At 64.8% G+C, this 57671-nt stretch carries 52 protein-coding genes, 1 tRNA gene and 1 other RNA gene (2 of these 54 only partly in view); 23 read left to right on the top strand and 31 right to left on the bottom strand.

The genetic code is table 11. The features are described from left to right. Positions 1-388, bottom strand: partial view of a sterol desaturase family protein gene (locus tag BH95_RS16915; protein WP_208601176.1) — the beginning only. 524 nt of this gene lie to the left of the window's left edge; 388 of the gene's 912 nt are visible here — the first part of the coding sequence; it begins with the start codon at positions 386-388; its stop codon lies beyond the left edge, outside the window. A 209-nt stretch (positions 389-597) separates the two neighbouring features. Between BH95_RS16915 and BH95_RS16910 the strand changes: the two genes are divergently transcribed. The 6 genes from BH95_RS16910 to tgt all read left to right on the top strand — a co-directional run bounded on the left by BH95_RS16910 (position 598) and on the right by tgt (position 9145). After that, positions 598-1053 carry an RrF2 family transcriptional regulator gene (locus tag BH95_RS16910; protein ID WP_026347383.1) on the top strand — a complete coding sequence of 152 codons (456 nt, stop codon included), beginning with the start codon at positions 598-600 and terminating at the stop codon, positions 1051-1053. Positions 1054-1157: 104 nt separating this feature from the next. Then, positions 1158-1814 carry a TetR/AcrR family transcriptional regulator gene (locus tag BH95_RS16905; protein ID WP_019662854.1) on the top strand — a complete coding sequence of 219 codons (657 nt, stop codon included), beginning with the start codon at positions 1158-1160 and terminating at the stop codon, positions 1812-1814. Positions 1815-1817: 3 nt separating this feature from the next. Then, entirely contained in the window at positions 1818-4112 is a 2295-nt protein-coding gene (locus tag BH95_RS16900) for an MMPL family transporter (RefSeq protein WP_019662855.1), read from the top strand. Positions 4113-4195: 83 nt separating this feature from the next. Beyond that, the gene (locus tag BH95_RS16895) at positions 4196-5926 is read left to right on the top strand and encodes an ABC transporter ATP-binding protein (RefSeq protein ID WP_019662856.1); all 1731 of its coding nucleotides are present in this window, start codon (positions 4196-4198) and stop codon (positions 5924-5926) included. Further along, the gene (locus BH95_RS16890; protein WP_037183215.1) at positions 5923-7878 is read left to right on the top strand and encodes an ABC transporter ATP-binding protein; all 1956 of its coding nucleotides are present in this window, start codon (positions 5923-5925) and stop codon (positions 7876-7878) included. Before BH95_RS16895 ends, BH95_RS16890 begins: the two co-directional genes overlap by 4 nt. Positions 7879-7906: 28 nt before the next feature. Further along, positions 7907-9145, top strand: a complete 1239-nt coding sequence (gene tgt, locus BH95_RS16885) for a tRNA guanosine(34) transglycosylase Tgt (RefSeq protein ID WP_019662858.1) — start codon at positions 7907-7909, stop codon at positions 9143-9145. Here tgt and BH95_RS16880 read toward each other — a convergent pair. From BH95_RS16880 to BH95_RS16850, 7 genes are all read right to left on the bottom strand, one after another. Then, on the bottom strand, positions 9102-9842 hold the full coding sequence (locus tag BH95_RS16880) for a MerR family transcriptional regulator (RefSeq protein ID WP_019662859.1): 741 nt from the start codon (positions 9840-9842) through the stop codon (positions 9102-9104). The genes tgt and BH95_RS16880 overlap by 44 nt on opposite strands. A gap of 32 nt (positions 9843-9874) precedes the next feature. Next, complete coding sequence (locus BH95_RS16875) at positions 9875-11431, bottom strand: flavin-containing monooxygenase (RefSeq protein ID WP_037183214.1); 1557 nt, start codon at positions 11429-11431, stop codon at positions 9875-9877. Then, on the bottom strand, positions 11428-12348 hold the full coding sequence (locus tag BH95_RS16870; RefSeq protein ID WP_019662861.1) for a reductase: 921 nt from the start codon (positions 12346-12348) through the stop codon (positions 11428-11430). The genes BH95_RS16875 and BH95_RS16870 overlap by 4 nt, the downstream gene beginning before the upstream one ends. Before the next feature lies 1 nt (position 12349). Then, positions 12350-13165, bottom strand: coding sequence for an SDR family NAD(P)-dependent oxidoreductase (locus BH95_RS16865; RefSeq protein ID WP_037164434.1), 816 nt, complete (start codon positions 13163-13165; stop codon positions 12350-12352). A 132-nt stretch (positions 13166-13297) separates the two neighbouring features. Next, positions 13298-14047, bottom strand: a complete 750-nt coding sequence (locus tag BH95_RS16860; RefSeq protein WP_094714022.1) for a queuosine precursor transporter — start codon at positions 14045-14047, stop codon at positions 13298-13300. Positions 14048-14108: 61 nt separating this feature from the next. Further along, positions 14109-14990 carry a tRNA glutamyl-Q(34) synthetase GluQRS gene (gene gluQRS, locus BH95_RS16855; protein WP_037183213.1) on the bottom strand — a complete coding sequence of 294 codons (882 nt, stop codon included), beginning with the start codon at positions 14988-14990 and terminating at the stop codon, positions 14109-14111. A 70-nt stretch (positions 14991-15060) separates the two neighbouring features. Then, positions 15061-16035 (bottom strand): LysR family transcriptional regulator, encoded by a 975-nt coding sequence (locus BH95_RS16850; RefSeq protein WP_037164425.1) that lies wholly within the window; start codon positions 16033-16035, stop codon positions 15061-15063. Between the two features lie 77 nt (positions 16036-16112). Between BH95_RS16850 and BH95_RS16845 the strand changes: the two genes are divergently transcribed. Both BH95_RS16845 and BH95_RS16840 read left to right on the top strand, forming a co-directional pair. After that, the gene (locus BH95_RS16845; RefSeq protein WP_037183203.1) at positions 16113-17525 is read left to right on the top strand and encodes an MFS transporter; all 1413 of its coding nucleotides are present in this window, start codon (positions 16113-16115) and stop codon (positions 17523-17525) included. Continuing rightward, positions 17522-18268, top strand: coding sequence for a 3-hydroxybutyrate dehydrogenase (locus BH95_RS16840; protein ID WP_033190068.1), 747 nt, complete (start codon positions 17522-17524; stop codon positions 18266-18268). Before BH95_RS16845 ends, BH95_RS16840 begins: the two co-directional genes overlap by 4 nt. Positions 18269-18354: 86 nt before the next feature. Here BH95_RS16840 and BH95_RS16835 read toward each other — a convergent pair. Beyond that, a tRNA-Ser gene (locus BH95_RS16835) sits at positions 18355-18439 on the bottom strand. A gap of 138 nt (positions 18440-18577) precedes the next feature. Between BH95_RS16835 and ffs the strand changes: the two genes are divergently transcribed. Together ffs and BH95_RS16830 are read left to right on the top strand one after the other, a co-directional pair. Then, positions 18578-18674: signal recognition particle sRNA small type (gene ffs, locus BH95_RS28320), an RNA gene on the top strand. A gap of 34 nt (positions 18675-18708) precedes the next feature. Continuing rightward, positions 18709-19998 (top strand): aminotransferase class I/II-fold pyridoxal phosphate-dependent enzyme, encoded by a 1290-nt coding sequence (locus BH95_RS16830; protein ID WP_037183202.1) that lies wholly within the window; start codon positions 18709-18711, stop codon positions 19996-19998. A gap of 75 nt (positions 19999-20073) precedes the next feature. Here BH95_RS16830 and BH95_RS16825 read toward each other — a convergent pair whose 3' ends face one another. Continuing rightward, positions 20074-21594, bottom strand: coding sequence for a DHA2 family efflux MFS transporter permease subunit (locus BH95_RS16825; protein WP_019662869.1), 1521 nt, complete (start codon positions 21592-21594; stop codon positions 20074-20076). A 132-nt stretch (positions 21595-21726) separates the two neighbouring features. Between BH95_RS16825 and BH95_RS16820 the strand changes: the two genes are divergently transcribed. From BH95_RS16820 to BH95_RS16795, 6 genes are all read left to right on the top strand, one after another. Then, positions 21727-22374, top strand: a complete 648-nt coding sequence (locus BH95_RS16820; RefSeq protein ID WP_019662871.1) for a TetR/AcrR family transcriptional regulator — start codon at positions 21727-21729, stop codon at positions 22372-22374. Between the two features lie 108 nt (positions 22375-22482). After that, entirely contained in the window at positions 22483-23790 is a 1308-nt protein-coding gene (locus tag BH95_RS16815) for a lipase family protein (protein WP_230595752.1), read from the top strand. Between the two features lie 122 nt (positions 23791-23912). After that, positions 23913-24566 (top strand): phosphate signaling complex protein PhoU, encoded by a 654-nt coding sequence (gene phoU, locus BH95_RS16810; protein WP_019662873.1) that lies wholly within the window; start codon positions 23913-23915, stop codon positions 24564-24566. A gap of 53 nt (positions 24567-24619) precedes the next feature. Next, positions 24620-25423: a transglutaminase-like domain-containing protein gene (locus BH95_RS16805; protein ID WP_026347385.1), complete on the top strand. Its 804-nt coding sequence runs from the start codon at positions 24620-24622 to the stop codon at positions 25421-25423. Positions 25424-25456: 33 nt separating this feature from the next. Further along, positions 25457-26032, top strand: a complete 576-nt coding sequence (locus BH95_RS16800) for an HhH-GPD-type base excision DNA repair protein (RefSeq protein ID WP_026347386.1) — start codon at positions 25457-25459, stop codon at positions 26030-26032. An 85-nt stretch (positions 26033-26117) separates the two neighbouring features. Beyond that, positions 26118-28454 (top strand): DNA polymerase III subunit gamma and tau, encoded by a 2337-nt coding sequence (locus tag BH95_RS16795; RefSeq protein ID WP_037185189.1) that lies wholly within the window; start codon positions 26118-26120, stop codon positions 28452-28454. A gap of 102 nt (positions 28455-28556) precedes the next feature. Here BH95_RS16795 and BH95_RS16790 read toward each other — a convergent pair whose 3' ends face one another. After that, positions 28557-28796, bottom strand: coding sequence for a hypothetical protein (locus BH95_RS16790; protein WP_019662877.1), 240 nt, complete (start codon positions 28794-28796; stop codon positions 28557-28559). A gap of 285 nt (positions 28797-29081) precedes the next feature. On the opposite strand from BH95_RS16790, the gene BH95_RS16785 reads away from it, so the two are divergent. Both BH95_RS16785 and BH95_RS16780 read left to right on the top strand, forming a co-directional pair. After that, complete coding sequence (locus BH95_RS16785) at positions 29082-30293, top strand: acetyl-CoA C-acetyltransferase (protein WP_020111033.1); 1212 nt, start codon at positions 29082-29084, stop codon at positions 30291-30293. A gap of 10 nt (positions 30294-30303) precedes the next feature. Further along, on the top strand, positions 30304-32454 hold the full coding sequence (locus tag BH95_RS16780; protein WP_019662879.1) for a 3-hydroxyacyl-CoA dehydrogenase NAD-binding domain-containing protein: 2151 nt from the start codon (positions 30304-30306) through the stop codon (positions 32452-32454). Between the two features lie 36 nt (positions 32455-32490). On the opposite strand, the gene BH95_RS16775 is transcribed toward BH95_RS16780, so the two are convergent. The 15 genes from BH95_RS16775 to BH95_RS16705 all read right to left on the bottom strand — a co-directional run bounded on the left by BH95_RS16775 (position 32491) and on the right by BH95_RS16705 (position 46551). Beyond that, positions 32491-33171, bottom strand: coding sequence for a GntR family transcriptional regulator (locus tag BH95_RS16775; protein ID WP_176458757.1), 681 nt, complete (start codon positions 33169-33171; stop codon positions 32491-32493). 116 nt (positions 33172-33287) lie between these two features. Beyond that, positions 33288-34445: a cation:proton antiporter gene (locus BH95_RS16770; protein ID WP_020111031.1), complete on the bottom strand. Its 1158-nt coding sequence runs from the start codon at positions 34443-34445 to the stop codon at positions 33288-33290. A gap of 4 nt (positions 34446-34449) precedes the next feature. Further along, the gene (locus BH95_RS16765; protein ID WP_020111030.1) at positions 34450-34929 is read right to left on the bottom strand and encodes a cation:proton antiporter regulatory subunit; all 480 of its coding nucleotides are present in this window, start codon (positions 34927-34929) and stop codon (positions 34450-34452) included. Between the two features lie 68 nt (positions 34930-34997). Then, positions 34998-35312 (bottom strand): integration host factor, actinobacterial type, encoded by a 315-nt coding sequence (gene mihF, locus BH95_RS16760; RefSeq protein ID WP_026347388.1) that lies wholly within the window; start codon positions 35310-35312, stop codon positions 34998-35000. Between the two features lie 234 nt (positions 35313-35546). After that, positions 35547-36017, bottom strand: coding sequence for a hypothetical protein (locus tag BH95_RS16755; protein WP_037143170.1), 471 nt, complete (start codon positions 36015-36017; stop codon positions 35547-35549). Beyond that, positions 36014-37219, bottom strand: coding sequence for an MCE family protein (locus BH95_RS16750; protein ID WP_037164411.1), 1206 nt, complete (start codon positions 37217-37219; stop codon positions 36014-36016). The genes BH95_RS16755 and BH95_RS16750 overlap by 4 nt, the downstream gene beginning before the upstream one ends. Beyond that, on the bottom strand, positions 37216-38253 hold the full coding sequence (locus BH95_RS16745; protein ID WP_230594339.1) for an MCE family protein: 1038 nt from the start codon (positions 38251-38253) through the stop codon (positions 37216-37218). The genes BH95_RS16750 and BH95_RS16745 overlap by 4 nt, the downstream gene beginning before the upstream one ends. Then, the gene (locus BH95_RS16740; protein WP_037164404.1) at positions 38250-39344 is read right to left on the bottom strand and encodes an MCE family protein; all 1095 of its coding nucleotides are present in this window, start codon (positions 39342-39344) and stop codon (positions 38250-38252) included. Before BH95_RS16740 ends, BH95_RS16745 begins: the two co-directional genes overlap by 4 nt. After that, positions 39341-40318, bottom strand: coding sequence for an MCE family protein (locus BH95_RS16735; RefSeq protein ID WP_019662888.1), 978 nt, complete (start codon positions 40316-40318; stop codon positions 39341-39343). Before BH95_RS16735 ends, BH95_RS16740 begins: the two co-directional genes overlap by 4 nt. Next, entirely contained in the window at positions 40315-41325 is a 1011-nt protein-coding gene (locus BH95_RS16730; protein ID WP_037164401.1) for an MCE family protein, read from the bottom strand. Before BH95_RS16730 ends, BH95_RS16735 begins: the two co-directional genes overlap by 4 nt. After that, positions 41322-42452 carry an MCE family protein gene (locus tag BH95_RS16725; protein ID WP_037183199.1) on the bottom strand — a complete coding sequence of 377 codons (1131 nt, stop codon included), beginning with the start codon at positions 42450-42452 and terminating at the stop codon, positions 41322-41324. Before BH95_RS16725 ends, BH95_RS16730 begins: the two co-directional genes overlap by 4 nt. Further along, positions 42449-43297 (bottom strand): MlaE family ABC transporter permease, encoded by an 849-nt coding sequence (locus tag BH95_RS16720; RefSeq protein ID WP_019662891.1) that lies wholly within the window; start codon positions 43295-43297, stop codon positions 42449-42451. The genes BH95_RS16725 and BH95_RS16720 overlap by 4 nt, the downstream gene beginning before the upstream one ends. Beyond that, positions 43297-44106 (bottom strand): ABC transporter permease, encoded by an 810-nt coding sequence (locus BH95_RS16715; protein WP_033190078.1) that lies wholly within the window; start codon positions 44104-44106, stop codon positions 43297-43299. The genes BH95_RS16720 and BH95_RS16715 overlap by 1 nt, the downstream gene beginning before the upstream one ends. 3 nt (positions 44107-44109) lie before the next feature. After that, positions 44110-45645, bottom strand: a complete 1536-nt coding sequence (fadD5, locus tag BH95_RS16710) for a fatty-acid--CoA ligase FadD5 (RefSeq protein WP_037164395.1) — start codon at positions 45643-45645, stop codon at positions 44110-44112. 117 nt (positions 45646-45762) lie between these two features. Next, positions 45763-46551, bottom strand: a complete 789-nt coding sequence (locus tag BH95_RS16705; protein ID WP_179277987.1) for an enoyl-CoA hydratase-related protein — start codon at positions 46549-46551, stop codon at positions 45763-45765. A 175-nt stretch (positions 46552-46726) separates the two neighbouring features. Between BH95_RS16705 and BH95_RS16700 the strand changes: the two genes are divergently transcribed. Then, positions 46727-47953 (top strand): TetR/AcrR family transcriptional regulator, encoded by a 1227-nt coding sequence (locus tag BH95_RS16700; RefSeq protein WP_052060073.1) that lies wholly within the window; start codon positions 46727-46729, stop codon positions 47951-47953. A 3-nt stretch (positions 47954-47956) separates the two neighbouring features. On the opposite strand, the gene BH95_RS16695 is transcribed toward BH95_RS16700, so the two are convergent. Continuing rightward, positions 47957-48892: a DUF808 domain-containing protein gene (locus BH95_RS16695; protein WP_033190080.1), complete on the bottom strand. Its 936-nt coding sequence runs from the start codon at positions 48890-48892 to the stop codon at positions 47957-47959. 117 nt (positions 48893-49009) lie between these two features. Between BH95_RS16695 and BH95_RS16690 the strand changes: the two genes are divergently transcribed. Beyond that, positions 49010-50074 carry an alpha/beta fold hydrolase gene (locus BH95_RS16690; protein WP_019662897.1) on the top strand — a complete coding sequence of 355 codons (1065 nt, stop codon included), beginning with the start codon at positions 49010-49012 and terminating at the stop codon, positions 50072-50074. Here the strand turns inward: BH95_RS16690 and BH95_RS16685 are convergent. Together BH95_RS16685 and BH95_RS16680 are read right to left on the bottom strand one after the other, a co-directional pair. Continuing rightward, positions 50024-50968: an oxygenase MpaB family protein gene (locus tag BH95_RS16685; RefSeq protein WP_019662898.1), complete on the bottom strand. Its 945-nt coding sequence runs from the start codon at positions 50966-50968 to the stop codon at positions 50024-50026. The genes BH95_RS16690 and BH95_RS16685 overlap by 51 nt on opposite strands. 4 nt (positions 50969-50972) lie before the next feature. Continuing rightward, complete coding sequence (locus BH95_RS16680; protein ID WP_037183196.1) at positions 50973-52469, bottom strand: aldehyde dehydrogenase family protein; 1497 nt, start codon at positions 52467-52469, stop codon at positions 50973-50975. Between the two features lie 133 nt (positions 52470-52602). Here BH95_RS16680 and BH95_RS16675 point away from each other — a divergent pair, with 133 nt between their 5' ends. Further along, complete coding sequence (locus BH95_RS16675; RefSeq protein ID WP_026347391.1) at positions 52603-53778, top strand: acyl-CoA dehydrogenase family protein; 1176 nt, start codon at positions 52603-52605, stop codon at positions 53776-53778. Beyond that, positions 53775-54431: a GntR family transcriptional regulator gene (locus tag BH95_RS16670; RefSeq protein ID WP_019662901.1), complete on the top strand. Its 657-nt coding sequence runs from the start codon at positions 53775-53777 to the stop codon at positions 54429-54431. Before BH95_RS16675 ends, BH95_RS16670 begins: the two co-directional genes overlap by 4 nt. Positions 54432-54438: 7 nt before the next feature. Here the strand turns inward: BH95_RS16670 and BH95_RS16665 are convergent, their stop codons facing one another. Next, positions 54439-55185, bottom strand: coding sequence for a TetR/AcrR family transcriptional regulator (locus tag BH95_RS16665; protein ID WP_019662902.1), 747 nt, complete (start codon positions 55183-55185; stop codon positions 54439-54441). Positions 55186-55270: 85 nt separating this feature from the next. Between BH95_RS16665 and BH95_RS16660 the strand changes: the two genes are divergently transcribed. Continuing rightward, positions 55271-56089, top strand: coding sequence for an oxygenase MpaB family protein (locus tag BH95_RS16660; protein WP_033190081.1), 819 nt, complete (start codon positions 55271-55273; stop codon positions 56087-56089). 82 nt (positions 56090-56171) lie between these two features. Here BH95_RS16660 and BH95_RS16655 read toward each other — a convergent pair whose 3' ends face one another. Beyond that, on the bottom strand, positions 56172-57671 hold the 3' portion of the coding sequence (locus BH95_RS16655) for an FdhF/YdeP family oxidoreductase (RefSeq protein ID WP_037183193.1). 855 nt of this gene lie beyond the right edge of the window; 1500 of the gene's 2355 nt are visible here — the last part of the coding sequence; its start codon lies off the right edge, out of view — the gene reads right to left on this strand; the stop codon is at positions 56172-56174.

Below are 57671 nucleotides of genomic sequence, written 5' to 3'. Positions count from 1 at the left end.
CCTGATGCGTCGCCCAGATGATCCGCGTGCGGTGTGCAGTGCGGTGATACGCGTAGAAGAGGACATCGACGCCCACGATGAGAATCACCCACGTGTACCAGGCGTCGGCCGGCAAATGCCACGGAGCGACGTACACGTACAAGGCCGTGTAACCGAACAGAGCCAGCGTCTTCCACACCGTCGTCGTCGCAATCGAGACAACACCCATCCCGAGGCTGGCCCGAGCATCGGCCCCCTTGTAGCTGCCCCGGTCACCGTCCTCGAGCTTGATCGCGGCACACCACTCGATCACCAGAAGCAGAGCAAACGCCGGAATCGCCAACGCCACCGGATCACGTAACGGCTCGGGGAGTGCATTCCAGGCCGACTGAACCCACTCGCCCACCATTCGGCTCCTTTGCGTGACACTTAGGGTTCGAGTGTAACGCTTCGACGTGTCGTGGACCACACCCAGCCGACCCTCTTCGAGACCGAACGTGGCATTTGGTCACTTGGAGTGACCGAACGGTTCATTCGGTCCCGAGGGGGTTCGGGATTCGCCTATTTCCTATTCGAATGGTAGGAATTAGGAACCATTCGTCGGCCGAGGAGATTGCTGTGCACATTACCGCCAAGGCGGATTATGCCGTGCGGACTTTGCTGGAGCTGGCGGCCGCGGATGGGGTTCCGGGGAAGGCTGAGGCGCTGGCGGGTGCGCAGAAGATTCCGCACAAGTTCTTGGAGTCGGTGCTGTCGGATCTGCGGCGTGCTGACCTGGTGCGCAGTCGGCGAGGGCCCGACGGAGGGTATTGGCTTGCTCGGCCGGCGTCGGAGATTTCGGTTGCGGATGTGATCAGGGCGGTGGAGGGGCCGTTGGCGTCGGTGCGCGGGCAGCGTCCGGAGGATGTCGACTACCCGGGCCCCGCGAAGCCGTTGCAGCTGGTGTGGCTGGCGGTGCGGGCGAACATGCGCGCGGTGTTGGAGGAAGTGTCGCTGGCGGAGATCGTTGCCGACGATGTTCCCGCGTTCGTGTTCGAGCTGACTGCCGACCCGGCGGCCTGGGCGCGACGCTGACTCACGTCGGGGTGTGAGCTGACACACCCGTGTGCGTTGGGTGTGACTCAATCGTCAAACGTGCACCCTTCTGCAATAGTGCAGAACTCTGCAACTTCCGTACCTTGGAGTTCGTGACCGCTCCCCGCACTGGCCTTCGTGATCTGAAGAAGGCCGCCACGCGCGACGCTCTAGGCCTCGCAGCAGTTCAGTTGGCGAAAGCGCGGGGACTCGACGCCGTCACCGCCGACGCCATCGCCGCCGAGGCGGGTGTGTCGACGCGGACCTTCCACAACTACTTCGCCAACAAGGAAGAAGCGGTTCTCCACCACATCGAGGCTTCGGCGCTCGAATGGTTCGAGATGCTGCGTGATCGCCCTGCCGACGAGCCCATCTGGGACGCGATGAGACACGTGGCAGTGTCGATCGTGTCCGATCCGGACAAGGACCTCGCGGAGACCTTCGCCGTTGCGCAACTGATCGAAGCGACGCCGAGTGTCATGGCCCGCAAGCTCGAAGTTCACCACTCGCTCATCCGAGTTCTCGGCGAAGCAATTGCCGCGCGTACCGGCACGGACATCGACCGTGACCTGTACCCGAACCTTCTCCAAGCTGCCGTCGGCAATGCCGTCACAGCTGCCTTGACGATTTGGACCGCCGACCCTGAAGGAGATTCTTCGCCGAAACAGCTCGTCGAAGACGCATTCGACCAACTGCAGGCCGGGCTTCCGGACCCTCGCGAAACGAAAACCAGCGCACCGAACACAGACTTCAGGAGCTGACCTGTGGCTACATTTCTCTATCGAGTCGGTAAGTTCGCCTTCCGACGAAAAGGCATTGTCCTCGCCCTATGGCTGGCGATTCTCGTACTGGCAGGCGTCGGCGCCGCCACTCTGTCCGGCCCGACGGCCAACTCGTTCAACATCCCCGGCACTCCGGCGCAGGAAGCTCTCGACCTGCAGAGCGAGCGATTCGGCAACGCCGAGGATCCGCTGACGGCGGTATCGGCGCAGTACGTCTTCAAGGCGCCGGACGGCCAGACTCTCGACACTCCGGCGTACACCGCCGCGATCGACGCGACCATCGCGGACATCGACCAGATCGCCGACGTCGACGCCGCCGCCAAGCCCGGTGGGGCGCAACCGCTCGCCAACCCGGTCGCGGGCAACACCGCCATCGTCGAGCAGTACAGTTCGCTGGCCGAGCAGGACGGAACCCCTGCCGACACCGCCGCAGCCAACGCGGCTGCACTGTCGCCGCTGAGCCCGAACGGCAACATCGGCACGCTCGAAGTTCCGCTGTCCGTCGAGCTCGCCGACGTCACGGAGGACCTGCGCACCTCGCTCGACGAGGCTGCTCAGCCTGCACGTGACGCCGGATTGACCGTCGAGCTGGGCGGCAGCGTCGCCCAGGATGCATCGCCGCCGGGCGGCACGTCCGAGCTCGTCGGCCTCGCTGTCGCCGCCGTCGTCCTGCTGATCATGTTCGGTTCCGCCTTCGCGGCCGGCCTCCCGCTCGTCACCGCCATCGTCGGCATCGGCATCAGCAGCTTGACGATCACCACGGCGTCGGGATTTGCGGACCTGTCCACCTTCACCCCGATCCTCGCGGTGATGATCGGCCTGGCCGTCGCGATCGACTACTCCCTCTTCATTCTCGCCAGGTACAGGCACGAGCTCACGCTCACCGACGACCGAGAGGAAGCCGTCGGACGGTCGGTGGGTACCGCCGGATCTGCGGTCGTGTTCGCCGGCGCAACGGTGCTCATCGCGCTCGTCGCACTGCGTGTCGTCGGCATCCCGTTCCTGTCGCAGATGGGTTACGCAGCCGGCTTCGCAGTGTTCGTCGCAGTCCTGATCGCGCTGACGTTCCTCCCCGCGTTGCTCGGTGTGTTCAAGGGCAAGGCGTTCGGCGGCAAGATCAAGTTCGTCAACACCACCGATCCCGAGGACCCGAACGCACCGCCCACCAACGGTCTCCGCTGGGCACGTGCGCTGGTCAAGCGTCCCGCGATCGGCCTGATCGGCGGCGTCGTACTGCTCGCCGTCATCGCAGGCCCGACGACCGGCCTGTCGCTGGCACTGCCCAGCATCGCTACGTCGGACCCGTCGACCTCGGTCCGAAAGGCGTACGACCTGGTCGACGAGGGCTTCGGGCCCGGCCGCAACGGACCGCTTCTCGTCATCGCCGACGCCTCCGCAACGCCGGAAGCGGATCGCACGGCCGGATTCGGCAAGGTCATCGAGTCGATCTACGAGGAAGACGACGTCGAGAACGCGCAGATCGTCGCGGTGAACCAGGCTGGCGACACGGCACAGATCCTCGTCACGCCCAACAGTTCGCCCAACAGCGATGCGACGAAGGACCTCGTTGCGAACCTTCGTGCAGCAGAGCCGGGCTTCGCCGAGACCGACGGCGTGTCCTACGGCGTGACCGGTCAGACCGCGCTCGAACTCGACGTGTCCGAGCGTCTGCAGGATGCACTCGTGCCGTACCTCGCCGTGGTCGTCGGACTGGCGTTCGTACTGCTGATGGTGGTGTTCCGGTCGATCTTGGTGCCGCTGACCGCGACACTCGGATTCCTGCTCAGCGTCCTCGCGACGTTCGGTGCGACGGTGTTCATCTTCCAGGAAGGCGGGCTGGGGCTGATCAGCAACCCGCAGCCGATCGTCAGCTTCATGCCGATCTTCCTCATCGGTGTCGTGTTCGGCCTCGCGATGGACTATCAGGTGTTCCTGGTGTCGCGAATGCGCGAAGAGTTCGTCCACGGCACTCCGGCGAAGGACGCCGTCGTCAACGGGTTCAAGTACGGAGCCCGTGTGGTGACGTCGGCAGCGGTCATCATGATCTCGGTCTTCGCGGCCTTCATCGCCGAGCCCGACTCGTTCATCAAGTCGATCGGTTTCGCCCTCGCGGCCGCAGTGTTCTTCGACGCGTTCGTCGTCCGCATGGTCATCATCCCGTCGGTGATGGCACTGCTCGGCGACAAGGCGTGGTGGTTGCCGAAGTGGCTGGACAAGATCCTGCCCGACGTCGACATCGAAGGTGCCAAGCTGCAGAAGGCGCCCCCGAAGTCCTGACCAGCCTCGATGGCCGAAGATTGATGTTCACCGGTAGAAATGTGGAGACTGTTACCCATGTGTACGAGTAATCTTCGGCCATCATGCTGATCCCGCTTCTCAAGAAATTTCTCGCTCCCTACAAGGGCGCGATCGCGGGGTTGGTCACCCTGCAGCTCGTGGCCACGGCCGCGTCGCTGTACCTGCCCAGCCTCAACGCCGACATCATCGACAACGGCGTCACGCGCGGCGACACGGGCTACATCCTCACGACCGGTGGGTGGATGTTGCTCGTGTCGCTGGTGCAGATCGTGTGTTCGGTCGCGGCGGTACTCATCGGGGCCAAGGCCGCGATGGGCGCAGGCCGGGATCTGCGCGGTGCCATTCTGCACCGCGTCGGCACGTTCTCCGCTCGTGAGGTCGGCCAGTTCGGTGCACCCTCACTGATCACTCGTAACACCAACGACGTTCAACAGGTCCAGCTTCTGATCGTCATGGGCTTCACCATCGTCGTGATGGCGCCGATCATGTGCATCGGCGGCGTCGTGATGGCGTTGCGCGAAGACATCGGACTGTCCTGGATTCTGCTCATCGCCGTACCCGGCCTGGCCATCGCCATGGGCTTGATCGTCGCGAGAATGGTCCCGGGTTTCCGCGCCATGCAGGTGCGGATCGACGCGGTCAACCGGGTACTCCGTGAGCAGATCACCGGCATCCGTGTCGTTCGGGCCTTCGTCCGCGAACGCAAGGAGATCGACCGGTTCGGCGTCGCGAACGATTCGCTCACCGCCGCAGCACTGCACGTCGGCCGTCTGATGGCGTTGATGTTCCCGACGGTCATGCTGATCTCCAACGTCACCAGCGTCGCCGTCATCTGGTTCGGCGGACACGCGATCAACAACGGCACCATGGAAATCGGCGCACTGACCGCCCTGCTCAGCTACATCATGCTCATCCTGATGTCGGTCATGATGGCGTCGTTCATCGCCATGATGGTGCCCCGCGCCTCGGTGTGCGCCGACCGCATCAGCCAAGTCCTGTCGACCGAGTCCTCCGTCGTCCTGCCCGCCCAGCCGAAACCGTTCGCAACAGCGCCCGGAATCGTCGAGATGCGAAACGCCGAGTTCGCCTACCCCGGAGCCGAGTTCCCGGTTCTGTGCGGCGTGAACTTCACAGCGGAACCCGGCAAGGTGACTGCCGTCATCGGTGGAACCGGATCCGGAAAATCCACTCTGATCAACCTCGTCCCACGGCTCATCGACGTCACCGCCGGCCAGGTTCTCGTCGGCGGCACCGATATTCGTGACCTGGACATCGATGCGCTCCGGCAGGAGATCGGCCTGATCCCGCAGAAGCCCTTCCTGTTCTCCGGCACCATCGGATCCAATCTCCGCTACGGCAAAGCCGACGCCACCGACGACGAACTCTGGGAAGCACTGGAGATCGCGCAGGGCGCAGACTTCGTTCGCAAGATGCCGGAAGGCCTCGAAACCGAAGTGTCACAAGGCGGCACGACGGTCTCCGGCGGCCAGCGTCAACGCCTGGCGATCGCACGAGCGCTGGTCCGCAAGCCGAGCATCTACCTGTTCGACGACTCGTTCTCCGCCCTCGACCTGACCACCGACTCCAAACTCCGAGCCGCGCTGAAGCCGGTCATGAAGGACGCCTGCATGATCGTTGTCGCCCAACGAGTCTCCACCATCATCGACGCCGACCAGATCCTCGTACTCGACGACGGGCAACCCGTCGGGCTCGGAACACACGACGAGCTCATCGCCACGTGCCCGACGTACGCGGAGATCGTCGACTCCCAGCACGCGGTGGCTGCATCATGACGCGACCGGTCCCTCCCACCAGCCAGCCCACACCCGCACCGCCGAATGCACCGGTTGCGCCGGCGAAACCCGGCAAGACGATAGTGCCGGGAACGAGAGCGAAGAACTTCAAGCCGTCGCTCAAACGCATGATCGGTCTTCTCGCTCCCGAGAAGATGCTGCTCTCGATCATGCTCGTCTTCGCGGCCTCCAGCGTCGTACTGTCGGTGGCGTCACCGACGATCCTCGGACACGCGACCAACCTGATCTTCAACGGCGTGATCGGCGGTCAACTCGAGCCCGGACAGTCCAAAGCGCAAGCGGTGGACGGCCTTCGCGCGCAAGGGCAGGACACGTTCGCCGACCTGGTGAACGGAATGGACGTCACGCCCGGCATCGGAATCGACTTCTCCGCCGTCGGCAACGTCCTACTGTTCGTCCTCGCGCTGTACGTGGTCTCGGCACTGCTGGCGTGGGCTCAGGGGTACATCCTGAACATTGCGTTGCAGCGCACCATCCGCAACCTTCGCGGCAGCGTCGAACGGAAGATTCATCGGCTTCCACTGAAGTACTTCGACTCTCACACCCGAGGAGAACTGCTCAGCCGAGTCACCAACGACGTCGACAACGTCTCGACCAGCCTGCAGCAGACCCTGAGCCAGCTGATCACCGGCATCCTGACCGTCGTCGGCATCCTCGGCATGATGATCTGGATCTCGCCGCTGCTGGCTCTCGTTGCCCTGCTGACGGTTCCGGCGTCGTTCCTCGTCACCGCGGTGATCGCCAAACGCTCGCAACCGCACTTCGTCAACCAGTGGAAATACACCGGCAAACTGAACGGTCAGATCGAGGAGACCTACACCGGACACGAACTGGTGAAGGCGTTCGGCCGCCAAGCCGAGGTCGAGCGCGAGTTCGGCGAACGAAACAACAAGCTCTTCGAGTCCAGCTTCCGGGCACAGTTCATCTCCGGCATGATCATGCCCGCCATCATGTTCCTCGGGAACGTCAACTACGTCATCATCGCCGTCGTCGGCGGACTGCGCGTGGCGTCGGGCACCCTGAGCCTCGGTGAAGTCCAGGCCTTCATCCAGTACTCGCGACAGTTCACTCAGCCACTGACGCAGGTCGGTTCCATGGTGAACCTGGTGCAGTCGGGAGTGGCGTCCGCGGAACGCATCTTCGACCTCCTCGACGCCGACGACGAGGACCGCGATCCTTCTCGCCCTGCCCTCCCGGCCACCGATCACGGCCGCGTCGAATTCGAGAACGTGTCCTTCAGCTACCGCGAAGATCAACCGCTCATCGAGGATCTCTCGCTCGTCGCGGAGCCGGGGCACCTCGTCGCCATCGTGGGCCCGACAGGTGCAGGCAAGACCACACTGGTGAACCTCATCATGCGCTTCTACGACATCGACGCAGGCCGGATCACCGTCGACGGCGTCGACACCCGCTCCATGACGCGAGACGAACTCCGCGAGCGCACCGGAATGGTGCTGCAGGACACCTGGCTGTTCGGTGGAACCATCCGGGACAACATCGCCTACGGAGATCCCGACGCCACCGAGGAAGAAATTCTCGAAGCTGCGCGCGTCAGCTACGTCGACAAGTTCGTGCATTCGCTGCCGGCCGGCTACGACACGATCATCGACGAGGAAGGCAACAACGTCAGCGCAGGCGAGAAGCAGCTCATCACCATCGCGCGCGCGTTCCTGGCGAAACCGCTGATCCTGATCCTCGACGAGGCCACCAGCTCCGTCGACACTCGCACCGAACTGCTCGTGCAGAAGGCAACAGCCGCTCTACGCAGTGACAGGACCAGCTTCGTCATCGCCCACAGGCTCTCGACCATCCGCGACGCGGACCTCATCGTCGTGATGGAGGACGGCCGAATCGTCGAGCAGGGCGACCACGACTCGCTCGTCGGCGCGGGCGGTGCATACGGGCGGTTGTACGCCTCTCAATTCAGCTAGCCAGGGAAGGACGTTTAGGGTTGGGCCTGTGAGCACTCCGAACGATCCCTTCTTCAGCATCGACACCCGGCTGGAGGACCGCCTGGGACGTACGGGGACCATCCACACGCCCCACGGAGACATCGCGACGCCCGCGTTCATCGCCGTCGGCACGAAGGCGACGGTGAAAGCGGTGCTGCCGGAGGCCATGAAGGACCTCGGTGCGCAGGCGGTGCTCGCCAACGCCTACCACCTCTACCTTCAGCCCGGCCCCGACATCGTCGACGAAGCCGGTGGCCTCGGCACGTTCATGAACTGGGACGGTCCGACGTTCACCGACAGCGGCGGCTTCCAGGTGATGTCGCTCGGTGTCGGATTCAAGAAGGTCATCTCGATGGACGCGAGCCGCGTCGAATCCGACGACGTCATCGCCGAGGGCAAGGAACGCCTCGCCCATGTCGACGACGACGGAGTCACGTTCAAATCGCACCTCGACGGATCGCGGCACCGGTTCACTCCCGAAGTGTCGATGCAGATCCAACACCAACTAGGCGCGGACATCATGTTCGCGTTCGACGAGTTGACGACCCTGATGAACACCCGCGGCTACCAGGAGATGTCGGTAGACCGCACACAGGCATGGGCGAAACGCTGTGTCCTCGAACACGAGCGGCTGACGGCGGAGCGCGTCGGGAAGCCGTATCAGGCACTGTTCGGGGTGGTGCAGGGCGCGCAGTACGAGGATCTGCGCCGCAAGGCCGCACACGACCTCGAGACCATCACCGGCGAGACCGGCCGAGGCTTCGACGGCTACGGCATCGGCGGCGCGCTGGAGAAGCAGAACCTCGGCACCATCACCCGGTGGGTGAACGAAGAACTGCCCGAACACAAACCGCGCCACATGCTCGGCATCAGCGAACCGGACGACTTCTTCACTGCCATCGAGAACGGCGCGGACACGTTCGACTGCGTCAACCCGTCACGCGTGGCCCGCAACGCAGCGATCTACGTACCGACCGGCCGATTCAACATCAACACCGCCAAGCATCGTCGAGACTTCACGCCGATCGACGAGAACTGCGACTGCTACACCTGCGCTCACTACACCCGGGCCTACATCCATCACCTGTTCAAGGCGAAGGAGATGTTGGCGTCGACGCTGTGCACCATCCACAACGAACGATTCACCGTGAAACTCGTCGACGACATCCGTGAATCCATCCAGCAGAACAGATTCCACGAATTCAAGGACGAGTTTCTCGGTCGTTTCTACGCATCGCGGTCGTGAGATAGTCACCGAGCTCGCGCTGAAGATTCTCGTCCAGAGCCCGGGCGAGCGTCGAGTTCACCGAATACACGGCCAGCTCGCGCATCCGGGTGAGCATGTCCGCCGTCGCGCCCACCTCGGTCTCGCCCGGTAGCCACCCTTCACCGTGCTGGTCGACGATGTGCTGCTTCGCCGTGGCGATCATGTCCTTGGCAACACCGTCGACCGCTGCATGAATACGTTCGTGGACGTCGATGAGCTGCCCGACGGTGAAGCCGTGGCCCGACAACGACGAGAACCCCTCGAGTAACTCCGGGTCGGTGAACACGCAGTTCTCACCCTCGACCCGAGCCAGGCCCAGCGCCTCGAGCCGCGCCAATTGGTCACCCTCACCGAGGAATTCGTCGACCAGCGCCAGTGGAATCTCCACCGAGTCCTGGCGGGACCACTGCTCGGTGACGGCATTCTGCAACCCGAGGACCTCCGCGAGATCCTTACCGTTCTCCCACCCACTGATGAAGTCGCTGATGTGCGACGTCGTGAAACCACGCTGCAGCAGAATGTCGATCAACTTCAGACGCGCCAGGTGCGTGTCGTCGTAGATTCCGACGCGACCACGCTTCTCGGGAGGAGGCAACAAGCCACGTTCACGGTAGGCGCGCACGTTCCGGGTGGTGGTACCGGCCGCATGGGCCAGATCGTCGATCCGATACTCCACCCGTGATCCTCCCGACAGCCTGCCTGTGTCGGTTACACGGTAGCCGCACGGGCGGCGGTCACCCTCGCCCGGTACTCGGTGACGGTGTAGTCGTCGTAGTTCACCGACTTCAGCTGCCCGACGTACTGGCTCGCGAAGCCGGGGAACATGGTCGCGTTGAAACCGTCCTCGGTGAGATACCAGCTCGAGCAGCCGGAATTCCACGTCGTCCGCTGCAGCCGACGCTGCAGATCCGTGTTGTACTCGCGCTGCCTGTCCGCCCTGACCTCGAGAACCGAGTTCCGTGCGATCGCGTGGGAGATGGCGTCGACGAGATAGTCGATCTGTGCCTCCATGTAGACCAGCGCGGAACTGTGCCCCGGACCCGAGTTGGGGCCGAACGTGAAGTACATGTTCGGGTAGCCCGCGACGCTGATGGACTTGTAGGCCTTCGCGCCCGAGCTCCACTCGTCGGCCAGCACACGGCCGTCGCGTCCGGTGATGGGAACCGGCGTGCCCGTCTTGGACACGTCGAATCCGGTTGCGAAGACGATCACGTCCGCCTGATGTTCGATACCTTCGACGGTGCGAATTCCCTTGGGTGCCAGACGCGCGATCGGCCAGGTCACCAGAGTGCAGTTGTCCCGCTGCAGTGCCGGATAGAACTCACTCGTCATGAGCAGTCGTTTGCATCCGGCCCGGAAATCGGGAGTGAGCTGCCGTCGAAGCCAGGGATCTCGAACCTGTCGCCGCAGGTGCAGCTTGCCGACGGCTTCGACGACGCGGGTGAGCGGCGAATTCCAGACGACGCCGAGGGCGACGGACTCGTGACCCCAGAACCAGGCCTTGCGTGCGATCGACTGCGCAGCCGGGAACTTTCGGTACAGATCCTTGGTGGTCTGACGAGTGGTCAGATTGGTGCGGGGGAGTGCCCAGCCCGGCGTGCGCTGGAAGACCTTGACCGACTGCGCCACCTTGACCAGCTCCGGCACGATCTGAACACCCGACGCCCCGGTCCCGATGACGGCCACCTTCTTGCCGGTGAAGTCGAACTCGTGATCCCAACGAGCGCTGTGGATCTTGTGGCCCTCGTACGTGTCGAGGCCGCGGATGCCCGGGAAGCTGACGTTCGCCAACGGCCCCGACGCCATGACGACAGACCGTGCACGTACCGAGGGGTGATCGTCGAACGTGACCTCCCACAGTGACGATGCCTCGTCCCAATGGACACCGGTGACGTTGTGCCCGAAGCGCAGCATCGGACGCAGGGCGAAATCGTCGACCATCCGCTCGATGTACTTCAGGATCTCGGCGCTACCGGAATACGTGTGCGACCAATCCGGATTCGGGGCGAAACTGTACGAGTACAGCCTCGACGGGATGTCACACGCCGCGCCGGGGTAGGTGTTGTCACGCCACGTGCCGCCCGGAGCCGATCCCCGCTCGAAGATGGCAAGGTTCTCGATTCGCTTCTGCTTGAGTCGAATTGCGGTACCGATCCCGGCGAAGCCGCCGCCGATGATGGCTACATCGAGCGGGAGTGGAGCCTGCTGGAATGACCCATGGGACGGGAGTGGAGCGTGCGGGAACGAGTGCGGTGTTTCGCTCATGCGACTGGCTCGTAGGTGAGTTCCTTCGACCAGGTCGGCTGGGGGCGCAGCAGCTTCTTCGGGTACTTGGCCGTTGCTCGGACCAGGGCGTCGGCGAACTTGTGGTACGGGTGCGCGCGGTTGATGACGACGCCGGAGTGCCAGCTGATGAAGCGGTACATGGGCAGACGCTTCGGGAATTCGCTTCTCTCGCCGACCTTCTTGAACCTCCGCATCGCGGTGTAGAGGCGTTCCTCGTCGACACCCATGGCCACGATGTTGTCGCGCATCTTGTTCAGCAGTGGGATGTAGCGGAGGGTGCCGATGATCAGCGACGGATTCATCCAGGCTCCGACGGTCTCCACCAGGATCTTGCGCATCGTCGCGTGCCCCAGGAGTTCGATGACCTGGAAATCGACTGCAAGATGGCGTGATTCGTCGGAGTTGATCTTCTTGAAGACCTCCTGGCAGACCGGGTCGTCGATCTCGTCGACGATGAACTTGACCAGTGCGCCGTCGAGTGCGACCTCGAGCATCGGGATGACGGTCCCGAGCACGGCGAGTGACGTCTGATCCGAGTACTTGTCCAGCCAGTCGATGACGAGTTTGACGTTGACATTGGGCTGAGGGATCTCGTCGCCGTCGAGCATGCCCCACCGCCGCATCAGTGCGAGTTCGGCGTTGGCGTGTTTCTGTTCCTCTGCGTGGAAGTAGGTGTAGATCTCCTTCAAGGTGTCCGTCGGAGCCTTCTTCGCCATGGCCGCGAAGCCGCGGGCGCCGACGTTCTCGATCCACATCAGGTCCGACATGAACGGCTTCAGCTTGGTCCAGAGTTCAGGACCGATGGTCTCCGCTCCCGGTGCGTCCCAGTCGATGTCGGCCAACGCCCACTGCTTGTCCTTGATCTTGACGAGCATCTCGTCGAAGTCGAATGCCATGTCAGACTCCTGCTTCCTGTGTGGTTTCCTGTGGTGCGAACCGAGCGAGCAACCCGAGCGTTCGGGTGTAGAGCGCAGGGGCGATGCGCTTGAGGCGCCAGATGACCTTGGCGTCGATCTGCGGCACGACGTAGAGGCGTCCGCGGTCGTACTTGTTCAAGGTGTCGACCGTGACCTTCTCCGGCGTGAACCCCGTCGTGCGCATCAGTGTTTCGGCGATCTTGTTGCCGGCAGCGGTGATACGTCCGTCCTTGGCGACATTCGTCTTCACGAACGTCGGACACAGCACGGTGACTCGCACGCCTTCGGCAGCCATGGTCTCCGACAGCGAGATCACGCCGGCCTTCCCCACGTTGTACGGCGCCATCAACGGCGCAGCACCGAATCCGGCTGCGGACGCGACATTGATGAACCCGCCCTCGCCGACCGCCTTCATTGCAGGCGCGAAGATCTCGCATCCGTGGATCACTCCCCAGAGATTGATCCCCAGCGCCCAGTTCCAGTCCTCGAACCCGATATCGCCGACAGGTGTGCCACCGATCCCGACGCCCGCATTGTTGATCACGAGAGTCGGAGGACGGCCGAGGGTCAGTTCTGCGAACAAGGCAAGGTCCTCGACCTGCTCACGTCGAGAGACATCGCACTTCACCGCATGCGCTTTGTCGCCGATGAGAGCAGCGGTCTCCTCGGCGCGCGTCAGGGAAATATCGGCGCAAATCACCTCACCACCTCGCTTCGCGAGTTCGAGCGCAAACGCACGGCCGATGCCACTGCCCGCTCCGGTCACCACGGCACGAGCGTTGTACGACGGATTCATTCGTTCAGACTCATACTGATTGTGCCATTTGTCAATGGCTCAATAGGCGCGGGAAGGTGCACGGACGAGTTCGGGCGTGACCGAATGTGTCGTTCGGTCACGCCCGAGGGGTGAGAGGTACCAGGCCGGAAGCTATGCCGCGACGGATTCCTGGTAGCTGGGTTCGCGCTTCTTGATGTAGGCGATGACGCGGTAGGTGATGGGAAGTACGAGGATTTCGACGAGGGTCTTCCAGATGAAGCCGACGATGACGTAGTTGATGAAGTCTTCCCATGTCGAGATGCCGATGACGCCGGCGGCGATGGAGCAGAAGATCAGGGTGTCGAAGAATTCGCCGACGACGGTCGAGCCGATCAGTCGCGCCCAGAGGTGCTTTTCCTTGGTGCGCTGTTTGATCTTCACGAGGACGAGGGCGTTGAGCATCTGCCCGACGAAGTATCCGGCGAGGCCGGCGATGACCAGCCGCGGCACCACGCCGACGACGGTTTCGAGTGACTCCTGATTCTCGTAGAAGCTGGCTGCGGGGAGCTCGATGGCGATCCAGAAGCAGACGGCAGCGAGGATGATCGACCCGAACCCGAGGTAGATCGCGCGTCGCGTCGCCTTGAAGCCGTACACCTCGCTGAGGACGTCGCCCAGGATGTAGGCGAGTGGGAAGAGGAAGAATGCGCCGTCGGTGTTGATCGGCAGCACCTGGAACGGGCCGAGGAATACTTCGCTGTCACCGAAGAACGCGACGCCTTTGCTCGCCGTCACATTCGAGATGATCAGGGTTGCGGCGAACAAGGCCACGATGGTCGGGTAGTAGCCGCGGCTGACGTGCGCGAACTGCGCAACGGCGCCTGGCGTGTCTTCGGATTTCTGAGCTGTCACGTGCCTCATCCAAACACGGGAAATCCCCAGGTCCGAATCGGAAGTGCACAGAATCGACCGACCGAGTCCGTTATGTCTCGAATACCCAGGGGGTCGTCGGAAGCTTCTGCGGGTCGAATCGCCGAAGAATGTCGCCCGGGGACACTTGCTCGTCGGCTTCGGCCAGTTCCAGAGACCGAGCCAGAAGGTGCAGAACGTCTCGCGGCCCGAGACCCAGCGCAGCCTGGTCCTCCAGCGTCACCGCGCCGTCGCGCTTCGCCAATCGTTTTCCCTGAGCATTGAGTGCGAGCGGCACGTGGGCGTAGGTGGGAGCGGGGATGTCGAGCAGCGACGCGAGGTACGCCTGACGCGGGGACGACGTCAGGAGATCGTCCCCGCGGACCACTTGATCCACGCCCTGTTCGCCGTCGTCCACCACCACCGCGAGGTTGTAGGCCGCGACACCGTCGACGCGGCGAAGTACGAGGTCGTCGACCTGGCCGTGAAATGCGCCGAGCACGTCGTCGTGAACGGAGAACTCGGTCACGTCGGCCTTCAGGCGCACTGCGGGAGGCCTGGTTTTCGTTGCCCGTTCTGCGGCCGTCAGATTTCTGCAGGTTCCGGGGTAGGCGCCGTCGGGTGCGTGGGGTGCCGACGCTGCCTCCTGTATTTCCCGACGGGTGCAGAAACACTCGTAGGTCATACCCGCCGCGGTGAGGTGGGCGATGGCGTCGTCGTACAGCGCGGTGCGCTCGGACTGTCGAACAACGGCGCCGTCCCAGTCGAGGCCGATGGCGCGGAGGTCGGCGAGTTGACGGGCCTCGGCGCCCTCGCGCACGCGATCGAGATCCTCCACGCGCATCAAGAACTGTCGTCCTGTGGATCGCGCGAACAGCCATGCGAGCAGCGCGGTACGGAGGTTGCCGAGATGCAGGTCGCCCGACGGGCTCGGAGCGAATCGGCCGGCAGGCATGGCTCGATGCTAGGACAGTCTCGATGCTAGGACACCGCGGGCGTGGAGCGGCAGTTGCGCGAAGTTCGGGCTACGCGCGACCCAGCAGAGCGTCGCGCTGGTCCAGGACGGAGGCTTTGATGGCTTCGACGACTCGGGCGACTTCCGGGCGTCGCAGAGTCTCGGCGCGCGAGACCAGCCAATAATCCAGCCGCACGGACACTTCCTGCGGCAGCAACCGCACGAGGTCGTCGTGCCGATCGGCCATGAAACAGGGGAGCAGTCCGATCCCTGCCGCCGCACGGGTCGCCTCGACGTGCACGAACACGTTGGTCGACGTCACCGACTCTCGCATCAGCGGTGCGAAGCCGGGAGCGATGTCGAGGTCGTCGACCTGCAGCATCGAGTCGATGAAGTAGACCAGCGGATGAGCAGCGAGATCGTCGACGGTGGCCGGTCTGCCGTGGGCTTCGAGATAACTCGTCGACGCATACAGCCCGAGGTGGTAGTCGCTGAGCTTCATCGCCTCCGCGCGGTGCACCTGAGGTTCGCCGACGACTATCTCCACATCCATTCCGGAGCGTTGCTGCGAGGCGCGCCTGGTGGTCGCGACGATCTCCACGGCGATACCGGGGTGGCGAAGTCGAACTCGGGCGACTGCGGGGGCGATGACGTATGCGCTGAATCCGTCGGTCGCGGACACTCTGACCACGCCTTCTGCGTCGTCGTCCGGTCCCATCAGGGAACGGACCGCGGCTTCGATGTTCTCGGCGGCGGCGAGTGCATCCTTGCCGCGGGCGGTGAGTTCCCAACCGTTGCCGGACCTGGCGAGAACTCTGCCGCCCAGGCGTGCTTCGAGCGCGGCGATACGCCTGGAGATGGTGGTGTGGTTGACCCCGAGGTCGTCCGCCGCGGTGTTGTACCGGCCGGTTCTGCCCACTGCCAACAGGATCAACAGGTCGTCTGCGCTGGGCGGCCGACCATGATCGGGGTGAGCATGCGACACATGTGCATTCTTGCAGATCGCACATGCGTTGTTGGGTATTGCGGGCGGTCCGATCTGCATCGATACTCAGCGATACCGATATGTGTGGTGGTAGTCACAATCTAGCCCGCACATGTCCCAGAACACGAGGAGTAGCAATGAGCGTCGAAGAACGCACCGAATCACCGGGGAACGACCCCGACGCCACTCCGAGCGGCCTCAAGAAGGTCGTCGGTGCATCGATGGCGGGCACCATCGTCGAATGGTACGAATTCTTCCTCTACGGCACCGCGGCCACGCTGGTCTTCTCCAAGATCTTCTTCGCAGCAGGCACGAGTGAGCTCGACGCCATTCTCGCTGCCTTCGTCACGTACGCCGTCGGCTTCGTCGCACGTCCGCTCGGCGGCATCGTATTCGGTCACTTCGGTGACAAGTACGGCCGAAAGAAGCTGCTGCAGTTCAGCCTCGTCCTGGTCGGCGGCGCAACGTTCCTGATGGGATGTCTGCCGACGTTCAACCAGATCGGCTACTGGGCGCCTGCACTTCTCGTCGCGCTCCGGTTCATCCAGGGCTTCGCCGTCGGCGGCGAATGGGGTGGCGCGGTTCTGCTCGTCGCAGAGCACAGCCCGAACAAGAGCCGTGGATTCTGGGCCAGCTGGCCGCAGGCAGGCGTACCCGCCGGAAACCTGCTCGCCACCGTCGTGCTGCTCATTCTGACCACCGTCCTGCCGGAGGACGACTTCCTCAGTTGGGGCTGGCGCGTTGCGTTCTGGCTCTCCGCAGTGATCGTCTTCGTCGGTTACTACATCCGCACCAAGGTCACCGACGCCCCGATCTTCGTCGAAGCACAGAAGCAGGCCGAGGTCATCAAGGCAGCGTCGTACGGTGTCTTCGAGGTCCTCAAGCGCTACCCGCGTGGCGTCTTCACGGCCATGGGCCTGCGTTTCGGTGAGAACGTCATGTACTACCTCGTCGTCACGTTCACGATCACGTACCTCAAGGTCGAGGTCGGTACCGACACCCAGACGATTCTGTGGTGGATGCTCGTCGCCCATGCCGTGCACTTCTGCGTGATTCCGTTGGTGGGCAAGCTCGCCGACCGCGTCGGCCGCCGTCCCGTCTACTTCTTCGGCGCAGTCACCGCAGGAACCTGGGGCTTCTTCGCCTTCCCGATGTTCAACAGCGGCCACAACGTGGTCATCATGCTCGCGATCATCATCGGCCTCGTGTTCCACGCCTTCATGTATGCAACGCAGCCGGCGATCATGGCAGAGATGTTCCCGACGCGTATGCGTTACTCCGGCGTGTCCCTCGGCTATCAGGTGACGTCGATCGTCGCGGGCTCGCTGGCGCCGATCATCGCGGTTGCGTTGCTCGACCGCTTCGGCTCGGGCGTTCCGATCGCCTGGTACCTCGCGGCGTCCTGCGCGGTCACGTTGATCGCCGTCATCGCCGCCCGCGAAACCAAGGGCCTGGCACTCGAGACCATCGACATCGCCGACGCGAAGAATCTGGCCACGGAAGCCGAGCTCGCCAAGGCAGGGCTGCTCGAACCGGACGTGAAGCGATGACCGACCTGACCGGACGCACCGCACTCGTCACCGGTGGTGCGTCCGGAATCGGGGCAGCGTGTGCACGCGAACTGGCCTCGCGCGGAGCGACCGTCACCATCGCCGACGTCGACGAAGTAGCGGCGAAGGAACTTGCGTCCGAGCTCCACGGCGAGACCTGGGCAGTGGACCTACTGGACGTGGCCTCGCTCGAAGAGCTGCACCTCGACACCGACATCCTGGTCAACAACGCGGGAATCCAAACCGTCGCCTCGATCGTCGACTTCGACCCAGCCGCGTTCCGGCGGATCCAGACCCTGATGGTGGAAGCCCCGTTCCTGCTGATCCGAGCTGCGCTGCCCGGCATGTACTCGCGAGGGTTCGGACGAATCGTCAACGTCTCCTCGGTGCACGGCCTCCGCGCATCGGAATACAAGGTCGCGTACGTGACCGCCAAGCACGCCTTGGAAGGACTGTCCAAGGTCACGGCACTCGAAGGCGGCCCACACGGCGTCACGAGCAACTGCGTCAACCCCGGTTACGTGCGAACGCCGTTGGTGGAGAAGCAGATCGCCGACCAAGCGGCCGCGCACGGGATCGACGCAGACCAGGTGCTGGAGAAGGTCATGCTGACCGAGAGCGCAGTCAAACGACTCGTCGAACCGGCAGAAGTGGGATCCCTCGTCGGATGGCTGGCGTCCTCGGATGCCGGCATGGTCACCGGCGCGTCGTACACCATGGACGGTGGTTGGTCGGCGCGATAGGGCTGTCGCCCGTCACGTCCGGACGTGATGCTCGCGGACCCGAGAACGAAGAAAGCCCCCTGCACGTGCAGGGGGCTTTCTCACCGCGGAGGATAGGGGATTTGAACCCCTGAGGGCGTTAACCCAACCCGCGTTCCAGGCGAGCGCCATAGGCCACTAGGCGAATCCTCCGTGGGGAAGCATACCGGGTTACCCCCGTCCGATCCCAAACCGGCTGCTCGTGGGCCGATTCGGAGGCCTGTAGCGGGGCCTCGCGGCAGTCGTGGAACCCTGCCGGTCACCCGTCGTCGACGGTGCGGCTACACTCTTCACTGGATCCCGCGCGGCGCGCATCCTGTGAACTCCCCCAGGGCCGGAAGGCAGCAAGGGTCAACGGGCTCTGCCGGGTGCGCGGGGTCCCCTTTATGTCAAGGGACCAGCATCACGAGAGGCCGCTCCGCATGTCAGCGCAAACCCAGTTCGGGTTGATGAACCATGAGGAGCTCGTCGCCGAGCACGAGCGACAGGCAGCGAGCTACGAGCAGCTGAAGGCCCAGAATCTCTCCCTCGATCTCACCAGAGGCAAGCCGTCGCCCGAGCAGCTCGATCTGTCCTCGGATCTGCTGACACTGCCCGGTGGCGATTTCCGCGACGGCAGCGGCACCGACTGCCGCAACTACGGCGGCCTCGCCGGCCTGCCGGAACTGCGCGCGATCTTCGGGGAGCTGCTCGGGATTCCCGTCTCGAACCTCCTTGCGGGCAACAACGCAAGCCTCGAGATCATGCACGACCTCGTCGTCTGGTCCCTGCTGCACGGCCTGCCGGACTCACCGCGGCCGTGGTCGGCGGAACCCAACATCCGTTTCCTCTGCCCAGCTCCCGGATACGACCGCCACTTCGCGATCTCCGAGAGCTTCGGCATCGACATGATCCCGGTCCCGATGAACCCGGACGGCCCCGACGTCGAGGAAATCACGCGGCTCATGGCGTCGGATCCGCAGATCAAGGGCCTGTGGGCGGTCCCGAACTACTCCAACCCGACGGGTGCAGTGTTCTCCGAAGAGGTCGTGCGCGCACTGGCGTCCGTCCCGGCTGCGGCACCCGACTTCCGGATCTTCTGGGACAACGCCTACGCCGTTCACCCTCTGACCGCGGAGTTCGCACCCGCGTACGACATTCTGGGCTGGGCAGCCGAAGCCGGGTATCCCAACCGCCCGTTCGTGTTCGCGTCGACCTCCAAGATCACGTTCGCCGGTGCAGGCGTCAGCTTCTTCGGAAGTTCCGACGCGAACCTCGAGTGGTACCTGAAGCGTCTCGGCACCAAGAGCATCGGGCCGGACAAGCTCAATCAGCTTCGCCACCTTCGCTTCTTCGGTGATGCCGACGGTGTGAAGGCCCACATGGCCAAGCATCGGGAGATCCTGGCACCGAAGTTCGCTCTCGTCGGACAGATTCTGGAAGATCGCCTCGGAGCGTCCAAGATCGCCTCCTGGACGGAGCCGAAGGGCGGGTACTTCATCTCGCTCGACGTGCTGGACGGTACGGCAGCCCGGTCCATCGCTCTGGCGAAGGACGCGGGCATCGCACTGACCGGCGCAGGCTCGGCTTATCCGTACAAGAAGGACCCCGAGGACCGCAACATCCGCCTCGCGCCGAGCTTCCCGTCGCTCTCCGAGCTGGAGAAGTCGATGAACGGCGTGGCGACTTGCGTACTTCTGGCCGCGGCAGAAAAACTCCTCCGCACCACGTGAGTACTTATGTAGCGCCCATGGTCGCTACGCAGGCTTCGCTCCTGCCCCAGGGCCTACACAAGTACTCACAGCGGATCAGTGGCCTACTACGACTGCGCCTTCCGGGGCTGCGGGGAGCAGACCGGGCTTGACGACGATGGCCGAGATGACGGCTCCGAGCAGGAAGATGCCCGTCGCCCACCAGAACGTCGTCGTGTAGCTGGCGATTTCAGCGTTGGCTTGGAGTGCGGCTGCATTCGACGCCGACGCCAGGTTGTCGGTCACGTAGTTGGTGGCCGCGGTGGCCGCGATGGTGCTCAGAAGTGCGGTACCGATGGACCCGCCGACCTGCTGCATGGTGTTGACCGTTGCCGAGGCAACACCGGAATCGTCGGGGTTGACTCCCGAGATGGCGCCCTGCATGGCGGGAGCCATCGTTGCGCCCAAGCCGAGGCCCATGATGATCAGGCCGGGCAGGATGTGCGTCGCATACGCGGAGTCGACGGCGATCTGGGTGAGCAGTCCCATGCCCAGTGCGGCGACGAGAAGTCCCGACGTCATGAGAACACGAGGTCCGAAGCGCGGCAGCACGATTGCCGTCGACAGCGTCGCGGTGACGATGAGGGCGGCGATCATCGGCATGAACGCGAAACCGGTGCTGATCGGTGTGAACCCGAGTGTGTTCTGCAGGTAGTACGTCAGGAACAGGAACACCGCGAACATGCCCGCACCCGTCACGAAGACGGCGAGGAACGATCCGGCGCGGGTGCGGTCGAGGATGATGCGCAGCGGAAGCAACGGGTGTGACACACGCTGCTGGATGGCGAAGAACACGCCGAGCAGCACCACGCCGGCGGCGAGGAATGCGATGGTGACCGTGTTGCTCCAGCCGTCGGACTCGGCGTGAGCGAAGCCGTAGACGATGGCGAACAGCGCTGCCGACACGGTCAGCGTTCCGGGAATGTCCAGGCGTGGACGGACGTCGGCCTTGTGCTTGGCGAGCAGGAGGAATCCGGCGACGAACGCGAGTGCGGCGAACACCAGGTTGATGTACAGGCTCCAGCGCCAGTTGGCCCATTCGGTGAGCATTCCGCCGAGCAGTAGGCCGAGTGCACCGCCGCCGCCTGCGATGGCGCCGAAGATGCCGAACGCCTTTGCTCGTTCCTTCGGGTCGGTGAACGTGGTGGCCAGGAGCGAGAGCGCCGCGGGTGCGAGCAGGGCGCCGAACACGCCCTGGCCGGCGCGTGCCGCGACCAGCATGCCGAAGTTCACGGCTGCGCCACCCACCGCGGACATCACGGCGAATCCGATGAGTCCGATCAGGAAGGTGTTACGGCGTCCGAACAGGTCGCTCAGACGTCCGCCGAGCAGCAGGAGGCTGCCGAATGCCAGGGCGTAGGACGTGACGACCCAGGAGCGGTTGGCGTTGTCGAAGCCGAGGTCGAGCTGGGCGGCGGGCAGAGCGATGTTCACGACGGTGGCGTCGAGCACCACCATGAGCTGGGCGAGGCCGAGGGTGGCGAGGATCAGCCAGCGGTTTCGGTGTGCCCTGGCGTCGGTGGTCTCCTCCGTCGCCAAGGTCGACGACGAGGTGTCGTCCGGTGACAATGCGGTCATGGTCATCCTTCGATTCGGCTATACGGAGGTGTATTCTCCGGTTACGAAGACGAAGGTAGCAGCTAAGTGGAGGAATGTCCTCCGCTTTTCGGGTGAAACGGACATCGAATGAGTGTGAGAGCCGACACAGGCGTGAAGAAACCGTTGCGAGCGGACGCGGAACGCAACCGCCGACGAATCGTCGACGCGGCTCGCGAACTGTTCGCCTCGCGCGGAATCGACATCACGCTCGACGACGTTGCTGCTCATGCGAAAGTCGGTGTGGGGACGGTGTATCGGCGGTTCTCCTGCAAGGAGGAGCTGATCGACGGCGTGTTCGAGCAGCGTATGCAGGAAATGCTGGCCACCGCGGAAAGCGCTCTGGCTGCTGAAGATCCATGGGACGGACTCGTTCTGTTTCTCGCGGATCTGTTCGCAGGAATGTCGGCGGACAAAGGTCTCGGCGAGGTCGTGCTCGGCACGGACGAAGGATGCAACGGAATCGCCCAGATGAGGGAGCGGATCGACCCGTACGTCGACCGTATCGTGATGCGTGCGCGCGACTCCGGCCAACTGCGCGCCGACGTGGAGGTCAACGACCTGTTTCCGCTGATCGGAATGATCGGTGCGGCTTCGGAATTCATGAAGACGGTAGAGCCGGACAACTGGAAGCGGTACTTCACGATCGTGCTCGACGGCCTGCGTTCGACGCCGGGCGCCGCGACGGAGCTACCCGGTAGGCCGTTGACGGCGGAGGAGATCTCGATCGCGAAAGCGGACATGCATCGCCGACGACGCTGACGCACTCTCGGTGATGCGCTACCCCACTCTTCCCAAGTGTGTCCCCTGTCACGTATGGTCCCAGTCGGATATCACTACCGGTGGGTAAGTACGGGGGTTGGACGATCGATGCGAGTATCACGATTGCTGGGCACTGCGGTGGGCGTTGCACTGCTGGCGGCGGTGGCGGGAGTCCCGCTCGCGTCGGCGCAGCCTGGAGCGGGATCGTCCACCGGGTCGACGGGTGAGTCCGACTTCTACCTCCCGCCCACCCCCTTGCCCGACGGCGGTGCCGGAGACGTGATTCGCACCGAGCCGTCGCCTCTGGCGCTGTCGGTCCCCGGTATCGGCGGACCGCTCCCGGGGACGGCGACGCGAATCATGTACCGCAGCACCGACTCCAACGACGCACCCAACGCGGTCACCGGTACCTATATCGATCCGGCGGCGGAATGGACGGGACCCGGCCCGCGGCCGCTCGTCGTGCTGGCACCGGGGACGCAAGGCCAAGGAGATCAGTGTGCGCCGTCGCGCATGCTGAATCGGCTGATCACGTACACGCCACCACTCGGATTCATGGTCGAGTACGAGGTCCTGGCCGCGTACTCCTTGCTCTCGCAGGGATACGGCGTCGTGATCACCGACTACGACGGTCTCGGAACACCCGGCGCGCACACCTACGTCAACCGCGCGGCCGAGGCGCACGCTGTTCTCGACGCCGCCCGCGCTGCCCAGCAGCTACCCGGCACCAAGATCGCTGCGGGCGGACCCGTCGCGACGTACGGATACTCCCAGGGCGGTGGCGCAGTGGCGGCCGCAGCCGAGGTGGCGGGCGATTACGCTCCCGAACTCGACCTCGTGGGCAGCTACGCAGGCGCTCCGCCTGCCGACCTGAAGCAGACCCTCGAACAGGTCGACGGCACCATCCTCACCGGCGTCATCGGGTACACCCTCAACGGTCTGCTGAAATCGGATCCCGACCTTCAACCTCTGATCGACGAGAACATCAACGACGCAGGCCAGGCCATGCTGCGGCAGGTGGCGAATCAATGTGTGGGCGAGACGATCCTGACCGTCGGACTGCATCGGACCACCGAGTACACCCGCACCGGCGAGCCGATGTCGGTCGTCCTGGATCGGCTTCCCAAGGCCCAGGAGATCCTCGCGAAGAACAAGATCGGCCTGCGCACGCCGACCGCCCCGGTGCTCGTCCAGTCCGGGACGTCCGACGACATCGTCCCGCACGGTCAAGCCGTCGAACTCGCGGGTGCCTGGTGCAGCAGGGGAGCGACGGTTCAGTTCAGCGCCGCGAATGTTCCGTCCATCGTCCCCGGTTCGGGTGCGGGACATATCATTCCGGACCTCCTCGGACTCGGCGAGGCGCAGAACTGGATCAAGGACCGTTTCTACGGCGTGCCCGCCCCGACCAACTGCTGACGCAGGCGATCCCACCAGCACAGCGCCTGGTGTAGAAAGATCAAGGTCCGGGTACAGGACTGAAGGACTTTCGACAGGCAGAGGACGGCGGATGGGGATCTCGATGGACAGGTGGGCTCGCTGTGCGTGAGAACTACAACGAGCAACTCGTCGAGATCCGAGCCGACCTCGCCGACATGTGCACCCTGGCCGAGAAGGCGATGGCGTCGGCGACGCAGGCGTTGCTGACGGCCGATCTGGCGCTGGCCGAGGAAACCATCAGCAGCCGGGAACGCATCGACGAACTCGCCGCGGCGTGGGAGCACAAAGCATTTTCGGTACTCGCGTTGCAGTCACCCGTCGCGCTGGACCTGCGAATCATGGTGAGCGGGATCCACATAGTCGCCGATCTGCAGCGAATGGGTGGCCTCGCCATCCACATCGCCGAGCTAGCGCGCAGACGTCACCCTGCTCACGTCCTCCCCGTCGAGGTGGAGAGCGTCTTCGCCGAGATGGGCCGCGTCGCGGTCGAGCAGGCCGACGCCACCCGCGAGGTTCTGCTGACCAGGGACGCGGACCTGGCCGCCGAGCTGCAGGTCAAGGACGAGAAAATGGACGAGCTGCATCGCAGCCTGTTCACCCTGACCTCGTCTCCCGACTGGCCGCACGGTGTCCCCGCCGCCGTCGACATGACGCTCCTCGGACGCTTCTACGAGCGCTTCTCCGATCACACGGTCGAAGTCGCCAAGCGTGTCATCTTTCTCGTCACGGGTGAATTCCGCCCCGACGAGTCCTGAGGGTGCTCGAGTCCGATCTGCAGGATCGAATGAACGGTGGCAGGATCATCACAATGAAACGCGAAGTCTCGGCCTACCTCGACGTGGACGTCACCGAGGCGAGCACCCTGGAATTCCAGATCGCCATCGCTCCACACCCGGGCGCCGAAGTGTGGGAAGCGCTGTCGTTCACTCTCGATGGCCAGCCGGTCGATTTCCAGGAGATCAGCGGCGCGCACGGCACCCGAATCCACAAGTTGCATGCGGGCGTCGGAAAGCTCGAGGTGTCGTACTCGGCCACCGTGTACGGCAACACCGACCCGGCGCCTGTGTCGGATTACGATCTCTCGCTGTATCTACGTCCCAGCAGATATGCCGAGGCCGACAAGTTCTTCGGTTTCGCGGCAACGGAATTCGGTTCCTACGCGGCGTCGGAGAAATTGCTCGCCGAGGTGTCGTCCTGGGTCGGCTCACGGCTCAACTACGTTCCGGGAAGCAGTGACCCGATCGACGGTGCAGTGGACACCCTCCTCGCAGGTGCAGGTGTGTGCCGGGATTACACCCATCTCGTCGTGGCGTTGCTGCGTGCGGTGAACGTACCGGCACGGCTCGTCGCGGTGTACGCACCCGGATGCGACCCCATGGACTTCCACGCCGTCGCCGAGGCATTCGTCGACGGCCAGTGGCGTGTGGTCGACGCGACGTGCCTGGCTCCGCGGTCGACGCTGGTGCGGATCGCCACCGGTCGCGACGCTGCGGACACGGCATTCCTCGACAACCACGGCGGTTCCATCACGCTCAACAACGCAGTCGTCGGGGCCGTCGTCGACGGACCACTGCCCTTCGACGACATCACTCAACTGGTATCCATCACCTAGGAGCCTCGATCCACAGGTGGCATGATCGACGACATGTCTCCCACCTTGCATCTGACTGGCGACGCGGAAGCCGATGCGTTGTTGGCCGAGGACCCGTTCGCGCTGCTCATCGGGATGCTGCTGGATCAGCAGGTGCCCATGGAATCGGCATTCGCGGGCCCGAAGAAACTCGTCGACCGTCTCGGTGACCTCAAGGTCGACACCATCGCGCAGGCCGACCCCGACGAGTTCGCCGCGGTGTGCGCGACGACCCCTGCAGTGCACCGCTTTCCGGGCTCGATGGCCAAGCGGATTCAGGGTCTCGCGGAGTTCGTCGCCGAGAACTACGACGGCAAACCCGACGAGATCTGGCGTCGCGGCGACCCGAACGGCGCCGAGGTTCTGAAGCGGCTGAAAGCACTACCGGGATACGGCGACCAGAAGGCCCGCATCTTCCTCGCGCTCCTCGGGAAGCAGATGGGCGTCACTCCCGAAGGCTGGCGGGACGCCGCAGGGGCCTACGGCGACGACGGTTCCAGGCGTTCCATCGCCGATGTCGTCGACGAGAAATCCCTGCTCGAGGTCCGCGAGTTCAAGAAGGCAGCGAAGGCAGCCGCGAAGAACAAGTGAGACGCGCTCCGGCCATGGCGGCGGGCATGCTCGACCGCCCGACGGGGTTGTGCCGGTGTCGGTGCGCGCCGGTACCCTTCCATGCGTGGCTCTCTACCGGAAGTACCGTCCTGCGACGTTCGCTGAGGTCGTCGGGCAGGAGCACGTAACCGAACCGTTGAGCACCGCGCTCAACTCCAATCGGATCAACCACGCATACCTGTTCTCCGGGCCCCGAGGCTGCGGTAAGACGTCGTCGGCGCGCATCCTCGCGCGGTCGCTGAACTGCGTCGAAGGCCCGACGTCCACGCCGTGCGGCGTCTGCAACTCCTGCGTCGCTCTCGCGCCGGGTGGGCCGGGCAACCTCGACGTCGTCGAGATGGACGCGGCAAGCCACGGTGGCGTCGACGACGCACGAGATCTCCGAGACAAGGCGGTCTACGCGCCCGCCGAATCGCGCTACGTCATCTTCATCATCGACGAGGCCCACATGGTCACGACAGCAGGCTTCAACGCACTGCTCAAGGTCGTCGAAGAGCCGCCGGAGCACCTTGTCTTCATCTTCGCGACGACGGAGCCGGAGAAGGTGCTCCCGACCATCCGTTCGCGTACGCACCACTACCCGTTCCGGCTGCTCCCGCCGTCGACCATGCGTGGGCTGCTCGAGAAGATCACCGCGCAGGAGTCGGTCCCCGTCGAGGATCCCGTCTATCCGTTGGTGATTCGAGCCGGCGGCGGATCGCCGCGTGACTCGCTGAGCGTGCTGGACCAGCTGCTCGCAGGCGCAGGACCCGAAGGCGTCACGTATCCGCGGGCACTGTCCCTGCTCGGCGTCACCGACGTCGCGTTGATCGACGAAGCCGTGGATGCACTCGCGGCCGGGGACGGTGGATCACTGTTCGGGACGGTCGACAAAGTGGTCGACGCCGGACACGATCCGCGCCGCTTCGCGACGGACCTGCTGGAAAGGCTCCGCGACCTCATCCTCATGCGCGCCGTCCCCGACGCAGGTGAGCGCGGGCTGGTCGATGTTCCCGGTGACGTTCTCGAACGTCTGCGCGACGAAGCGGGCCGCATCGGCTCGGCGACCCTGGCGCGCTATGCAGAGATCATCCACGCCGGTCTGGGGGAGATGCGCGGCGCCACCGCACCGCGCCTGCTGCTCGAAGTCATGTGTGCGCGGATGCTGCTTCCCTCGGCATCCGACGCCGAATCTGCTGTGCTGCAGCGTCTCGAGCGTCTCGAGCGGCGCCTGGACGTCACGTTGCCCGCCGGCGAGCAAGCAGCCGTCGACCAGGCTCCGCAGCGTCGTGCTGAGCCGTCGACCCCCAGCGCGCCGCCGGTCGACGACACACCGCCCAAGTTCGTCCGGCCGTCCCAACGGGCGGCTGCGGCCCCCGAGCCTGCAGCGCCCGCGCCTGACGTACCTCCCGTGGTTCCGACCGCTCCCGCAGTCCCTCCGGCACCTGCCGCCAGCATTCCGACGACGCCCGAGCCCGAACCCAAACCCACTCCTGAGCCCGAGCCGACGCCGCAGCCCGAGCCGACGCCGCAGCCCGAGCCCACTCCTGAGCCCGAGCCGCAGCCCGAGCCCACTCCGGTGCCGCAGCCGGACCCCGAGCCGACCCCGGAACCCGAGCCTGTTCCGGAGCCTGTGTCGACCCCGGAACCCGAGCCGACCCCGGAACCTGAAGCGGCGCCCGTAGAGCCCGAGCGTCCAGTCGCCGAACCGACCCGCGCGTTCGACTTCCCTGCGCCGGTCGAGCCCGAGCCTGCCCCGGAACAGATACCAGCCCCTGAACCAGTACCGAATCCGGAGCCCGAGCCGGTTGCGGCGGCGTCCACTCAGCCGGACGCCGCGGCGATTCGTGCGGTCTGGTCCGAGGTCCGAGCCAAGGTGCGCGAGCGCAGCCGCACGGTCGAGGTCATGCTGTCCGGTGCCTCGGTTCGAGCGGTGAGCGACGGCTCGATCACGCTCGGCCACGATTCCGCGCCGCTCGCGAAGCGGCTGCAGGAAGGACGGAATGCCGACGTCATCAGGGATGCGCTGCGTGATGTGTTCGGTGTCGACTGGCAGGTGACGTGCGTCGTCGGAGCAGCAGCTCCTGCTGAGGAAGCTCCGGTCGCCAAGGCCGCGCCCGAGCCTCCGAAAGCGCCTCCGACCAAGTTCTCGCGTCCGAGCCAGGCGAACAAGCCGGCTTCGACGGCGCGGGAGTCGGGAGCGACCGACCACGGATACGACGACATACCGCCCCCCGAGGCGCCCGACTATCCCGACGACCCCGAGCCGGCCGGTCCACCGCCCCCGGAAACACCGGAGGACGAGGAAGAGCTGCTCAAAGCGGCCGCCGAGCCTGCCGACCCGTCGGTGCGGCGCGACCCGGAAACGGTGGCCATGGAACTGCTGCAGGCAGAACTCGGAGCAACTCCGCTCAAGGAGTAGGAGTCAGCACCCTTCTTGCCGAGCTGACACGCCCAGTCCGCGGATAGAAGGCGTGCTGGGTCGGTAGAAAGGGTGCTGAGTCGACCACATGACCGACCTTGGTCAGGTTGCTTCGATGTCCTCGGGGTCGACGAAGACGAGTCGGCCGTCGTCGAGGGCGACGGCGTAGCGGTGAGCCCGGGCCCAGGTGCGGTCGACCGATGCCGTCTGCTCACCGAAGTCTTCCTTGACGACGCCTGATTCCTTGGGCCACTGGTCGCGTGGCAGGGAAGAATCGGAGCTGTAGCGCACTTTGACGTGCGCTCCGACCGCGAGCGGCTTCTGGGTGTCCATGGTCATCATCTCCGTAACTGGCCGAGCTCGAACCTCCCCCGCAGGCTCCACTCTGTGGAACCGGTTCGTTCCGCTGGCTCCACTCCCATATCCCCCCGAGTGGTGATGCTATCTCTACCCCTGTCTCGTCGAGCTGAAACGCACGCGCCGGTCACGGACCGCGCTCGTTTCGGTCCTTCACCGGGTTGTGTACCGCGTTCTAGTGTGAGAGGAGCCGAGGTGTGATCCTCGAGTCCTGCGGCGCCCTCGGGTGCCGCCGCCGAGTCAGAAGTACGTGGAAGGAACGACCGCGCTGTGACTACAGAAGCGTTCATTTACGAAGCCATCAGGACCCCACGCGGCAAGGGGAAGAACGGCTCACTGCATTCCGTCAAGCCCATTTCGCTGGTCACCGGCCTGATCGACGAGTTGCGTCGACGGTTCCCCGACCTCGACGAGAACCGCATCTCCGACTTGATCCTCGGTGTGGTCTCCCCGGTGGGCGATCAGGGTGCCGATATTGCGCGCACCGCGGTTCTGGCCGCGAAGATGCCGGACACCGTGGGCGGATTCCAGCTCAACCGGTTCTGCGCGTCCGGCCTCGAAGCCGTCAACCTGGCTGCGCAGAAGGTGCGTTCCGGCTGGGACGAGGTCGTCATCGCCGGTGGTGTCGAGTCCATGTCCCGCGTCCCGATGGGCAGTGACGGCGGCGCGTGGGCGATGGATCCGGCCACCAACTACGACACGTACTTCGCGCCGCAGGGCATCGGCGCCGATCTCATCGCGACGATCGAGGGGTTCAGCCGCGAAGACGTCGACGCCTACGCAGTGCAGTCGCAGGAGCGTGCCGCCGCTGCATGGTCGGGTGGCTACTTCGCCAAGTCCGTCGTACCGGTCACCGACCAGAACGGCCTGCTGATCCTCGACCACGACGAGCACATGCGTCCGGGCAGCACGGTCGAATCGCTCGGCAAACTGAACCCGGCCTTCACCGGTGTCGCTGCGATGGGTGGATTCGACGACGTCGCGCTGCAGAAGTACCACTGGATCGAGAAGATCGATCACGTCCACACCGGTGGTAACAGCTCCGGCATCGTCGACGGTGCAGCCCTCGTCCTTGTCGGTAGCGAGCAGGCAGGCAAGGACCTGAACCTGGTTCCGCGTGCGCGCATCGTCGCGACGGCCACCTCCGGTGCAGACACGACGATCATGCTGACCGGCCCGACACCCGCGTCGAAGAAGGTTCTCGCAACCGCAGGATTGACCGTCGACGACATCGATCTCTTCGAATTGAACGAGGCGTTCGCGTCCGTCGTCCTTCGCTTCCAGAAGGACCTGCAGATCCCGAACGAGAAGCTCAACGTCAACGGTGGAGCCATCGCGATGGGCCACCCGCTCGGCGCCACCGGAGCCATGATCACCGGAACCGTGCTCGACGAGCTCGAGCGTCGCGGCGGCCGGTACGCACTCATCACCCTGTGCATCGGCGGCGGCATGGGCGTTGCCACCATCATCGAGCGAGTCTGAGGAACACACCATGAGCGAAAACATGATCACCTGGGACCAGGATTCCGACGGCATCGTCGTGCTCACGATGGACGACCCCAACCAGGGCGCCAACACGATGAACCAGCTGTACAAGGACTCGATGGGCGCGACCGTCGATCGACTGGAGAAGGAACTCGACTCCATCACCGGCGTCGTGATCACCTCGGCGAAGAAAACGTTCTTCGCCGGTGGTGACCTCAACAGCCTCATCACCGCGAAGCCCGAGGACGCCCAGCGCGTGTTCGACGAGGTACAGGAAGTCAAAGCGCAGCTGCGACGCCTGGAGAAGCTCGGCAAGCCCGTCGTCTCCGCGATCAACGGTGCTGCACTCGGCGGTGGACTCGAGATCACTCTTGCGACCCACCACCGGATCGCCGCGAATGTCTCGGGCGTTCAGCTCGGTCTGCCCGAGGTATCCCTCGGTCTTCTGCCCGGTGGCGGTGGCGTCACACGCATCACGCGCCTGCTCGGCATCCAGAACGGATTCATGACGGTCCTCGCCCAGGGCACCCGGTTCCGTCCGGAGAAGGCTCTGGAGATCGGCCTCGTGCACGAGCTCGTCGACAGCATCGACGCCCTCGTGCCCGCGGCGAAGGCGTGGATCAAGGCCAACCCCGAGGGTGGCGTCGCACCATGGGACGTCAAGGGCTACAAGATCCCCGGCGGCACCCCGTCGAACCCGAAGCTCGCTGCCGTCCTGCCTGCGTTCCCGTCGAACCTGCGTAAGCAGATCAAGGGTGCGCCGATGCCGGCGCCGCGCGCGATCCTGTCGGCCGCAGTCGAGGGCGCTCAAGTCGATTTCGACAATGCGTCGACCATCGAGTCCCGCTACTTCACCGAGTTGGTCACCGGCTCGGTATCGAAGAACATGATCCAGGCGTTCTTCTTCGATCTGCAGGCGATCAATGCAGGCAAGTCCCGCCCGGACGGCATCGAGAAGACGACGTTCACCAAGGTCGCAGTGCTCGGTGCAGGCATGATGGGCGCCGGTATCGCCTACGTGTGTGCCAAAGCGGGCATCGAGGTGGTCCTCAAGGACGTCGCCATCGAATCCGCGCAGAAGGGCAAGGCGTACTCCGAGGCCATCGAGGCCAAGGCACTCTCGCGTGGCAAGACCACTCAGGAGAAGTCCGACGCGCTGCTCGCGCGGATCCATCCGACCGCCGACGCCAAGGACGTCGAAGGCGCCGATCTCGTCATCGAGGCGGTCTTCGAATCCGAGGAGCTCAAGCAGAAGGTGTTCCAGGAGATCGAGGACCTCGTCGACCCGTCGGCGTTGCTCGGTTCCAACACCTCGACGCTACCGATCACGAGCCTCGCTCAGGGCGTGAAGCGTCAGGAGGACTTCATCGGAATCCACTTCTTCTCGCCCGTCGACAAGATGCCGCTGGTGGAGATCATCCGCGGCGAGAAGACGTCGGACGCTGCGCTGGCGAAGGCCTTCGACCTGGTACAGGTCATCAAAAAGACTCCGATCGTCGTCAACGACAGCCGCGGATTCTTCACCTCGCGCGTCATCGGCACCTTCATCAACGAGGCCATCGCGATGCTCGGTGAAGGTGTGGAGCCGTCGACCATCGAGCAGGCAGGTCTGCAGGCAGGCTACCCGGCGGCGCCGCTGCAGCTCTCGGACGAGCTGACGCTCAACCTGATGCAGAAGATCCGCAAGGAGACCTACGACGCCATCAAGGCCGCGGGTGGAACTCCTCCCGAGGATCCGGCCGGCGCAGTCATCGACAAGATGGTCGACGAGTTCGAGCGTCCGTCGAAGGCCAAGGGCGCAGGCTTCTACGAGTACGCCGACGGCAAGCGCGCCGGCCTGTGGCCTGGCCTGCGTGACGCGTTCAAGTCAGGTACCGCGGACATCCCGTTCGAGGATCTGAAGGAGCGCATGCTGTTCATCGAGGCCATCGAGACGCAGAAGTGCTTCGACGAGGGTGTCCTGAACACCACCGCCGACGCCAACATCGGCTCGATCTTCGGCATCGGCTACCCGGCCTGGACCGGTGGTGTGCACCAGTACATCGTCGGCTACGAGGCCCAGGACGGTTCCCTCGGTCAGGCTGCGTTCGTCAAGCGTGCCGACGAGCTGGCTGCCAAGTACGGCGAGCGGTTCACCGCGCCGGACTCGCTCCGTTAGGTGAGTGGAAATGTGTCCCCTGGGACACATTTCCACTCACAGGGCGCGGTACGCGATCAGGCGTTCCGCGCCATCGGTGAACTGTCGGCGCATCAGCGTGCAGGCCGCATCCACGTCGCCCGCACGGAGAGCGTCGATCAACTGTTCGTGATTACGCACCGCCGCTCGCCCCCATTCCGGATCCGACGCGTACAGCCGGGTGGGGGTGTAGCGGGTGGCGTTGTTGAGAAACCACGCCAGCTTGGTTGCACCGGTGAGGCGATTGAGAACCCGGTGGAACTCGAACTCGGCGATCTCGACTTCCTCGGCCTGATTCTTTTCCACCGCCGCGGCCAGGGACTCGTTGAACTTCTCCAGCTCGGCAACGACGTCGTCGGTGATCTTCGGTGCCGCCCGGCGGACCAGTTCGACTGCGATCTGTCCCTGTAGCCAGAAGATGTCGACGATGTCCTCGGGCGTGAGCGGGGAGACGACGTAGCCGCGGTGCGGCACCAGTTCCACCATTCCTTCGCCCCGCAACGTGAGCAGTGCTTCGCGGACCGGGGTGACGCTGACACCGAGTTCGGCAGCCGTCTCGTCGAGTCGGATGAAGTCGCCCGGACGGACCGCGCCGGACATGACGATGTGCCGCACGTGGTTGGCGACGTCTTCGGACAATTGTGGGCGCCGACGCAATGCGGGGGCACCGTCCGCTGGTGATCGACGCTGCTGGGCCATTCGGTCAGCTTAGGCGTCGCAGGAGTGGAGCCTGCGGAATGACTTGATAGAAGCAGGAGTGGAGCCTGCGGAATGACTCAGTGGGGGCAGGAGTGGAGCCTGCGGAATGAATGTTGTCAGTCTGCGCGGACTGCGGGTGGGACGGCGATGACCCGTGCTGCGACAGGGCCCAGAACGGCCATGAGCAGTACGTACGCGGTGGCGAGGGCGGCTAATTCTTTGTCGACGGCTCCGGCTGCCACGGCGAGGCCGGCGATCACGATGGAGAATTCCCCGCGTGCGACCAGTGCGGCGCCTGCGCGAAGCTGCCCGGGTCTGCCGATGCCCTGACGACCGGCGGCCCATGCCCCGGTCATCACTTTGGTGATGGTGGTGACGATGGCCAGGACGATTGCCCAGCCGAGCACCGGTGGCACCGTCGCGGGGTCGGTCTGTAGTCCGAAGACGACGAAGAACATAGCCGCGAACAGGTCGCGGAGGGGTTCGAGTACGCGGGTGGCGTTGTCGGCCGTGGAGCCGGAGATCGCGATTCCCAGGAGGAAGGCGCCGACGGCGGCGGAGACCTGCAGTTCGGACGCGATGCCGGCCACCAGTAAGGCGGCGCCGAGGACGTTGAGCAGTACGACCTCACGGTTCGCGCTGTCGACCAGCGCCGAGACGAACTTGCCGTACCGAAGCGCAACCACCAGGACGACCGTCACGACCAACAGCGAGATACCGACTGCTTCCATGCCGCCGAGAAAACTGACACCGCTCAGCACGGTGGTCAGGATCGGGAGATAGATGGCCATGGCCAGGTCTTCGAACACGAGGATCGACAGCACGACGGGCGTCTCGCGGTTTCCGAGGCGTCCCAGGTCGGTGAGGACTTTCGCGACGATTCCCGACGACGAGATGTAGGTGACCCCGCCGAGGACGAGTGCGCCGACGCCACCCCAGCCGAGCACGAGTGCCAGTACTGCGCCCGGTGTGAAGTTGAGGACGATGTCGACGATTCCCGCGAGCGAGGAGCGGCGAAGTCCGGTGACGAGTTCGGCTGCGGTGTATTCGAGCCCTAACAGTAGGAGGAGAAGAATGACGCCGATTTCGCTGGCGAGTTCGCTGAACTCGTCGATTCCGCCGAGGGTGACGAAGCCGCCGTTCCCGAAGGCCAGGCCGCCGAGTAGGTAGAACGGGATGGGCGACACGCCGATCTTGCCGGCGAGACGAGCAAGAAGTCCGAGTGTGAAGAAGACCGCGCCGAGTTCGATCAGAGCGAGCGCGCTCTCGGCCATGTCGCTATCGGCCGAGCAGCTTGGTTGCGGCGTCGAGGCCGTCGGCGGTTCCTACGGCGACCAGAAGGTCGCCCGCGACGAGCGTGAAATCGGGAGTGGGCGACGGCTGGACCTGGCCTGCGCGCATGACGGCGACGATGGACACACCGGTCTTGGTGCGCATGGTGGTGTCGCCGAGGGTTCGGCCGTCGAATCGCGAGCCCAGTTTGATGGGCAGTTGGCGTGTGTTGATGCCGGGAAGGTCGCGATGCTCTTCCCCGAGCTGAGCAATGAGTTGCGGCGTGCCGAGCAGGTTGCCCAGCGCCGCCGCCTCCTCATTGCTCAGGGTGATGGACGCCTGTGTTGCGTCGGGGTCGTCTTTACGCGAAACGATCAGCTCGTTCGCCCCGTCTTTGCGGGTGATGACACCGATGCGGCGCCCGGATGCGAGGGCGAAATCCTTCCGCACCCCGATCCCGGGCAGCAGGGTCACTTCGACGTTCATGGGGAAATGCTAGCCCCGCACGAGCGAGATATGTCCTCGATAACCCTGCAGGCCGATCCAGCGTCGTATCAGGACGCGACAGCCGCCAGAAGTGCCTCGCGCTGGTTTGCGCCGAGTCCACCGATACGGCGGGTGTCTGCGATGGACAGCTGCTCGAGCAGCTGTGCGGCGCGCACCGAACCGACACCCGGAAGTGCCTTGATCAGGGCAGACACCTTGGTCTTCTTCACGATCTCGTCGTTCTCGGCCTTTGCGAGAACGTCAGCGACGCTGAGCTCGCCGGACTTGACGGCGGCCAGCAGCTTCGACCGGGCGGTGCGTGCCTCGGCAGCCTTGGCCAGAGCCGCGGTGCGCTGTTCCGGAGTCAATACTGGTAAAGCCATGGCCTGTTCTCCTCGATTGTGGTGACCCGTCGCTTTGGTGACATGGTCTTCGACCCTCTTGCATCGTGCCTGGTGGCTCCGACAATCTATCGAACCAACACGCGTGTGATTCGACGAGAGCCACCGTTCCTTCCCAGCCAGGCTACGTCCTTTGCGTTTCGGGGTGTGCCCCGACCAGCAGTTAGGTCCGACCCGAGGGCCTGCGATCATGCGGCGAGGGCCCGTCGGCGGCTGTCAGCGAGGCTCGGCCGATGCGAGCAACCACCGGTCTCCGTTTCGCTCGAGTTCGATGATCATGCGTGACGAATCGGTGCGGCCGTCGGGTGCTGCGAGGTTCCGTACTTGCTGATCGAGGAACACCGCGACGGTGGCTCGATCGTCGCTCAGTTCGACGATTCCTGCGGCGACGACGTGCCCGGTCGCGGTGCCCTGTCCGGTCGTCAGGAGGTCCTGCAGTTTCGTGGACACGTCGCGGTAGGTGCCGGCGAATTCGTCGGTCGACGCAGCGGTCACTCGGTCGAGGTTCGCACCCGGATCGTTGAAGTCGTACGTGGCGAGTTCCTCGGTGTACTGCGTCGCCGACGCCAGTGCGGCGGACCGGAGGTCGTTCTGCTCTCGGTCGTCGAGGTGGAGGTATCCGAGGACGGCCACACCCATTGTGAGAGCGGCGATCACGAGTGCGACGGTGCGGGTTCGGAGCGTCATTTCCGTACTCCTTCCAGGAGTTGCTTCCAGTAGTTCAGTGCCTCCACGCCGGTGGGGACGAGGAGGGGATCCTCGGCGATCGGGGGCCCGGTGACGCTGCCGGGGACGGTCGACCCGGACAGTCCGAGGTTGTTCGGTCTCGGCGCGTTCTGGGCGCCGCGCTGCTCGAGGTCGTCGCCGGGTGGGCAGTAGAGGTTCAGGTTCGGATCGCGCGGTGAGGTGTCGCCGACGGCGCGGCGCGGTGTGTCGTACCAACAGACCGGGCCTTGGGTGCCGACGAGAGTGAAATCGCCGCGGTCGCCGTGCACGATGGACGTCAGCTTTCCGAGTGTCTCGGGCATCGCGATCAGCAGTGCGTCCAACGCGGGTGTGCGGTCACCGAGTACGCCGGTGACGGTGACGAGGTTGGTCATCAAAGCTCCGACTGTCCCGCGCGTGTCGTCGAGCAGTTGTCGGGTTCGTCCCAGTGCGTCCGGTGATCGATCGAGCAGGTAGATCAACGTCGGTTCCTGCGCGAGTAGCTGCTGGGTGACGTCGGCGGCGGCGCGCGCAGCTCCCGGCAGCGCGTCCGAGCGGGATGCGAGCGCGTCCAGCATCGGTAGCGAATGGTCGACGATGTTCGCCAGCGCCGGGGCGTGTTCGTCGAGAATCCGGCTGAGTGTGTCGGCGTCGTCGAGCAGTTGCTGGAGTTGGGTGCCGGTGCCGCCCACGGCGGTGCCGAACGTCTCGCCGATCGTGGTGACCGAGGCCGGATCGATGGATTCGGCGAGGGCCGCCATTCGCGTCAGCAACTCGTCGAGTTGCACCGGCGCGAGTTCGGGCGGAACGTCCAGGCTGTCGCCGTCGGCGAGGTACGGGCCTTGTCCGGTAATCGGCGAGATGTCCAGGGTTTGGATTCCGAGGGCGCTGTTGCTGGTCACGGATGCGACGGATCCGACGGGAACGCGGGTGTCCGGGTCGAGGGCGAGCCTCACTTCGGCGCCGCTGACGGTGACCGATATGTCGGTGACGGATCCGACCGCGACACCTCGGTAGGTCACACCGGTACCGACACCGATGTTCGACGCGTCGGCCATGGTTGCGTGTACGTCGATCGAGCCGCGCAGCGATTGCGATCCGAGCGCGTAGGTGCTGCCGACGACGAGTGCGACGACGGCGGTGACGGCGAACAACACCAGCTGTATGCGGACCGGCCTGTTCATCGCGGTGCCTCGGGGGCGAAGAGTGGATCCAGTGCCCCGGGTACGTCCGCGAGGCGACCCCCGGTGGTCAGTTCGCCGACGGTCTCGGGGAGGTCGAGTGCGCCGTCGAAGACGAGGTAGTCGCCGTGGACCGCACCGTTGAATCCGGCGATGAACTGGTTCATGTTGGCCAGTGCCGGAGTCACGGACGCGTTGAAGCTCTGGATCGAGTGCACGATGTGGGCCAGATCGTCGATGCCGTCGGTAATCTCGGACTGGTTGTCCGCGAACAGCTTCTGTGCGGAGGCTGCGAGTGACGCAGTGGAGTCGACGAGCGAGGCGATGTGGTCGCGTTGGGAGACGAGGAGCTCCATCGTGGGAGCGGCTACGGTCAGCCCGGCGTCGATCGCAGCGCGGTTGTCCGCCAGCATCGCAGAGACGGACCGTGCCGCGGCCAGGACGCGGTCGAACTCGGCTTGGTGCTCGGCGGCGTTCGCCAGAATCCGGTCGGCACCGACCAGGAGCGTACGGATGTCGGGACCCCGGCCGTCGAACGCGGCGTTCAGCTCGGTGCCGATGGTGCGAAGTTGGTCGAGTCCGCTGCCGTTCAACACCAGACCCAGAGTGGCGAGCGACGTCTCGAGCTCGGGCCCGATCTCGGTGTTCTCGAGCGTGTCGCCGTCGGCCAGCGTGTCGTTGTTCGTCGAGGCATCGCCCGGGATCGTCAGCCGTACGTAGGGTTCGCCCAGGGCGGAGGCGAGTTCCAGTGACGCCGTGACATCGGCCGGGAGCGGAACGGACTGGGACAGGCTCAGTCCCACCGCTGCGACGACGCCATCGGTGGACAGGTCGTCGACACGCCCGACCAGCTGCTGGCCGACGCGGACCTCGGTGCCGAGCCGAATCCGGTCGGCACGGGGAAATTGTGCGGTGACATGGTAGTCGTCACCGTCCGCCGACCGGCCGACGGGGAGTTGTCCCAGACCGATACCGCAGCCGGACAACAGCATGCCGGACAACAACATACAGGCGGATACCAGCGCTGGACGTCTCATCGTGGTCCCCCCAACAGTTGCGGCAGGCCCAGCGGATCGGGCGTCTCGAACGGCACGGTGATCGGGTTGGTGATGCCTGCACCGGTGCAGATGGGCAACGCGTATTCGCGACACAGCGGTACCGCGGCGGCGAACTGGTCGAGATCGGTCGAGATGTTCAACCGGATCCGGGCGCGCTGGTCTTCGCCGATGGTGTTGCCGATGTTCTGCATCATCAGCGGCAGTACGTCCATGAATTCGGCGAACTGTGCTTCTCGCGCCGCGAACTGCCCGGTGAGTGCGCCCGCATTCTGCACCACGGCCCGCACGTCGTCCCCTCGGTCTGCCAGCAGTCGGTCCAGATGGTCGAACATCGATCTCAGCTGGGCGATGGGTTCCCCGATCTCGAGGTCCTGACGCTGTATCTCGTTCCCCAGATCCGCAAGCGAGTCGGTGACCGACTGCACCGCGCCCTGACGGGCCGTGACGGCGGTGATCAAGCGGTCGAGGTTCTCGATCAGCGCACCGAGTTGTTCACTGTTGCCTCCGACGACTGCGGTTGCGCGCGAGATGTCTCCTATGGCGTCGTTGATCTGCGGCCCGAGACCGGCCGTTCTGTCGGCGAGGGCGGACAGAGCGCCCCCGACATCGGCGCCCTCTCCGCCGGTACCACTGTCGGGTCCGAGCGCTGTGGCGATGGTGTCGAGGCTGTCCTGCAGTTGGTCCCAGTTGATCGGGGAGTGACTGCGTTCGACTCCGATGACCTCGTCGCCGAGGACGGGTCCGCCGCGGTATGCCGGTCCGAGTTCGACGAAGCGGTCGCTGACGACCGACGGGTTCATGACGAATGCCTGTGCGTCCGCGGGGATGTCGACGTCGCCCGCCACCGTCATGGTCACGCGGACCGAGGTGCCCTGTGGAGCGACGGCGTCGACGGTCCCCACCGGGACTCCGAGGACCTGGACCGGGCTACCCGGGTAGATTCCGTTGATGTACGCGAAATCCGCGGTGACGGTGGTGTTGTCGCCGCTTCCGTGGAACACGAACCACGCGCTTGCGGTCACTGCGACGGTGGCGAGGGCGAGCGCGGCTCTCGCGGCGCGGGTGTTCATCGGGTGCAGCCCTGTTGAACTCCGAGGGAGCAGAGGAGGTTGTCCGGAATCGGTCCCGCGGGGGCGGAGACATCGACCCAGTTGCCGTTACCCGTGGCGTCGGTGACGGCGCGCAAGGCGGGAGGAAGTGTCGTCAGGAGCGTGTCGATGTTCTGTCCGTTCCGTTCGAGGGTGTCGGTCACCGACGTCATGTCGACCAGGAGACGGTCGAGTTCGTCGGCATTGTCGTCGAGGAACGCCGACGCGGTGCCGATCAGCGTTCGGAGGTCGGTGACCAAGCGGCCGAGTGCGGTTCGGCGATCCGACAACGTGGACAGCACGAGCTGTGCGTTCCCGAGGAGTGTCGTCATCGACTGGCTTTCTGCGGCGACGGTCGACGTCAGCGACTGCGCGACGTCGAGCAGGCTCGCTATCTTGTCGTCGTTGCGGGCCAGGACCTCCGACGCCGCACTGATACCGGTGAGAGCATCGGACATCACGGACGAGTCCTCCGGCACGGTCTCGCGCAGGGTGGTGACCATGGACTCGAGCGCGGATACGTCGAGTTCTTCGGCGACCGTGCGTACTTCGGTTCCGATGTCGTCGAGAGAGTAGGGAACCGACGTCCGTTCCGTCGGGATCGTTCGATCGTCGCCGACGGGTCCGCTTCCGTCGGGAACGATCTCGAGGTATCGCTTCCCCAGGATCGTGCGGAGTTTGACGGCAGCATGGGTGCGGTCGCCGAGCGGCTGGTCGCGGTCGAGTCGGAAGTGGACGTCGACGTGATCTCCGGCCAGTTCGACGCTGTCGACGCGTCCGGCCGGCACGCCGGCGAGGAACACGGGGTCGGCTTCGGTGAGTCCGCCCGCGTGCGCGAATTGTGCTGTGTACGGCGCAGTTCGAATCAGATACCAGCCTTGTGGAATCAGGAGGGCGGACGCGAGCAGGACTGTCACGGCGAGAATTCCGACGATGCCGAGTCTGGTGGTGTTCATCGGCAGATCTCCGTGTGCGCGTCGCCGAAGATGTTCGTCTCGGCGTCGCCCGCCTTCAGGGTGAAGTTGCAGGTGTAGAGGTTCAGCCAGCCGCCGTAGTCGCCGATGCTGTTGATGGAGCTCGCCAGCTCGGGCAGCAACGTCATCGTGCGATCGAACTGCTCGGTGTTGGGTATCCACGATCGGGTCGTCGCACGGAGATCGGCGACGGTGCCGTCGAGTGGCGCCGACGCGTCGGTCGCCAGTTCGGCCAGTGCCGCCACAGCGGTCGATCCGTCGTCGAGAAGAGTGATGAGGGAGTCGTTACGGTCGGCGACGACCCGGCTCATATCGGTCAATCCGGTGATCAGGCGGGTGATGTCGGCGTCGTGGCTGTTCATGGTCTGCAGTACCGCGTCGAGGTCGGCGATCAGGTCGCTGAAGATCTGGTCGTTGTTCGCGAGTCCCCGAGTCACGCCGGCGACGTGACGCAGCAGTGAGTCGACGGTGCCGGCTTCGCCTTGGAATGCGTCGGTGATGGACCGCGCGAGCGCGTTGACCTGACTGGGCTCGATGGCGTCGAACAGTGGTTTGAAGCCGTTGACCAGGGCCGTCAGGTCGACGGGTGGCGACGTGCGGTCCAGGGGAATCGTGGAGTCGAGGGTGCCGGCGGGGTCTTCGGGTGGCACGAGCGCAAGATAGCGTGCACCGAGCATGTCGCCGTATCTGATTGCTGCCGTGACGTTTCCGGGAATCGGCACGGAGGTCTGCACGTCGAAATCCACCACAGCGATGGTTCTGGCGCCGTCGGCTTCGTAGCGCACGTCGTCGACCTTGCCGATCCGTACACCTGCGAGCGTGACGTCGTTGCCGGTGCGGAGCCCTTCGACACCGGTGAATTCTGCACTGTGAGTTATCGTCTCACCGCTCACCGGCACACTGAGGGTGTCGACGACAACTACGGCGGACAGTAACCCTGCCACCGCGAACGCAGCGAGTGCGAACATCGGACGTGCCAGCGACGTCATCTGATGGTCACCTCCGTTCCGCGGAGAAGGGGAGCGAGCAGCATGGTGCTGGCCGGGTTCAACGGTTCCGATGTCCCGCTCGCGCTGTCCTGAACCTCGGCAAGTGCACAGTTCGGCCCGTTCAGCCCGGGGTAGCGGGGGCAGTCCGCCGCGGTGTAGGGCAGCGGCGACGAGAAGTCCGGGACGGCGGTGATGTCGAAGCGACCGGTCGCGAAGATCCGCGCTCCCGCTGCCCCGAACGGCGCGAACTGATCGAGTGTCGACGCCAGGCCGGATGAGTTCTCGGACACCGTGCCCAGTACGGGCGAGCCGCGACGAACGACGGTGATGGCGCCGGGCAGGTTCTCGTCGGCGACGGTCACTGCGGCGCCGCCGAGTCGCGCGGCCGTCGTCAGCAACGCTTCGACCCCGGTCGAGTGGTCCAGCATCGTCTGCGACAGGCTGGTCGCTGCCTCGATGGTCGCCAGGACGTCCGGTGTTGCCGCAGCGGCTGCATCGGCCACCTGCAGGGTCTGCGGGGTGCTGTCGAGGACGGCGTGGATGGACGGTTCGAGCGTCGTCGACAGTGATGCGAGCCGCTCGATCGTGGCGGCGAGTTGTTCACCTCGGCCGCGCAGGGCGGTGCTGATCGCCGTCAACGCGGCCTGTGTCTCGGCCGGTTTCAAGCTGTCCAGCAGGTCGGTGACCTGTCGATAGACCTCGCTCAGTTGCACGGCGTCCTGCCCGGTGTCCATCGCGAGTTCGTCGCCCGCACGCAGAGGTTCGGAGCCTGCCCCGCCATGGTCGACGAGGCGTAGGTAGACGTCGCCGAACAACGTCCGCGGTACGACGCGCACGAGCGCCGACGCGGGGACCTCGGTGTCGAGGCGCATGGTGACGCGGGATCGATCGACGCCGCTGTCGATGTCCACGACTTTTCCGACCTGCACTCCGTGGTACTGGACGCCGATTTCACCGATCAGTAGGCCCGCGGACGACGGGATCTCCGCGTACACCTCGGGGGCACGTTCGAACGCGCCGTTCCCGTACGCCACAGCGGCGACGGCTGCGACCACGAGGGCTGCGGCCGTGGCCAGTCCGCGCAGGGCGAGCGCTGTCCGGCTCGGGCCCAGTACACGTGGTGTCACGACACACCGAGCCCGGGGACGGAGGGGACGACGCCCCAGAGAACGAAGGTGAGGAACACGTCGGTGATACCGATCGCGAGGATCGACGTACGAAGCGCGCGCCCGGCCGCCCGTCCGACGCCCTCGGGGCCACCGGATGCGTGAAAACCGTAGGAGCAGTGCACGAGTGCGACGATGATCGCGAACACGACGGCCTTGACGACCGAGTAGACGAGGTCGCCGGGGGACAGTGCGAGGTGGAAGTAGTAGTCGTAGGTCCCGGCCGAACTGCCCCCGAAGGTGACGACGACGAGACGCGTCGCGACGAACGTCGCGATGAGTCCGACCATGTAGATCGGCACAATGCAGATCACTGCTGCGATCACCCGAGTCGTCGCCAGAAACGGTATGGGGCGCACCGACATGGAGTCCAGCGCGTCCACCTCGTCGGAGATCCGCATCGCGCCGAGTTGGGCGGTGAACCCGGTCCCTACCTTGGCGGCGAGGGCGATGCTGGCGATGACGGGTGCGAGTTCGCGGGTGTTGGCGATGGCGGAGAGCAAGCCGGACAGCGATGTGAGGCCGATCAGGTCCAACCCTCGATAGGTTTCGACGCCGACCATCATCGCGGCGACGGCCGACATCGCGAACACGATGCCGATGGTTCCGCCGCCGGCGAGCAGTGACGCGTAGCCGAAGCTGACCTCGCCGACGTGCTGTGCCACGTGCTTGGGGTAGCGGCGAAGGGTGTACGGCACGGATGCGACGGTTTCGGCGTAGAACGTCACGTGACGGCCGAGTTCGGAGAAGGCGTTCGTGACACCCCGGCCGCGTCGCCTCAGCCGAACGAAACTGTCGTAGTTCATCAGTAGGTCCCCACCGCGGGAACGATCACTGCATACAGTTGCGACAGAACGGTGTTCACGACGAACACCATGACGAAGGCGAGGACGACGGCTTCGTTGACGGCGTCGGCGACCCCGCTCGGTCCGCCCTTGGCGTTCAGGCCCTTGTACGACGCGATGAGAGTCGACGTGATCGCGAAGCACACGGACTTGACCATCGCCATCGCGAAATCGGACACCCGGCCGTATTCGCTGAACGTGGCGAGGAATGCTCCTGCGGATTGGTCGGCGACGAAGACCTGGTAGAAGAAGCAGGCTCCCACCCCGACGACGGTGACCATTCCGCACACTGCGAGTGCGACGAACATCGAGGCGATCAACCGGGGCACGACGAGCCTGGCGATCACGTCGAGCCCCATCACCTCCATGGCGGCGATCTCCTCGCGGATGGTGCGCGAGCCGAGGTCGGCGCAGATCGCGGACCCGGCGACCCCCGCCAACATCAATGCGCAGACGAGTGCGGCGGCCTGGCCGACGACGACGAAGGCGACGACTGCGCCCGAATACGCTCCCGCGCCCAGTCTTCCGGCCAGCGACCCGACGGACACCGCGATCAACACTCCGATGGGAAGCATCAGCAACAGCGCGGGGATCGTGCACACCCGGGCGACGAACAAGGCCTGGGTGACCGTCTCCGTGAGGGAGAGCCTCCGTTGTGCGATCGTGGTGACCGTGCGGGTCGCCGCGGTGACCGAGAACGCGATCAGACCGCCGACCTGATTCGCGAGGTCGCGCGTCGGCGACGCTTTCGCCGCGGGGTCGACAGTCACCGGTTACGCGGGTGTCGGTGAATAGGACGTGCGCAGTGCAACTTTGACGACCTTGCCACTGGCGTTGCGGGGGAGTGAATCGACGACGACGAGTTCCTTGGGGTGCTTGTACTTCGCCAGGTGGTCCCCGAGCCACGAGGTCAACTCGGCCAACGTGAAGTCGTCGGGGTCGTTCAGGGCGACGACGGCGACCGGGACTTCGCCCCACTTTCCGTCCGGGCGTCCGATGACGGCTGCCTCGAGAATGCGCGGATGCCCGTACAGGACGTTCTCCACCTCGGCGCAGTAGATGTTCTCACCGCCGGAGATGATCATGTCCTTCTTACGGTCGACGACGAACACGAATCCTTCGTCGTCCTGCCTGACCAGGTCGCCCGAGTGGAACCAACCGCCGTGGAAAGCGTCGGCGGTGGCGTCGGGGTTCTGCCAGTACTCCTGCATGAGAGTGGGTCCGCGGTAGACGATTTCGCCGATCTCGCCGGTCGGTACGTCGTTCATCTCGTCGTCGACGATCCGCGCCGACACAGTGGGTACGACGCGTCCGACCGAGCCCAGTTTGCGTAGCGCGTCTTCGCCGTCGAGCACGCAGGTGATGGGCGACATCTCGGTCTGGCCGAACACTGCCACGTTCAGGGCGTTCGGGAACGTCTCGGCCATGGCTTTCAAGATCGTGTCCGACGCCGGTGCCGCGCCCCACGAGATGACGCGAAGGCTCAGATCTCTCGGCTTGCGTGTCTGCTCGGTGCACATGGCCTGCCACTGCACGGGCACGAGGAACAGGGTGGTGACTCCTTCTTCGGCGAGGACGTCGAGAAGGGTCGAGGGATCGAATGCACCGACGGGGTAGATCACCGTCGGTATGCCCAGTTGCAGACTGGGTGCGAGGCTGCCGAGGGCGGCGATGTGGAACATCGGCGATGCGCAGAAGCCGACCTCGTCGACCCCGTGCATCTGCAGTGCTCGAATACAGGTCAGCGACTGGGCCTGCATGTTGGAGTGTGTCAGCACAGCGCCTTTGGGCCTACCCGTGGTGCCCGAGGTGTACATGATGAGCGCGGGCGCGTCGTCGCGCACGTCGACAGGTGGTGCAGGCTGCGCGGCGGCGAGCAGTTCTTCGTAGGCGTCGCCGACGACGATGATGTCGCCCAGTGAATCGACCTGTGCTGCAACTGCATCGGCCAAGGGGGACAGTGTCTCGTCGGTGATCAACAGGTGGGAACCGCTGTTCTGCGCGAGGTAGGCGACCTCGGGCGGAGTCATGCGGAAGTTCACGGGGACGGCCAGTGCGCCGAGTGCGTTGATCGCGAGCACGGCTTCCAGGTACTCGGGCCGATTGAGCATCAGGATCAGCACACGGTCTCCTGAGCCGACCCCTCGTCGGCTCAGGACGCCGGCGAACCTGCCGACCCGGCTGTCGAGCTGGGCCCAGGTGATGGTGGCGCCCTGGAAGCGCAGGGCAGTGGCGTCGGGCTGCATCAGCGCATGCCGACGAACCTGGTTGTTCCAATTGTTTCGAATCGAACGATGGGGTTCGTTCAAGGGAGCGGACAAAAGCTCTTCCTCTTTCGTCGAAGGCGGGATGTGCAGTGAGCGTACCGAAGGTCGGGCTTACCCGAGGGCAAATCGAGACGTTTGTTTCTGCATGTCATGTGCTGTCTAAGTTTGCCGTGATTCGCCTTTGTCGCCGAGTAGTGCGCCTACTCGATTGCGAAATTCCGGCGCAGTCAGCAGTTCGATCTGCCCTTCCCTCTCGCGCGCCAACGCATCGCCCAGAAGTGCAAGCGTCGATGCCGTCAGTGCGTGCTTGGTCAGCTGCAGGGCGCGGGCCGGTCCGTGTGCCAGTCGGCGCGCGACCGATGCGACCGTGTCGGCGAGCTCGTCCGCCGGAAGCGCCTGGGTGATCAGACCCGACGCGGCGGCGTCGCGCGCGGTCATCGGCTCACCGAGCAGTGCCATCGCGGTGGCTCGGGCGCGTCCTATCGCTGCCGGGACGAGCAAGCTCGCCCCACCGTCGGGCATCAGCCCGACGCCCGTGAAGGCCAGAAGAAACGTGGCGTCCTCGGCGGCGTAGACGAGGTCGGCGGCCAGTGCCAGCGACACCCCGATGCCCGCGGCGATGCCGCTGACCTGTGCAATCACCGGAACGGGTGCGTCTATGACGGCCCTGATCAAGGAGGATGCGACGTCCATCGTGTGGTCTGCCTGCAGGCGTGCTTCGGCGTCGCTTCTCGGCTGGGCGCGGGAAAGTTCGACGATGTCTGCTCCGGTGCTGAACGCAGGTCCGCGCCCGGTGATCACGACGACCCGAACGCTCGGCCCGAGTGCGGTGAGTGCGTCGATCAGTGCGGTCGTGGTGGCGCCGTCGAGCGCGTTCATTCTTTCGGGTCGATCGATTTCCAGCGTGAGTACGCCGTCGTCTTCGGTTCTGTGCAAACCGTGGGTCATCGAGAGCTCCAGCCGGGTGTCAGGACGTGGGGCGGATGCAGGAGGGGTGCATGCGAATTGCCGCTAACTTAACTCCTCAAATCGAATGTCTGTCAAGGGTCGTGGAAAATTTCTGAACCGACGGGCCGGCGACGGTCACGCGCTATCATGGTTTCTGCTGCTCTCGAGCAGCTTCATGTGCGGTAGCGCGGTAACGGATGGAGGTGTGGTGACGGAAGCGGAAGTGACGGTGAAACGTCGTCGTCCTCGAAATCGGAAGGCGCAGATTCTCACGGCTGCGGCCGAAGCGTTCAGCGAACGTGGCTACCATCCGGTCGGCATCGACGACATCGCTGCGACGGTCGGCATCTCCGGCCCGGCGCTCTATCGTCATTTCCCGACGAAGTACGCACTGTTCGTGCACACCGTCATGCGGCTGGCGGATCAACTGCTGGCCGCGACGGATCCCGCGGTGGTCACCGAGGACGATCCGGAAGCGCGTGTCGAGGCCATGATCACCGCGATCATCCGTACGACCATCGACAACCGCCGGACCGGTGGTCTGTATCGCTGGGAGGGTCGGTACCTGATCGGCGAGGACAAGACGTCGCTGCGGGACAAGCTGTACACCCTGCACGGGCGCGTGGCCGAGCCGCTCCGTCGGGTGCGTCCGGCGTTGACGGAAGCCGACGCCGCGCTGCTGGCCACCGGTGCGATCAGTGTGGTGGCGAGCATGACTGCGCACCGAACCGCACTGTCCGCCAAGCAGATCGAGGTCACCGTCCTCCAGGCCGCGTGGTCGGTACTGAGGACGGATCTACCGAAGCTCTCGACGGACGAGTCGGGTGCGGAGCGCCGAGGCGGCGACGGAGGAGATTCCAAACGCGAAGTGCTGCTGCGGGAATCGATGCAACTGTTCTATCAGCGCGGTTATCACGACGTCAGTATCGAAGACATCGGCGCAGCAGCCGGCATCAATGCGTCGAGCGTCTACCGTCATTTCTCGAGCAAGGCCGACCTGTTGGCCGCGGCATTCCACCGCGCGAACGAAAGACTGATCGCGACACTGGACGAGGCGCTTGCGGTATCGACGGAACCGGAGGCCGCTATCGCGACACTGTGCCGGCTCTACACCGAGCTGACGTTCCGTCAGAGCGAGCTCGTGGCCGTCTACTTCGCGGAGATCGGCAATCTCCCGGCCGACCAACGGTCCGGACTTCGGAACGTACAGCGGCAGAACATCGAACAGTGGGCCCGGCTTCTGCGTGATGCGCGGCCCGAGCTGTCGGTGGTGACGTCACGATTCCTGGTGCACGCCGCACTCGGAATCGTCTTCGACGTCGGCCGCGCCGTGCGGTTCGATCGATCCGACACCACGGTCACGCGGGTGACCGCGGTCATGACCTCGGTTCTTCTGAACTGAAGCTCAGTTCTTGCGCCGCGCCAGCGCGGACTTCACGCCCAACTGTGCGAGTACGACGATAACGCCGACGATCAGGCCGAGCAACGCCGACGCGAGGGTGTTGACGATCCACGCGAGGATCGGTCCGATCCCGGCGATGTCGTGCACCGCTTCCTCGCCGTGGTGGACGAGTTCGTAGAGGGGATGGAAGCCGAGCTCGTCGATGCCGACGAGGAGGATGTGGCCACCGACCCACAGCATCGCCGCGGTGCCGACGATGCCGAGAAACGACATGACCTTCGGCATCGCCTTGACGAGCCCACGGCCGAACTTCTCGACGAATCCCGTCGACTTGTCCGCCAGGCGCAACCCGATGTCGTCCATCTTCACGATCAAACCGACGACGCCGTAGACGATCACCGTGATGACGACGGCCACGACGGCGAGGATGATCAGCCTGCTCCAGAAGCCTTCGGCAGCAATCGTGTCGAGCGCGATGACCATGATCTCGGCGGAGAGAATGAGGTCGGTGCGGACGGCGCCGGAAACGACGGAGTCCTCGTCCTTCGGCTCGTCGGCGGCCTCGTCGTGGTGGTCACCGTGGCCGAAGACGGCGCCCCAGATCTTGTGCGCAGCTTCGTAGGCGAGGTAGCAACCACCCAGCATCAGAATCGGTGTCAGCAGCCACGGCAGGAATTGGCTCAGCAGCAACGCGATCGGAAGAATGATCAGCAGTTTGTTGCGCAGCGAACCGATCGCGATGCGTTTGATGATCGGAAGCTCACGCTCGGCAGCGAGGCCGCGGACGTACTGAGGCGTCACCGCGGCGTCGTCGATCACGACACCCGCAGCCTTGGCCGTCGCACGTCCGGTTGCCGCTCCCACATCGTCGATGGAGGCCGCGGCCAGGCGCGCAAGTGCGGCCACATCGTCCAACAGGGCAACAAGTCCACCCGCCATCACTGGCCTCCACTTCGAATCGTCCGAACCGCAGCATCACCGCAGGCAGCCCACTCGAGAACGATACCGCCTGCACAGGTAATGCTTTGGTCAAGCAAAGTTGTTAGCATGCGTCACATGTCGTCGACTCGAAAGCTCGTAGCCGGTCTGTCCGCCTCCGTGTTGATGCTGGCGGGGGCAGCCACCGCTCACGCCGCTCCCATCAACACCCCGTGGTCTCCGGACGCGTCCGTCGACAGCGAGCTCGAATTCGTGTCCGACGGTGTCACCTACTACGGCAGCCTGCGCCCCGCGATCGGTGAGGTACGCGGCGCTGCGCTCCTCCTGCCGGGCAGCGGACCGATCGATCGCAACGGCAATTCGCCCGAAGGCAACATCACCCCGAACACCATCGCCTACGTCGCCGACGCCCTCGCAGCCAAGGGCATCACGACGCTGCGTTTCGACAAGATCGGAACGGGCCGCACCGGCACCGAGGGAATCGACACGTCCGTTCCGCTCGGATTCACGCAGCAGATCGACACAGCCGAAGCTGCGGCCGCAGCGCTCTCCGACGCCACCGGCATCAGCGGCGAGAAGTTCTCCGTGCTCGGACACAGTGAAGGCGGGCTGACTGCACTGGCCCTTGCGGACCGCGGCGTCGAGATCGGCAACCTCGGACTGCTGGCACCGTTGGCCATCCGCTACCTCGACCTGCTCCACGCTCAGCTCGACCGCGTCCTGGACAACGTCGTCGCCTCGGGTGAAATGACACCGGAAGAAGCCGACGCCGAGCGAGGCAGAGTCGACGAGACCATCGACGCCATCCGCAACGGACGCCCGGTTCCATACCCCGACGACGAAATCCTGGCGTCCGTAGGACTCAGCGACTCGGGCGCGAAGTTCTTCTCCGAAGCAGACGCGCTGGACCCCGCCGTTCTCGCAGCCGCACTTCCCGCCGACACCGACGTGCTGCTGACCTGCTCGGAGAAAGACCTCAACGTCTCCTGCGGACAGACCGACCGCGTCGCCGACGCACTCGCCGGACGCGACCTGCAGTACTCGCGCTTCGTCAACTCGTCGCACATGCTGAGCGAACTCGGCCCGCTGCCGGCGACCGGCCTGGACATCTACGCCCCGCTGCCCCAGTCGTCAGAGTTTCGCGGCGCTCTCGACGCGTGGGCGGACAGCGCTCTGTCCTGACGCACCCGGGTACGGACAACCGAGCGCACCGAGATCGCTCGGCCGGTAGTTGTTCGGATACCCCGGATACGTCTTGTTGTGCGGGTCGGTGGTACTGCGCGAGGACTTGCGGGTCGGCAGAAATCTCTCGGCCCGCGCCTTCGTTCGTAGGCCCGCCACAGCAAGGCGTCGAACAGTGGGGGAGCCTGCGGGGAAGCCGAACGCGTGGGCCATCTTCTCGTCGAGAAGAGCGAACACACCCTGCGCGACGGCGGGGCGCAGAGGCGTCGGGAACCAGGAGCAGAACAGGTCGAGCGTGTACGTGCCGACTTTGTGGTTGTCCTCGGTGTACCGGAACGTGCGGTCCTCGTAGTCCAGTTTGAACCGGGCGAGCTCGGTGTAGGACTCTGGAATGTCCTTGATGCCCATGCGAATTCCGACCTGGCGGTAGAAGTGGAACGTCGCCAGGCGCTCCGAGGGATGCAGTCTGCGCCACCCGAAGGTGTCGATCCACTCGATCGGTTCGTAGATGAAGGTCGTCAGCACGTAGAGCATGTCGTCGTTCGAGATGGCGTACTGCGAATGCATCCGGTTGACCATGCGTAGCGCTTCGCGGCCGCGCTCGGAATCGTAACCGTGCTCGACCATCTCGCCCATCAGCAGCGCAGTGTCGTCGTACCGCCGTTGCGGCCGGTCACGGAACTCGCCGGTCTTCTCCAGCAACTCGGAGATGGTGGGAACGCAATAGGTTCGGAACAGAGCGAATTCGAGGGCGCGTTGGTAGTCCCACGGGAACTCGTATCCGGCAGTGATGCGGTGAATGGTGTGGCAGTCCGCAACGGGGTCGAGTTCCTCGATCCGCTTCAGCCAGCCGTAGCGGCCGCGTTTCGGAGTGAGTTCCTTCGTCGTCGTCATGGCGTCAGCCTCTGCCGTGGCGAAGCTTGAGCACCAGTGCGGAGATCTTGAGATCGCGCGCTTTTCTTCGCATCGTCAGTAGATTGAGCGGCGCGGCGAACTTTTGCACGGCAAGGGATTTGACGGTACTGAACTCGCGGAGACCGTCGGCGCCGTGGATGCGGCCGAAGCCGGAGTCCCCGGTTCCGCCGAACGGCAGCGCTGGAATGCCGGCGAAGCCCAGGACGGAGTTGACGGTCACGACGCCACAGGCGAGCTTCTCCGCCGCACGTCGTCCGGCTGCGTTGTCCTTGGTGAACACCGATGCACCGAGGCCGTAGGACGATGCGTTGGCGCGTTCGATGCCCTCGTCGAGATCGCGAACCTTGTTCACGACGACGGTGGGGCCGAACGTCTCCTCGGTGATCGCTGTGGAGTTCTCGGGTACGTCGGTGAGAATCACCGGGTCGATGTACGGGCCGTGCAGCGAATCCAGGCCTCCCAGAACGGCTCTGCCACCCTTGGCGAGAGCGTCCTCGATCTGGGATCGGACGATGCCGCTCTGCTTGCCCAATGTCATCGGGCCGTACGAGGACGTGCCCGCGCCGCCGGGTTTCAGGGCCTTCGCCGACGCGGCGAACTTCCGCAAGAACTCGTCGTAGACCGGGGCGGCGACGTAGATGCGCTCGACGCCCGCGCACGTCTGGCCGGCGTTGCCCATGGCGCCGAAGGTCGCGAACTCCACTGCCGCATCGAGATTCGCGTCGACGTCGACGAGCATGGCGTCCTTTCCTCCGCACTCGGCGACCAACGGAGTGAGGGACTGGGCGCATGTCGCCATGACCTTCTTGGCGGTCGCGGTGGACCCGGTGAACGCGATCTTGTCCACACCGGCGGTGCACAGCGCAGTTCCGGTCGAGCCGTCGCCGGTGATCGTCTGGAACACCGGATGAGCAGCAGCGATGGACTCCCACTTCTGTGCCAGCCAGACCCCGACGCCCGGAGTCAGTTCGCTGGGCTTGAACACCACGGTGTTGCCGGCAGCGAGCGAGTACGCGATGGATCCCATCGGGGTGTAGAGCGGGTAGTTCCACGGCCCGATGACGCCGACGACGCCGAACGGCCGGTACCCGACGTAGGCCTGCTGGTTGGGGCTGATCAAGCCGGAGGACACCTTGCGTTGTTTCAGAATCTTCTCGGCGTTTCTGGCGGCCCAGTCGATGTGTTCGACGCCCAGCATGACCTCGAGCAGCGCGTCCTCGTCGGGCTTGCCGCTCTCGGAGGCGATGACGTCGGCGAGAGATTTCGCGTCACGCGCGATGGCGCTCTTGAATTCGAGCAGCCACCGTTTGCGGCCGGTGAACCCCTGGACGTCCCACCACCTGGCGGCGGACCGTGCGCGATCGACTGCGGCCGACACCTCGGCGTCCCCGGCAATCGGATAGGTAGCGAGTACGTCACCGGTGCGTGGGTCGAGGCTGTCGAACGTACGGGCTTTCGTCTCTACGACCTGGTCCGTCATGGTTGTCCTCCGCGTTGTCGAAATCGCATCACATATATTTGATGTGATTTACTGTTGTGGAGCTCACACTATGCGCCGCGTCCGGTCGATGACAACCCTTCGCATCCCGGCCCTCTACCGTCTGGAGCACTTCATGAGTACGGACTTCACCCAGGAACAAGCATCCTTCGCCGCGGCGGTCGCAGCGTTCTGCGCTCGCGAAGCCGGTACTCGAGAGCAGCGCGACGCGTTGACCGAGCACGGACAGCACACCCACAACCAAGGCCTGTACGACAAGATGGCCGAACTCGGATGGCTGGGCGCGACGATTCCCGAGGAGTACGGCGGAGCCGACGGCAGCGTCGTCGACATGTGCATTCTGCTCGAACAAGCAGCCAAGGGCATGGCCCCGATCGGCGGCATCGGCCCGACGCTGATCACCGGCGCCGCCTACGAGAAGTTCGGCACCGCGTCGCAGAAGGAAACGGTGCTCGGCGGCATCGTCGAGGGAAAGAGTTATTCGATCTCGATGTCCGAACCGGAAGCAGGCTCCGACGTCGGCAACCTCAGTTGCAAGGCCGAGAAGACCGAGGGTGGCTGGCTCATCAACGGCCAGAAGACCTGGTGCTCCAACGCGCACTTCGCGGATCGCATTCTGTTGGTTGCGCGAACCGGCAGGAGCGTAGCCGGTGGAGCGACCCGACAGGAGCGCGGGGAAGGGAAGCACGAGGGATTGACGATGTTCGATGTGCCCGCCGACATCGACGGCCTCAACATCGTGGGAATCGGCACGATGGGTGGCAAGGAGGTCAACGACCTCTATTTCACCGATTGCCTGCTCCCCGAGGATTCGGTGGTCGGAGTCGAAGGGCAAGGATGGGCGCAGCTGATGACGGGCCTGAACATCGAACGCCTCATCTTGGCGGCGATGATGCTCGGGACGGCGCAGCGCGCATTCGACGACACCCTCGAATTCATCACGCAACGCAAGCAATTCGGTCGTCCCGTCGGCACCTTCCAAGCACTGCGTCACCGCGTGGCAGACCTTGCGACCGAGATCGAATGCGGTCGGCTACTGGTGTACCACGTCGCCCGGCTCGTCGACGAGAACCCGACGAAGCTGTTCCCGCGGGAAGCGTCGATGGCGAAACTGAAGTTGACCGAAACCGCCAAGAAAGTCGCACTCGAAGGCATGCAGATGATGGGCGGCTACGGCTACGCCACCGAATTCGACATGGAGAAGCACGTCCGCACCACGCTCGTCTCGTCGATCTACGGCGGTACCAACGAAATTCAGCGTGACATCATCGGCAAGACATACGGGCTGTGACTGCTTCGGTACTGCGACGGCGACCGCAACTGTCGGAAGAGGTTGCGGCGCGCCTGCGAGCGCAGATCATGTCGGGAGTGCTCGGGCCGGGCACGTTCGTGCGCATCGACGACACCGCAGCAGATCTCGGCGTCAGTGCTACTCCCGTCCGCGAAGCGCTCGTGACGCTGCGCGGTGAGGGACTCGTCGAGCAAGTGCCCAATCGCGGCTACCGCGTCGGCGAACTCAGCCGCGAGGACATCGACGACATCTTCTGGCTGCAAGGCACCATCGCCAGCAAGCTCGCCAGACGAGCAGCACGAGTCATCACCGACGTGCAGATCGAAGGGCTCGTCGGCCTCAACGCCCGGCTGCGGGACGCCGTGGCGCGCGCCGACGCACAGGCCGTCGAAACCTGCGAATTCGAGTTCCACCGCTTCATCAACCGGGTGGCGGGCGGCAAGAAATTGGCGTGGTTCCTCTTCGGGGCAATCCGTTATACCCCGGCCAGGCTCTACGCCTCGGATCCGTCGTGGGGCGAGCAATCGGTCCGCAGTCACGACGCTCTGATCGCGGCCTTCTCGCGATGCGACTTCGACACGGTCGGCGAGCTTATGCGCAGGCAGTTCGCCGACGGGGCGGAGCGCCTGGTCGCGCACCTCGGTCTTCCGTGACGCCTGCTTACGCAGGAGTGGAGCCTGCGGAATGACCAGAGTGGGCAGGAGTGGAGCCTGCGGAATGACCAGAGTGGGCAGGAGTGGAGCCTGCGGAATGACCGGACCAGGCAGGAGTGGAGCCTGCGGAATGGCCGGGGCGGGACCCGGTAGGGGCGGCGGCGAGGAGTAGGTCCGTGCACCAGTCGACCACGGCATTCTCTTCGAGAATCAGTTCGCCGCCCAGCCATGAGGTCAACACCTGGGCGAAGCCGCCGACGACGAAGTGGGTCGTGAGGTCGAGGCGTTCGATGGTGTCGGTGGCGTAGAACTCGCTGGCCTGCGAGGCGAGCAGTCCGGCGAACATCTGTGTCGACTCGGATCGTTTGGCGGCGAGAACGTCGTTGCTCAGGGTCGCCGAGAAGAGCAGTCGGCCTCGGCGTGGGTCCTCGGCGACCAGACGCACGATCGTGTGTACTGCGGCGTGGACGCGGTCGTGTTCGGTGTCGGGTGCGGCGCCGACGGCTGCCAGGGTCGTCGTCGTGATTTCGCCGATCACGTGGTCGTACACCGCTTCCATCAGGTCGTTCTTGTCGCCGAAGCTCTCGTAGAAGTAGCGCGAGGCGACGCCTGCTCGGCGGCAGACGCCGCGCACGGTCAGTTCCGGTTCGGTCGTTCCGAGCAGGTCGAGGCCCGCTTCGACGAGGGCTCGGCGACGTTCGGCGACCCTGGCCGAGCCGTCGACTCCGCCGTAGGTGCGCGGTGATTCGGCCATGAACACATCTTGACACCGATCGTGCAGCGCGCCTAGCGTCATCTGCACACGCACGTATGCAGATATCCGATCAGAAGGGTTCGCCATGACAGTCGACAACGAACTGCTCCGCAAATCGATGACCGGGGTCGGCCTGCTCGCCGGTGGCGCCAACGTCATCATGCAACTGGGACATCCGGCCGTCGGGTACGGAGTGTTCGAGAGTCGCGTCGAAAGCGGCCAGATCAACCGACATCCGGTGAAGCGGACCCGGACCACGCTGTCCTATCTCGCCGTTGCGGGCATGGGCGACGACGACGTCAAGGCTGCGTACCGTAAGGCGACCAACAGATCTCACGCGGCAGTCAAGTCCACGGCGGACAGTCCCGTGAAGTACAACGCCTTCGACCCGAACCTGCAGCTGTGGGTAGCAGCATGCCTGTACCGAGGCTTCGAGGACGTCTACTACGCGCTCTACGACGAACCCGACCCGGAGTTCCTCGACGAGATGTACCAGCGATGCCACGTTCTCGGATCGACGTTGCAGATGCCGCGCGACATGTGGCCCGCGGACCGCATCACGTTCGAGAAGTACTGGGACGCAGCGCTGGCCGACGTGCACATCGACCCGACCATCCGTCGGTATCTCCACGGAATCGCGTCGGCGACGTTCGTCAAACCCCGAGTGCTGCATCCTTTCATCGGCCCGTTCATGCGGTTCGTGACCACCGGGTTTCTCCCCGAACGGTTCAGGGACGAAATGGAACTGCCGTGGGACCCGATCAAGCAGAAGCGGTTCGATCGGCTCATGGGCACCCTCGCCGTGATCAACCGAGTGACGCCTCAGGTGGTCCGGGAAATGCCCTTCAACGTGCTGCTGTGGGACGTGCGGTCCAGAATTCGCGCGGGGCGCGCCCTGGTTTGATGTGAGTGGAAATGTAGTGCCTTCTGGTCGCTCCGCAGGCTCCGCTCCTGCCCCATGGCCTACATTTCCACTCACATAGGGGTCAGCTGAGATGCCGCGGCTGCGGGTGGTTCTTGTGCGCCTCGTCGGATCCGACGCGATCCTGCGTTCCGTCGCTTGCACATGCGTGCGAGGTTCCCGTGCGAACGAGCTGGATCACCACGGACTTCGAGGTCGGGCAGTTGCTGTCGGTGGCCGTCGAATCGAGTGGGACAAGGGGATTGGTCTCCGGGTAGTACGCCGCCGCGCAGCCGCGCGGAGTGTCGTACTCGACGATGCGGAAGCCGTCGGCGCAGCGGTCGACGTCGTCGTCCTCCCACCGCGTCAGCAAGTCCACGATGTCGCCGTCCTGAAAACCGAGCGCCGCGATGTCCTCGCGATGCACGAACACCACGCGTCGTCCGCCTTCGATTCCGCGGTACCGATCGCTCAGGCCGTAGATCGTGGTGTTGAACTGATCGTGGCTGCGCAACGTCTGCAACAGCAGGTGGCCGTCGGGCACATGCAGTACGTCGATCGGCGACGTCGTGAATTCGCCTCTACCCGACTTTGTCTCGAACGTTCGTGAATCCCGAGGTGGATGCGGAAGCACGAAACCGCCGGGCCGTCGGACATTGACCTCGTAGCCCTCGCACCCGTTGACGACGCGTGAGATGTGCGAGCGGATGGTGCTGTAGTTCTCGCGCATGCCCTTCCAGTCGATCCCGTGGCGATCTCCGACGGCTGCTTCGGCGATACCGGTCAGGATGGCGACCTCGGATTTGAGCAGATCGCTCGCCGGCTTCAGCGGCCCGCGCGACGAGTGCACCGAGCACGTCGAGTCCTCGACCGAAATCCACTGCTCGCCGGTCGCCTGAACGTCCTTCTCGGTGCGGCCGAGAGTAGGGAGGATGAGGGCGATGTCGCCGGTGACCAGGTGCGAGCGGTTGATCTTCGTGGAGATGTGCACCGTCATCGCCATGCGTCGCATCGCCAGATGCGTCACCGTCGAGTCCGGCGTCGCCTGAACGAAGTTGCCGCCGAGGCCGAGGAAGAAACTGGCCTTTCCGTCGCGCATGGCTCGGATGGAATCGACGGTGTCGAGGCCGTGCTCGCGCGGCGGGTCGAAGCCGAACTCGGCCTGGATGGAATCGAGGAAGTGATCGGGCACCCGTTCCCAGATTCCCATGGTCCGGTCGCCCTGGACGTTCGAGTGACCACGAACCGGAAGCAATCCGGCGCCGGGCTTTCCGATGTTGCCCTGCGCGAACGCGAGATTGGTCAGTTCCTTGATGGTCGCGACGGCGTTGCGGTGCTGCGTCAGGCCCATCGCCCAGCAGAAGACGGTGGCCTTCGAGTCGCGCAGCATCTGCGCGGCCTCGGTGATCTGGTGTCGGGACAGGCCCGTCGACGCGGTCACGACGTCCCAGTCGACGGCGGTGACGTTGTCGCGCCAGGATTCGAAGCCGGTGGTGTACTGCTCGACGAAGGCGTGGTCGATCGCGTCCCACTCGACGAGCAGCGACCCGATGGCCTGGAACAGTGCGAGGTCACCGTTCACACG

It is taken from the genome of Rhodococcoides fascians A44A (assembly GCF_000760735.1).
Lineage (GTDB): Bacteria > Actinomycetota > Actinomycetes > Mycobacteriales > Mycobacteriaceae > Rhodococcoides > Rhodococcoides fascians_E.
The sequence above is the reverse complement of the archived record's forward strand: the minus strand, read 5'-3'. Positions and strand labels throughout refer to the sequence as shown.

Coding starts and splice junctions, on each gene's coding strand:
- BH95_RS16895 (WP_019662856.1), top strand. CDS start 4,196: ATGCTGATCCCGCTTCTCAAGAAATTTCTCGCTCCCTACAAGGGCGCG.
- BH95_RS16890 (WP_037183215.1), top strand. CDS start 5,923: ATGACGCGACCGGTCCCTCCCACCAGCCAGCCCACACCCGCACCGCCG.
- BH95_RS16875 (WP_037183214.1), bottom strand. CDS start 11,431: ATGAGCGAAACACCGCACTCGTTCCCGCACGCTCCACTCCCGTCCCAT.
- BH95_RS16870 (WP_019662861.1), bottom strand. CDS start 12,348: ATGGCATTCGACTTCGACGAGATGCTCGTCAAGATCAAGGACAAGCAG.
- BH95_RS16865 (WP_037164434.1), bottom strand. CDS start 13,165: ATGAATCCGTCGTACAACGCTCGTGCCGTGGTGACCGGAGCGGGCAGT.
- BH95_RS16860 (WP_094714022.1), bottom strand. CDS start 14,047: ATGAGGCACGTGACAGCTCAGAAATCCGAAGACACGCCAGGCGCCGTT.
- gluQRS (WP_037183213.1), bottom strand. CDS start 14,990: ATGCCTGCCGGCCGATTCGCTCCGAGCCCGTCGGGCGACCTGCATCTC.
- BH95_RS16850 (WP_037164425.1), bottom strand. CDS start 16,035: ATGCAGATCGGACCGCCCGCAATACCCAACAACGCATGTGCGATCTGC.
- BH95_RS16845 (WP_037183203.1), top strand. CDS start 16,113: ATGAGCGTCGAAGAACGCACCGAATCACCGGGGAACGACCCCGACGCC.
- BH95_RS16840 (WP_033190068.1), top strand. CDS start 17,522: ATGACCGACCTGACCGGACGCACCGCACTCGTCACCGGTGGTGCGTCC.
- BH95_RS16830 (WP_037183202.1), top strand. CDS start 18,709: ATGTCAGCGCAAACCCAGTTCGGGTTGATGAACCATGAGGAGCTCGTC.
- BH95_RS16825 (WP_019662869.1), bottom strand. CDS start 21,594: ATGACCGCATTGTCACCGGACGACACCTCGTCGTCGACCTTGGCGACG.
- BH95_RS16815 (WP_230595752.1), top strand. CDS start 22,483: ATGCGAGTATCACGATTGCTGGGCACTGCGGTGGGCGTTGCACTGCTG.
- BH95_RS16805 (WP_026347385.1), top strand. CDS start 24,620: ATGAAACGCGAAGTCTCGGCCTACCTCGACGTGGACGTCACCGAGGCG.
- BH95_RS16800 (WP_026347386.1), top strand. CDS start 25,457: ATGTCTCCCACCTTGCATCTGACTGGCGACGCGGAAGCCGATGCGTTG.
- BH95_RS16790 (WP_019662877.1), bottom strand. CDS start 28,796: ATGATGACCATGGACACCCAGAAGCCGCTCGCGGTCGGAGCGCACGTC.
- BH95_RS16780 (WP_019662879.1), top strand. CDS start 30,304: ATGAGCGAAAACATGATCACCTGGGACCAGGATTCCGACGGCATCGTC.
- BH95_RS16775 (WP_176458757.1), bottom strand. CDS start 33,171: ATGGCCCAGCAGCGTCGATCACCAGCGGACGGTGCCCCCGCATTGCGT.
- BH95_RS16770 (WP_020111031.1), bottom strand. CDS start 34,445: ATGGCCGAGAGCGCGCTCGCTCTGATCGAACTCGGCGCGGTCTTCTTC.
- BH95_RS16765 (WP_020111030.1), bottom strand. CDS start 34,929: ATGAACGTCGAAGTGACCCTGCTGCCCGGGATCGGGGTGCGGAAGGAT.
- mihF (WP_026347388.1), bottom strand. CDS start 35,312: ATGGCTTTACCAGTATTGACTCCGGAACAGCGCACCGCGGCTCTGGCC.
- BH95_RS16755 (WP_037143170.1), bottom strand. CDS start 36,017: ATGACGCTCCGAACCCGCACCGTCGCACTCGTGATCGCCGCTCTCACA.
- BH95_RS16750 (WP_037164411.1), bottom strand. CDS start 37,219: ATGAACAGGCCGGTCCGCATACAGCTGGTGTTGTTCGCCGTCACCGCC.
- BH95_RS16745 (WP_230594339.1), bottom strand. CDS start 38,253: ATGAGACGTCCAGCGCTGGTATCCGCCTGTATGTTGTTGTCCGGCATG.
- BH95_RS16740 (WP_037164404.1), bottom strand. CDS start 39,344: ATGAACACCCGCGCCGCGAGAGCCGCGCTCGCCCTCGCCACCGTCGCA.
- BH95_RS16735 (WP_019662888.1), bottom strand. CDS start 40,318: ATGAACACCACCAGACTCGGCATCGTCGGAATTCTCGCCGTGACAGTC.
- BH95_RS16730 (WP_037164401.1), bottom strand. CDS start 41,325: ATGACGTCGCTGGCACGTCCGATGTTCGCACTCGCTGCGTTCGCGGTG.
- BH95_RS16720 (WP_019662891.1), bottom strand. CDS start 43,297: ATGAACTACGACAGTTTCGTTCGGCTGAGGCGACGCGGCCGGGGTGTC.
- BH95_RS16705 (WP_179277987.1), bottom strand. CDS start 46,551: ATGACCCACGGTTTGCACAGAACCGAAGACGACGGCGTACTCACGCTG.
- BH95_RS16700 (WP_052060073.1), top strand. CDS start 46,727: ATGTGCGGTAGCGCGGTAACGGATGGAGGTGTGGTGACGGAAGCGGAA.
- BH95_RS16695 (WP_033190080.1), bottom strand. CDS start 48,892: ATGGCGGGTGGACTTGTTGCCCTGTTGGACGATGTGGCCGCACTTGCG.
- BH95_RS16690 (WP_019662897.1), top strand. CDS start 49,010: ATGTCGTCGACTCGAAAGCTCGTAGCCGGTCTGTCCGCCTCCGTGTTG.
- BH95_RS16685 (WP_019662898.1), bottom strand. CDS start 50,968: ATGACGACGACGAAGGAACTCACTCCGAAACGCGGCCGCTACGGCTGG.
- BH95_RS16680 (WP_037183196.1), bottom strand. CDS start 52,469: ATGACGGACCAGGTCGTAGAGACGAAAGCCCGTACGTTCGACAGCCTC.
- BH95_RS16675 (WP_026347391.1), top strand. CDS start 52,603: ATGAGTACGGACTTCACCCAGGAACAAGCATCCTTCGCCGCGGCGGTC.
- BH95_RS16665 (WP_019662902.1), bottom strand. CDS start 55,185: ATGGCCGAATCACCGCGCACCTACGGCGGAGTCGACGGCTCGGCCAGG.
- BH95_RS16660 (WP_033190081.1), top strand. CDS start 55,271: ATGACAGTCGACAACGAACTGCTCCGCAAATCGATGACCGGGGTCGGC.